Below are 44,959 nucleotides of genomic sequence, written 5' to 3'. Positions count from 1 at the left end.
AGATGTGTTCGAAAGAATCCAAGCTCACAAACAAAAAGATCTTTATCAACTACTCCCTTCAAACTGGGAACAGTACCGACCTAAATAAAATTATCCCATACAAGATGGGGTTGGTCGGATGGATACCTTGATTTGGAATAGTTTGATTATAAATCACCCTCAACTATGGCGTTTTAGCTAATACAGTATATTTCCTTTTACAGAACTTGATAATCCGATTTGTAATTCGCATTGGTTAAAAAATATGTAAATATGACTATCCACTTTCTTGCTACTAGCGAGTTAATTGTTTAATTGATTAGTTATTTATATTCTGTTAAAAGGACTTGTTCCTTTATGATGAATATTTGAAACTTATTAAAGCTATTTAATATACTATGTGTTACATTAGAAATACTCATATAAATTAAATTTATTACACGACTCTTTTATAATTTCTCACTCCAGCTAATAGCTTTTTCAAAAGCTTTACAAGTTTCAGATTCATAGAATTCTTCAGTTCCTTGTATATTCAACTTATACAAAAGGTCTTCAACATCGTTTCCAGCATCATATTGAACAAGAAACCTATCGATACGAGCCATTTCATCATTTTGAAGGGGACCTAAAAAATGAGATCCTGAGAAACTTTCAGCCACATAGAAACTATAAGTATTGATCCCAACTTGGCTTTTATATATGAGGCTTAACCCACCTGATTGCAAAGTTAATTTCCCATCGCTTTCCTCTAGCATCTCACGCGCAATGGTGTCACGATCGGATTCATGTTCGTCTTTTGAACCCCCAAAAAATTGAGGCATCCCACCGTATCTACGACCTTCTCTTTTTATGGGGAAGTAAAGGTAACCATCATCTTTACTGACAGTTACAAATAAAATTGCATAGGCTTTATTTGGCATAATTTATTTTTTATATGTGATGACAATTGGTGAATTTTAATTTATTGCCTGTAAATCATCTCTTCCGATTTGATCAAAGGTTATTAACGTATATTTTTCTGAAAATCAATTAGTCGGTAGTTTCATAAATTGTCGAATATATTTTTCAGTCCAGTCTTTTTCTTCTGGAGAGGTTTTAGTGAATAATCTTGTTGCTGCCACAGGTAATACCCAACTTCGTATTTCGCCAAGGCTAGTATTGGTAAGTTTTATATATTCTTGAAGGTAGAATTTTGCAAATAACTTTCTATACTTGTTATGCAATTGAAAATAAACTGTCGAACTTTTGAAAATTGGTGCTGGAACTGGGTGCTCTTGGACTAGTAAGGCATGTACAACGTCTGCGATAGGGTTCCCTTTTAATGCTTCTTGCCAATCCAGAATAATTGGGCCTTTATTTGAAAATATGATATTTTCCTGGTGAAAATCGTTGTGACAAAGCTTATCTGCATCGGGAAGCTTGTTCATTTGAGTTAATATTTTTTCAGTTAAATCCTGTCCCAAACGTCCCTTTATACTTAGGATGGATTTTACCATAAATTGCCTCTGGTTTGAAAAATCTCTCACTGGCATACTATGCAAATTTGCCTGAAGTTGAGCAAACTTTTGTGCATAGGTTTTGATTTTATGAGGAGAATTTTTGAGAATACTTGTGATAGTTGGTCCTTTTATATACTCCATAACAATCCCATCCCGTCCTTCAATATTAATGAGGTCCTTTACATTCGGTACAGGTAAATTGTGATTCATTGCCAAGATTGTATTATTGACTTCTCTATTTATATGGTGACTGCTCACATCTTTCCTAAACAGCTTAACTAAAGAGTTAGAGCCATAAAGAAACACTTCTGCGTGGACTGTGGATGATATTAATTCCCCTAGTTTCATTTCTTGTTAGCGTATAAAAGAAATTCGTTGAAAGGGCAAATAAATAAACATTGCTACCCTAACAGCATGATATATGGCTTTCTTGACATATCGTTTTCTACGACGCAGAAAATCATATTTTTGGTAAAGCATTTGTACAGCTGCAGATGCCAATACATGTGCGCATATTTCGTTCTTTCTATTCTTAAATTCTGGACGTATCACATCCAAAATCATAATATATCTCCTTTGGGAAGTATGGTTCCATGCAGTATGCGTTCTAGCATCACAAAAAGGAAGTGTTTTCCCTTCTCTCCATTCTCTGATTTCATTTTCAACCTGAAAACCACAATCTGGGATGGAGCTAGGGATTGATAGCCCCATGTGGCATCTAATCACCGCATCTGTATCACCTTGATGCGGATTTATATTTGAATGTGGTTCCAAGATACTTAAGGATGCAGAAGTACAGCCAGGTAAAGATTTCAGAATCTTCATGGTTTGAGGACACCTACTGCAATTTTTATGGTTTTTCATGTTCCAAAAGATCAAACCCATTGTCTTCCATTTTTTAGGTGGGAACGACATGCTTTTGTTGATTTTATAGGGTTTAAGGCGGTCAGGATCTGCTTCAATCAACCCAAACAGTTCGTCACGAATTATCTTCCAATTATCTTCCAAAATCTTTGTCCAAGACAAATGTTCTGGTTCGTAAAAAGGAGGATGATCTCCTTGATACCTACCACCGAAAATACTGTACCAAGGCTCTAATTCTTGGTTTTTAACTATTTCTACCTGCTTGGGAGCTATTGCTTGGTTATCAATCTTCATTTGATAATTCATTTAAAACCAATTCAATTTCATCAGTCCAATAATTACTAAGTTGACCTTCTATCATTCTTGACAATACTTCATGCTGTTCAAATACTAAATTATGACCTCCTGGTATATAGGTAATTCTAAAATCACTTGAAGAAAATAGGGCCCACTCACGAACCTTTTCAGATGACAATAAGGAATCTGATTCACCAGCAAAAACCATCATACTTGCACTTACAGCTTCCTTGCTTGGCTCATATGTTTCGAGAATTTGGATATCAGCTCTTAGAATATCTTCAGTCCTTTCTAAAGCGAGGCGTCGTTGGTCGGTCTGGGTAGCCCCTTCATATTTCCCTAACACTGCATCAATAAATTCCTGTTGAGGTAATTTATGTAACAAGTCTCCTTTCAAGGAGTCAGGAGCATTACTCCCTGACAAAAACAAGTGGTCTGGTGTAGGTTTATTTGCTTTTTTTAGCGAAACATAGCATTCATAGGCAGTTAGTGCTCCTAAGCTATGACCAAAGAATGCAAAAGGTCCAGTTGGTGGGTCAAATGCTTCGACCAATTCATAAATCAATTCTTTCATCGAGGTAAAAGGCTTTTCATCAGCCCGATCTTCCCGTCCTGGAGTCTGTATACCAATGAGGGTAATGTCAGGGTGAAGCGAATTTATCCAAGATTGAAATACTGCTGGCCCTGATCCTGCATAAGGAAAACAATACAACGTAATTGGAGTTTTCCCTTGTGATTGTTTAAGAATTTTAAACCATTCATATCTTGAAACACTGGAATTGTCTTCAATTACTGGAGGTATATTTTCTGAAGCAAATTCTTGGTTCAGCGTTTCTTCTGTCTTGTAAATCAATTCAAACAAATAGTCAGATACCGCTTTAATGTGAGGATAGTTATATACAAGGGTATTCGGTAGTTTGACCTGAAAATACTGTTCTAATTTAGTCGCAAGTAAAATAGCCATAAGAGAATCCATCCCCAGAAAATTAAATCTTTTGTCCTCGGGGATCTCATCTATTGATTCGATCAACATCACTGACCTTAGTTCATTCCTGACTATCTTTTCGATTCTTTCTCGAGCGTTCTCCTTGGAAGAGTTTAAGATCTGATTTAAGTGCTCTCGAGAAGCTTGATCAACAGGTACTATGTTACTTTTTACTACTTGTTCAAACAAGGAAGGTTGCAGCGTAAAATCAATAAAGGGTTTGTATTTTTCCCAATCTATCTTACAGATTAGAGATAGGGCTTGTCCTGAGGCAAGCTTGGATTCCATAGCAGTTAAGGCTTCTTGGGGCTGCATCAACTTAAAACCCATTTTAAATAAAACATCTCTCTCCTCTGGTTTTGCACTCATTCCTACCTGACCCCACGGCCCCCAATCAATGCATAGCGTTTTTTGCCCGACGCCAAATCGGTATTGACTCAAAGCATCCATGAAAAAATTCGCGGTAGTATAATGGCTGAGATTAACTGAACCCCATAGGGCTGAAACTGAAGAGTAAAGTATAAAGCAATCAAGATCATGGGGCTTGCTTAGCTGATGGAGTGCCCAACTACTTGCAACTTTGATGGCTAAGGTGTCAAAAAATTCTGAGTTGTCAAGTTCCATAATTTTGGAGAACCAATTGACACCAGCTGCATGCAGGATTCCACGTACTGGAATTTTACGGCTCTCAAGAGAATCGAATAGGGATTGTAATTTTGGAATGTCTCGAATATCCATTTTTACAACTTCTAAAGTGACACCCTGCTCTTCAAAAGAAAGTAGTTTTTGTACGACTTCATATTGTTGATGACTTGCTTTCATCGATGTCCATTCGATTTTGTCGGGAAGACTTCTGCGGCTTATTAAAATAAGATGCCTCCCCCCTTTTTCTACTACCCATAAGGCTGTTGCTAACCCTAGCCCTCCCAGCCCTCCTGTAATGATAAAAGCACCATCATTGCGGAAAGCTATGGGTTCATATTGTTTTACTTTAGCAGGCACCAACTGTTCGACAAATTGAATTCCTTGTCTGATGGAAATGCAGTTTTCACTGCCCGGTAGAAGAACTTTTCCAATAATCTGAGTTGCTTTATCTTCGGGAGAGCTACCCAGTTCAAGGTCCATCATACCACCTCGCCATTCTGGATGTTCCAAATACAAAGTTTTGGCAAAACCCCATAGTGGTGCAGCAGTTAAATTGAGAGACACTGATTCTTTTATTGAAACCTGTTGGGAACCTTCTGTGACAATCCATAATTGAGGTGTAATTACAACACGCCTTAATGCCTTTAAGAATGGGATTAATACACCAAGTGTATTGTAGGTTACCTTTCTGAGTTCATCTATATCAAGTTTTGAGCTTGGATCAACATAGCTATTTGAAAAGAAGACTACCTTCCATGCTTCTACATTAGCCCGGCTTTCACTGGTGATTATTTTATTTAAAATCTTATAGATAGCCATAGCATCCATATCATGGGTTAGAACTTCATCAGCCTTGGAATGCTGTGTTTTTATCCCAATCCAAAATACTTGGTGCCCCCTTTTCTGAATCTTGTTTAACAAAGTTTGTAAGGCTGGAGAATTTTCTCCAAGAATAATCCAAGATACATTGGTCCTTACATCTTCTGATTTTTCTGAAATCGTTATTTTTCCTTTTTTTACCCAGGTTAAATCATAATGTATATTTGAGTTGATTTTTTCATCACTTTCGGTTGTTACTTGTCCAAAACTAGAATTGTATATAGGGCCAGCAAATGCAGAAATATTTTCAGCTTCCAACCCTTTTACCCAATAGGACTTATGATTAAAGACTATCCCAGGAATCATCTCTGGATACTTTTTGCCATGGAGCAAAGTATGCCAATGAACGGTCCAACCATCTTGATAAAGTTTACCTATTGAATCAAAAAAGTGAACGGATTCCGTTCGACCACCTTTAGGTATATTCATTGATCTTAACAAAACCAAATCTTTTTTGCTTATACATTCCTTAATTGCAACTAAAGTGCTTGCTCCAGGACCAATTTCCAAGAAATGGTTTACCTCTTCGTTTTCCAAAAGCTTAGCGGCAGAAGAAAACTGAATTGTGTTACGTAAATGATCAACCCAGTGACCTGCATTAGGAGCTTGCTTCATTTCTTCCCCTGTTAAAGATGATATCCACCTCTTCTCAGGACGCCTAAAAGTAAATTGGCCAACATATTCTCGAAAAGGTTCAAGAATAGGATCCAGCAATTGACAATGGAATGCTACATTCATTCTTAAGTTATAAAACTCAACCCCTTGGCTTGAAAAGTGATTAACCACTCTTGCCACTTCCACAGATTCTCCTGCAATCACCGTTTTTCTGGGACTATTTATGACTGCAATTTGAGCTTTTTCTTTATTTATAATTTTTTCAACTTCTTCATGATTTGTGAAAATGGTAACCATTCTTCCTTTTTCGCTAAGTGTGTCTACCAATTCTGATCGTTTCAGAAGAATCTTCATCCCTGTTTCAGGTTCAAAACACCCTGCAATACAGGCAGCAGCATATTCACCCAAACTATGGCCTAAAAGGAAATTTGGAATGATCCCACACTCCTGCCAAAGTGTTCCCAAGGCATACTGGGTGGCAAAGAGAATAGCCTGTAAGTACTTGTCATGCCATACTTGATAATCGTTCATCTTAAAGGCAATCTCCTGAAGTGTCATTGGAAGATCTGAGCTATCTAATACACTAGCGCACCTGTCGAAAGCATCCCTAAAAGTTGGGATTTGATAGTAAAATTCCCGACCCATGAGCATAAACTGCTCACCTTGTCCAGTAAAAAGATAACATATCTTTTGATTGTCAGATGACAGGGTGTTTTCAGGAACAGCAGTTTGGATAAATTGATCAAGTTTGGACTTGAGATCCATTTTGTCCTGCACTAGAAAACTTTTCCTGTACTTTAAATGTGACCTGGCTATAGCTTGAGTGTATGCGAGATCATGGAAAGCAATATCAGGATTTGTTTTCAGGTACTCTAACCAATTTTGAGCCTGTTTTACAAGACCATTCGGTGTTTGAGCAGATATTGGAAATGGCTTGAAAGCAATCATTCCTATTGGTAACTCTTGACCAATCCCAGCAGTAGACTTTTGTTGTTTTTCCTCAGGCTCTTCTAAAATGAGGTGAGCCAATGATCCTCCAAAACCAAAAGAGCTAATGGCAGCACGTCTCTTTTCGTCTGTAGGTTCCCAATTTTGTTTTTTAATGGGGATATCTAACCTTGTATTTTCGAGATGGATGCGTGGGTTTATATTATTCAAATGAATCTGCGGAGGGATTTGCTTATGTTGCATCATCAGTAAAACCTTGATTACGCCTGCAATTCCTGCAGCAGTTTCCAAATGGCCAATATTGGCTTTTACCGACCCCACATAACACTTGTTTTTTGATTGATTGCCATAAAGAAAACCTAATTGTTCCATTTCAACTGGGTCGCCTGTTGGAGTTCCTGTACCATGAGCCTCCAAGTAATTTATTTGACTTCCATAAAGGCCTGCGTCACCTAGCGTTTGGGATATAAGTCTATGCTGGGCTGCACCGTTGGGATAGGTAATGCCCATGCTATGCCCATCTTGACCTATGGACGAACCTTTTACAATGGCTAAAATATGGTCTCCATCACGAATGGCTTCAGAATGTCTTTTTAGCATTACTAATCCACATCCCTCAGAACGAACATATCCATCTGCACTTGAATCAAATGTTTTGCACTTTCCTTCTGGAGACATCATCCCAAACTGAGAGAGCGTGATCGTTGTTCCAGGTGAAAGAATAGCATTTACCCCACCAACAATAGCCTGGCTGCAATCTCCTTTTTGAATTGCCTGCACACCTAAATGAAAAGCTGTTAAGGACGAGGAGCAGGCAGTATCAATTGCCATACTCGGTCCTTTCAAGTCATAAAAATAAGAAAGTCTATTTGCTGCTATACTGTTTGAGTTTCCTAAACCTGAATAGGCATTGAATCCATTCATATCAGGTGTAAGCTTTATTTTCATGTACAGGTAATCATTGTTCGCTATGCCGATAAATACCCCAGTATTTGAATTTTTCAAATCTTCTTTCCTCCATCCTGTATTTTCTAACAACCTCCAGGACGTTTCTAATAACATTCTTTGCTGAGGATCTATCTCAGGTGCTTCATAAGGAGATATACCAAAATGAGCTGTATCAAACTGGTCTATATTATCAGTAAGTCCTGACCATTTGGTATTCATTCTTCCGGGCACAGCTGTTTTTGGGTCATAAAAAATATCATTATCCCATCTGTTTTTAGGTATTTCAGTGATACAGTCTACCCCTTGTATCAATTGTTCCCAAAATTGCTCAGGTGTATTGGCTCCTGCAGGAAAACGACATGCCATCCCCACCACTACCACAGGATCATCTTTTGCTAAACCAGACTGCAACGAAGGTTTGTTTTCGGTTGTAGAATAAAGTGTTTGCAATTCTGATTTTAAATAACGTTCCAGGCATTTTTTCCTAGATATCTTATGGTTAGTAGTTTTTGGGAGCATCCCCTGTGGAAGCAGGTGAATAGCATCAGCTTTAATACCATAGCTTTCCGCTAAATTCCCCTGAATACTTTCAGTGATTTTGCTATATAAATTTATTGGTGTGTGTCTGTGTATTTCCTGAAATACCAAAAGGCTTTCCTTGTTTTTGCTGATATGCGAAACACATGCAGTGAGACAGTTGCTTTGCAACAGTTCCTGGTTGTATTTTACTGCATATTCCAAGTCTTCAGCATTGTAATTTACGCCCCTAACGATTACAATTTCTTTCTTTCTTCCAGTGATGTAAAGAAAGCCTTCTTTGATGAAACCTAGATCGCCTGTGGCTATGAGCTCTTCTTTAATTCCTGAAGTTTTATATGGGTCTATTTCCAGATATCCACTAGAGTTAGATGAAGCCTTGATCATGATTTCTCCTTCTTGCTCTTCGGAAAGTATCTTTCCAGTTTTAATATCTTGAATATAAACAGTGCCCGATTCGAAATCTATTTCGTAAGGAGTCAGTTTTCTTTGAAAGGAATTAATGGGTTTGTTTAAAAAATGAACTCCAAGATCCTTCAAGCCTTTTCGTCCTCCGGCAACCAATAACGTGGCTTCTGCCAATCCGTATACAGGTCTAATGGAATTTGCATCAAAGCCAGTAGGCTCAAATTTTTCTGAAAATCTCTGAAGTATCTCATATGGCACTGTTTCAGAACCTACGTATAGATGCCTAAATTGTCTAAAATCCCAGTCTTTGGAAGGAACCACTTTTTGAATGCACATTTCTAACGCAAATGGAGGAACTGCTGCAGCTGTCCCTTGGAAATCATGGATTGCCTGTAACCAAAGTTTTGGTGTGGAGAGAAATGAAGCAGGAGGTAAAAAAGCTCCAAAACCCGATTCGTAAAGCACAGTAAAAAGATGCCCTACCAAGCCCATATCATGGTGAAAAGGTAACCAGCCCACTACCCTAACACTTTCCTTTCGCTGGAATACCCTGTACATTTTCTCAAGGTTGTTCATTACTTGCCTATGGTTGAGCATTACTCCTTTTGGATTGGCTGTAGAACCAGAAGTGTATTGGATATATGCCAAATCTTCTGGTAAAATATCCGGTAGTGTTACTTTATCTAACAGGTTTTCATACATCAACTCTAATTCAAGGATTTTGACAGCTGGAGAGATTTCTTTGGTTAATGCATCGACAATAGCTCTAAGGTCTTCTGTTATCAGTATGGAATTACCTTTTCCTGACCGAAGTATGTTTAAAATTCGGTCAATGCTTGTTCTGTCTCGCTTGTGTCTTATGGGGGAAAGAGGGGCTGGTACACATCCTGCTAATAAGCACCCAAAGAAGCTAGTAACGAAATGCTCTTGTTCTTCAATGGGCAACAATATTACTTCACCTTTGCTTGTATGCTTTGCCAAATTCTCTGCTACAGTCAAACATTTTTTTCTTAATTCTTGAAAGGTGAATTGTTTCGATTTTTTGGCTTGCAGGTCTAAAAATAAAAGGACTTGTTGATTTTCCAGCTCTTCGGGAAAATGCATCACCATGTCTTGAACAAGTCTTCTTTTTAGGTTGATCTCTTTCATATTATATATTCAAGGATTTAAGTAACGTTGACGGCTTCTTTTTTAAAGGACATTATTTGCTGAATTACTCTTTTTTATCTCTAATACGCTGCGTACATATTTTCCATTATTGCCCAACCCTGTCAAGCAAACGGAAGCAACATTATCAGGAATTGAGCACGTTCCTTTGTTTATCTGACTGTCTTCAATAGAAATACCACCAGGATCAAGGGTCAATGACTTAAGGTTAGCGGTAATCCAAGTAAGGTTTCCATCTACAACATCAAAATACTGGATCATTGGATTTGTTGTATCGTTTTTACTAAGGTAATAGATATCAATGATGCTCCCTGGTTGGTAAATGGTCAAAATCAGCTCATTAGTCCCAAAAGAGGACACAAAAGCTTTCCAGTCTGAAGGGTCTAGAGAAAACATGACACCTGTTAGGTCAGGGTTTTTATATTTTATGTATAAGAGTTGAACAGGTTTTACTTTGAAAACAAAGTCTTGTCTTGCAGGTTGCTTGTACCCATTTACAATGATGGAGTAAGTCACCGTATCGGGCATAAATTGAGCGTTATGGTTTCCCATATTGTAAATCTGGGTAAGGTCAGTTCCTGGTTTGGTTTTGAACGGGGCCTTTACATTTTTTTTGCTTGACTGAAGCCATTTCATCTCGTTACCACTGTCATACATGGCTTTCCAGCTGATTGTAACTTCTTGTCCTGCTCCAACAGATTGGCTTTCCGTTGGACTGAAAACAGTAATCAAAGGAGGGACTTGCGTAAGTGTGATGGATTCTGGAGGAGATTGGTTACCTCCTGCCCACGCTGAGGCTACATAAGTCCGTTGGGGAATTGTATCGGAACCTATACCAACAGCATCGCTACCTGAATAGGGAGGCGTTTCAAATGTTTTTTCACCTTTTCCGTCCGGGTAGCCCGATATTACTACGCTGGTACTGGCTGCACTTTTGAATTGAAGGTTAGACTTTTGCCCTAACCCAACGATTAGCGGATCCAGCCAGACAATTACGCCCAACTCTTGTGACTTTTTGGTTACCGGAACAGCTGTTTTACCAGAGTTTACACCAATAAATTCATTGATATTGATATTTGCCTTACCTGTAGAGTTATTGACAGGAATGTCATTGAATGTAATTTGGACATTGTCTCCTGGATCCAGCGTAGTATCTTTCGTAGCTGTGAGGACGAAGTTGTCTCCAACGATGTTGACGGTAAATGGAGAGGAAACATTACTTGTCCCAAACTTCAAATTGGTAACGAGATCACCTTGGGTATCACCAATAGGAAAAGTGATTGTAATTGTATCTCCTCCACGGCCGGCTTTAAAAGGTATTGGTTTTCCAGAGGTAGGGTTCTGGATAACAAGTTTTAGGTTGTCATTTGCGTTAACGAATACGGTATCGGGCAGAAAGGAGTAATCAAGTAGTGTGCTCATTGTTCGATTTGCTCAAGGTAGTTACTGATTTTTTTTGTTGAAGTTTGAAAGACTCAGCCAGCCTTCCATCAGGCTCAAAGGTTGAGGTGATAAGGTAGCCTGGGAAGTTTGCTCCGTAACCGTCATATCGGGCTGCCATTCGGTGACATCTTTTCTGGCTACCCAAGCCCAGTCCCCCCTCACTTCAGCAGGTGTAGGCATCCTGATCTGATCGGGGTTCAGCAGTAGTGGGCCTGTTCTGAATGTGGCGGAAAGGTTTTCGATGGCTGCTGTCACTGGACCATTAGGGAGGGAGATGCTACTTCCTGGTAGACTTCCGGGTATGATCGGAAGATCTCCAGTAGGATCCATGATCAATGTAAGTTTAACCGGGCCCTTATTTGCAGCAAGTGCTACCAAATGATCTATAATAACATAGCCAGAAGAAGGGTTAGATAATTTACTTAAAGCGGATTTTACCTGTCTCAGAGAGAGGGTCGCTCCACCCATTTTGAGTAACTGCTGTAATTCCTGTGTCTGGCCTGAAGATCCATACACCTTATAAAATTTCGTATAGTCATCATTGACGAAATAGCCCATCACTCCATTTTTCTTCATAAGGCTGTCACCAATCCTAACGTTAAATTTTACCGACATAAATGGAGGCTCCAGTGGTCGATAAATGCCCTGATCGTCATAATATTCTCCGGTCTGGAACCACCCTTGGTTATAGGCGGGTTTGCCAGACAGGATCAGCTCTACTTCACCCCTTACAATGGCCAGCGGTTTGCCTAGCAATATGGAGAGGTTATCCCCTACCTTGAGTGGATTATTTAACCATAAAGTTGAATCTATCGCATTCATCAGTTCGGTATAAGCCTGAGCACCACTACTGCTGGTCCCTGTTGCTAAAAGGGTATCGATGAAATTCTGAAGGTGGGTATTTGGTAAATTGGGACCTGCACCTAGCGCTGTGTTGGTACCAGGGGCAGCATCCCAGCGAATAGTTAGCGTATTGTCATCCCCCGTCACTTCTCTTCGCACCTTGATCACTTCACCCTGACTGCGGCCTTCGGCATCAAATACCATAAGGGCATCATCCAGGTAATTGGCCATAACCCAACCGCAGATAGGACTGGTGCTGTCAGAGGAATTGGTAAATATTTTATCATTATCGCGCTGTAAAAAGCGAGGTATCATGACGGCATCCTGAGAGATTCTAGGAGGCAACTGACCAAATCTATTGGCATCTTTTCCACTGTAACTCGGGCTGCTGGTAGTCATATCAGAAGACCAAATAATGTTTTCAATGGGATCGTCAGGACCTAGTAAATTGCTTTTACCAGGTAGTATCTGTCCGTAGGAATCTACTAGCCAAATGTCTAGTACCTGAAAATGCCCTGACCGAATGGGGGAAAACGGCCCTGCATCCTGGATATCCGTAGAGCCAGTGACAGGATCGTAATATGAATTCCCTGTAAGCAAGTCTCTAATACCGGGATCCAGTGGCTGGTTTTTCATGGCATTCTTCACGGTAGTGAGCTGAAGTGTAAAACCTGCCATGGACTGAGTCACAAGATCCATGTAAGAAATATTATCGGCTACCCACTGGAGGTTCTCAATGGTGTTTTGGGGTAAATGTTGATAGTTAGGATCGTTTTTAAAAGTGGTAAACTTGGTCTGTATATTTTGCGTCGTTTTTTGATTTAAAACAGATCTCCCCTCAAATACGATTTCAGGAGAAGGTGATTTCAGCCCTGATCCCTTCCATAAATAATCCAGCTCCCCGAGCTCCCAATCCTTCAAGGCATCAGCTTCCTCGGAGGAGGAAGGAAACCATTTGATCTTCCAGTCCATAAATATGGGCGTCCAAGGGTTTTTGTCCGGCCTATAGGCCACTCCTACAGGATCTGGCAATAAGCCTTCAAAACCGCAGGCAGCAGTCAATGCTTCAGTTGGAGGTCTGACTTCAAAATCAGCCCAACAGGACGTTTGCTGGGATTGGATTTTGGCTGTGAGTTCTGTCAACTGGTTTCCCTGTGGAGTTTTTCCTGCTTTCTCAAAATAGATAGAAGCAATCAGTTGGGCATTGCTGGTATCCAGTAAAAGCACTTCCAGCCATAGCCCTTGCACTTCTTTTGGGAAGGCATTCCAGTTTGCCAAAGTGATTTTGCCCAAAAGATCTTTCCAGGAGATTGCAATGGGCTCCTGCTGTACAGGAGTATACGTTACGTTGATGGCCGTGATAGCCTGTCCTGTGAAGCGTGTGGGTAGCAACTGCGATTCTCCATTCAGCTCTGGGGGGAGAAGTTTGGTATCCAATTCACCTCCGCTTATCAGCACCACTGGGTCTGAAGGGGAAGCGACTGGGTCCAGATCTACGGCCTTTAAGCTATATTGGTCTCCCAGATCAGCCCGCAGATTATCGGCGGAAGTTTTAATTGTGCTTTGTAAAGTAGTTTGTTGATCCTGGTTTAGTGTAAGGGCGCTACTTATTGCTTTAGTACTATTGTCTACTTTTTCAGTGAGTAGGGTTAAATTGCTTGGGTCAATGGTAGAGCGATTATACAGCAGATATTCCTTCTTCATAGCTAAGGCATAGAGCTCAAGCTGCTGGGTAGTTATAGTCCATCCGAGTTCATTGAGCGCAGTTTGGTCGGCGTTCAATTGAGTGAGTGCCTGCGTCTGTACCGGATTTAAAGGAATAGACTGTTGCCCCTGACGGTTGTCATCGGATGGTACTGGATTCGCTGATGAGCCATCTGACCTGACTACGATCCATTGTTGTCCGTGGTACTTTTTATCAAACTTCGCATCATGGATCATGCTTTGAGCCCATTCCGGATCTGTCTGAAGGTCAAAAAGCAGGTCACGTTGAAACGCTTCTAGGGCCAGGGCTAGGTTAGGAATATCTTCCTTGGCAATGCCAGAACCAGGCACTTCCGATGCTTTGGTTGCCATATAAGTGGAAATTGCCGCCTCAGGAGTGTTGGCTATCGAGAGTGTAGGTAATTTTTGTTTGCCATCTGAGCCTATAGGAGCTCCTGTACCGTAAGATTTATTTTTTCCTTTCCACTGCACCGTGGCAACCATGGAGTGATAGAGCCCCTGAGTGGGTAAATCAGAAGTTATGGTTGTGATACCGTTTTGCAGCTGCCAGCTATGCCAGGCCTCTATCATGGCTTTGGCCTGGTCAGGGAGGTTCAGCAACGATGGGTCCCATGCGCCGGACAGACCATATTGCTTTTGCCATGCCTGCCAGTCAGCTACAGCTTGTTCCAAATCCTCAGAAGTCCATTGAAATTGACTTTCAAGAAAAGATTGCCAGTTTTTATCATCATCGGAGGGTAAACCATATAAAGGATCCTTTTTGGGATCTGCATACCACCCAATGATGGAATAAGTATACGTTTGTGTTTCATCGGGGAGGTCGTCATGTAAGGCAAATACATTTTGGATATTGTCATAACTTACTGCCCACGTGATGTCCCCCGGCCCCACGGCCTTTAATTCAGTCGTTCCGGAATCCTCACCTTTGAACTGGTCCAATGGCATATGAGTACCTATTTGGCGAATCCCCAGATTGGTATCTTCATAATAAGGATACTGGTTTACATTTTGAATGTTACCTCCGGCATCCACCAGGATATCACTCTGAACAATAGTAGGCATACTATCAGGAGCTATTCCGGGACCACCATAACCAAATCTCGTGATCAACCAACGGTTCGGAACGTTGGGGAAATCTACAGGAGCACCTTCGGTAGTTTGTTGTTGTCCTTGCCGAAGGCTATTGGGGAGTGTCCATATCAAATGGGCACCCACAGAAGGGCATTTGCCTTTAGAGAATGGAGCAGGTTGGGCAGTGCTTCCAAACAGCCATAAACCATAATAGTCATTCTTAAGATTGGCCCATGTTGTCTGTGCGTTCACATCTCCCTGACCTATGAGCAATACATCGGTAGGAATAGGAACTAACAGAGAGGGTCCGGGCCAGACAGAGGATTTATTGCTCATTTTTTACAGGATCAGTGTTGGTAGAAGGATTACAGGGAGGAAAGTTGCTTCCTGATTCATAGGGTTGTTTCTGTGCTGTTTTGGTCATTTGAATGGCAAACCCACCTGAGGTTAGCTTACCATCTTGCAGAGAACCAGTGGGCATTGTAGTGGTGATATTATCCACTAGACTCTTGATATCTACAACACCTTCAGGCTGACCATCTCCTGCACGGAAAGAACCATAGCCTCTTAGTTTGGTGCCACGCTCGTCTTCAATTTGTACCCCGGCAGGATAACCACTCTGGCCAAGGCCTCTGAGAAACAAGTGGAAATCACTTCCATCCTGTGGCGGGTCGTTCGGGAATAAGCCAAACTGGAGCCCTTCGCCTGGTTGGATAAACTCCACTTTATCCGGCACACCTGACACCATGCAGAGCAGGGTGTTAGACGAGAGGGTATCCATGCGGATAATGGGAAGAGGCTTTCCGCCCTGTGTAAGGTTAATCTCTATTCCAGGAAAGTCGGATACCACTTGGGAGCGAAAAACAAACCCCGTGATGGGCCCACCCACTTCACCGGAGACAGCTGGAGGTGTTTCTCGTAAAGTAGATCTTAGAGTCAGCTGCGCTTTATCTACCTCATCATAAATCTGTTTATAGAAAGAAAGATTGAAAACAGAGTCGGCTGAAGAAAGTACACCCACACTCAAAGCTCCGTCAACCATCCGGTCTAGCCAGTTTCTGTCCAAGTAGAAGAACCGGATGGACTCAATGGGTAAAAGCCGGATATCTGGCACCATATATTCTACAGGCACACCATAAAGCAACGATAGCTGTGCCAGCCAGTTTCTTAGGTTATCAGGGAGTACTGGAGGCGGATATTCACCGGCCTGCGCTTGTATAAACTGGTTCACTACATCCGAATGTAGGTCTCCACGATTTGTTAGTGATGCCATGGCTCTATTCCTTAAATTTTTGGTGTAATTTCAAAAGTGGGTCTTCATCATTTTCTTCGATCGCCTTCTTTTCAGCTTCCGTAAATACTTCAGAAAACTGGTCAGTGAGCATTTTTTGCTTTCTACTTTTTAGTTTATCCCAGGCTACCTTTTGAAATGCGTTAGTAAAGAAGGACCGTGTGGCAGCATGCAGGTTAACTGTACCGACGGGTACATCCTCAGTCTGAATGGAGGCGGCTGCTGCGAGCGTATTTTTTTGTTTGACTTGGTTGACTATGGATCTTAGATAGTCAGCCCTCCAGTTGAACATCCCCTGGGCAAATGACGCATCTGAAAGAGCCAGCAATCTCCCTATTTGCCAGGCGGCACTGTAAGCATGGTTAAAAATACCCGTGCCCGGGTCGTAGTGCATGGCGTGGTCTGAGTAGATATATGGACCGTAGTTTCCATTGTCAGGAAGCTGTGATGATTCACGTTTTGTAGGTGATGGAACCAGCGGACCCCGGTACCATGAAGTGGCATTTTCTCCAATCCTCATTTGGTTTTGAAGTGCCACATAACCGATATCTAAGGCTTCTTTGGCAGTTGCATTTTGTTCAGTGGCCTTGTCAATTGACAGTTGGATCAATGATGTACCTCCGTTACCAGGCTGACAAAGGGCTTCCATCATATTGAGAAATTCTCTGTCCAAATCAGCTGTTGTAAATTCCCAACTTCCCAGGTGTACCAACCTGATTTTGGTATAACTCCCCATGATGGTGGAACCGCTTAAGTGATCCTGATGACCCTCAAATGATACCAGCAGTGCCATGTTTCTTTGACCTGTTCCCGGTACCCTATTACCGATACACAAGGAAAAGCAACCATCTGCATCCATATTCAGGATTACTTTTCCATCCGTATTTACCGAGCGTGCATGAGAGAGGTACTTCAGCTCTTCAAGCTTGGGGGCAATGGTTTGAAAGTACTTCAGGTCTATATCAACCACGGTAACTTTATCAGTATCGTTTCCTTCAAAATCATTGCCCAAATCAGGAGGGAGGATTCCATCTCCTGGATTGACAAGTTGTTCGGTAGTGACCGTATGTGGGGTGGTTATTTTACGAGTACTGCTGGTTTCTAAGTATTCAGCTTCGTATAAGGTCAGCAATCCCATCCACGGAGTATCTTCGTCTTGTGTGGTATCCGTGGGGTTAATAGCTCTTGACCAAGGTAAGCTAAAGTCATTAAATACAATATTAGGGAGGAAGTTTGCATAATTTCCTTGCTGGTTTGCCGGAGGAAACAGAGAGTGAATGTTATTGGGCTTCAAAACAAATCTAGGACCTTCTATGATAAGCTTTTTGGTAGCGTCATATTCTGGGTCGTCACCTGAATCCACTACATTTTGGATTGTTTGTTTTGCAGTGAGGATATAATCATCCGCTTTAAGAGGTGGCTGTATGGAGTCAAAAAACTGAATGTCTCCTACACCGACTGTCCCTGGATTGGTAATGATACTATTGCTCATCATTCTTTTGTTTTTGAGTTAATTTAACACTGGTCGTTTTGTGAGATGAATTTCCAAAATCAATTCCAGCCTGAGTGAGGGAAAGTTCATGGATCAATTCATTTTTTACTGCGCTATTTTTGCCCAAAGCATACATACCCAGCACTTCTACCTCCTGATCTATCAAGGAGATCATCATCCCATAGTTGGCATTGGCATTCGATGGGGCATCGAATAACATTAGGGTATTTTCCTTGTAGACTTGGATAGCAATGGCTTTTAACTCACCGGTTTTGACCGGTATTTCATCTGCGGCAATAGCCACCTTGATCGATCTTGCATCTGCTTTTCCTTTTAGCAATACACCAAATACCTGAGCATGTCTTGGAAAAACCGACTGGATCCATCCCTTTCTCGTTGCATTTCCAGAAGTTTTCACAACGTTTTGATCCAGCAAATCACTCGCTTTTACATACCCAATCTGGCCTGTCCTGGCTTTTATTTGTCGGCTGTTTTGAACACGTACCAAACATCCGTCAGCAAGGAACCATCCGCCGTTTACTTTGGAAAGAAGGGTGTTTATTTGCCAGCCTAGTACCGCCTCAGGTTTGGTTTCAAATCCCTGAACAATGACCTGACCCGTTTTGGCAGGGAGCTCAAAAGTTTCAAATCCGCTGAAATGGTCAAAACCCAGTAGGCTTCCATATTCATCAAAACTGGCGATAAGGCTTGGGAGCTCTCCCTTTAGATCCAGATCAAGTGGCAGGTTAGGGTCAGTCTTCCATACCAGTGTAGTGCCGTCATACAGCGATTTACTTGGTGTACTGACAAAGTCCTTTAGTGAGGTCAGGTAGCTTTCGCTGGCAATTTTATGGGTAGTTTTCCATTGACCTTTCGCCCTTCTGGTCAGTTTGGGAAGGTTAAGTGCTTCAGGGTCATATTTACTTGTGGTCTTATAGGTTTGCAATTGTGCCATTAATTGAGGCTCTCTGGTATAAGTTGGTTCCTCAGCCACGTTCTGGTTTGGACTTTGGAGAAGAATAGTCTTACCCGACTCAACTTTACCGTTGTTCTGATAGATCCCTATTCTGGCGAGTACTGGGAAGTCCTGTAATATCAGGTTTGCCGAGGAAGCCATTACCGACAGGTTCGGGTTTAGCGGAGCGTTGATGGCAGATGCCTGTAGCGCATGGTAAATATCATTCCGGTTATTAATCACGGTACCATCCATGATGGACTGCCTGATAAAAGTAAAGGCCTTTTGCTGATCCTCCACGGGATAAAGTGCTGCTGGAGGATAGTTAGGCGTAAAATCATAAGACAATCGCTTGACGTCACCAACTACATAAGCAAGGTTTTCCATCGGGAACTCCGGCACAACCCCTGAATACACATATTGACTAGCATCCAGCTCAAGTCCGAACAGCACATTGGGAATAAGCATCGTATTGGGATCAGGTGCAATTTCCCGATTCAACTCCGATCTTGACCATAAGGCCGACGGGGCTCCGTTGTTGCTTGCTGAAAGGCTTATATTTCGTGCTTTAAGGTTTATTGCTTTTCCCGAATTGTCGGATAAAGTAACGGTCATCACAGATAGCAATTGATCTTCTTTTCCCATGGGCCTTACCCCTACTTGACTACTGCCTTGCAGGGATGTATCTGAATTAGTAACTGTAACCGTACTGCTTGGAACCGCTGATTCCACGGTGAGCCTCCAAGGTATAGGGTTTATTACCCATTCATTCTTACTTGTACCTTCTTCACCATCGTTACTGTCCTGCTCAAGGCCTGTTTGTGCCGTCCACTTTACTACCTGCTGGTTATCGCTCTGCTGACCGTTTTTATCAGCTAGCATCATGACTCCCGCGTTTGACTTTGCGGGACTTGGAGAGGAAGAGGTGGGAGCTGGCAGGAAGGATGCTTCAAAAGCAGACCAATCCAGGCTTGCTGTAGAAGGGTGGTTCTCCTGATTTCCGATAGGAATAGAGAAACTGATCACGTACCAGTCTACTTCAACTTTGCCAAACACAGGAGGGCCTTGCAATTCAAGCCTACAACCCAGCTTAGCCACCAGACGTACAGAAACACCCGCAATGGTAGTCTGGAATCCAGCATAGACCGTCACACCGATGCCGACATTGAAATAGAAAGGATCCCATTCGATGAGGAAGTTGGCATAGGCATCTAAGCCCGCAATGAGAGGGCCTGCATCAAAGGCAATTTTCAGGTAACCACCAGACATGATGGCCGTAGGGCAAATGGCAAAGTATGCACCACCAGTAATGGATACTTTCCCTACTGAGAAATCCAGCTTCCAATTGATCCCTAGACGAGGCACCTCTGGATAGTAAACAGGCTTATTGAATGCGGGGTGATACCCCCCTAAGGTGACCACAAAATCTCCTGCATGGATCATTCCACCATCTTTAAGTGGGATATCTTTAAACCATAAGTAGAAAGCAAAACCGCCCGTTAATTTAACATCCTTGGCCAGCACAAATGAATTTGGGGTCAACTGAGCTTCGGCAGAAACATACCCTGCTGAAGGACTGATGGTGACCTTGATGGCCAGTTCCATATAGGCCAGGGCGAGGTTGGGTCCAACTTTTGGAGGAAGGGTAGCCGTAGAAACGCCCAATAAGTTGAATTCAAAGTCTTTGCCAAAGCTAAGAAACAGCAGAGCTGTGGTTTCCAACAACTGGAAGGAGGAAAATTTAAGGCCTGCGGCAAACCAATATTGGCCTACCTGCGGACGAATGACATCATTGAGTTTAATCAAGGCATCCATAGGATTCTCTCCCTCCGTAAAGGAACCTTCCGCAACCCCTTTGACTAATGGGAAGTTGGCGACGTTTTCAATACCTGGAATATCGAGGGTTCTGTTATAGGCAAATCCCGCAGCAATACCTTCAATGAAAAATGCGGGAACACCCCCCAGTGGTGCATTGAGCACTCCGAAAATAAACATGGAGGTTGAGGTGTCTCCATTTTGCATTTTTATTTGAGCATAAGACCCTAAAGCTCCTAAGGAGAACTTTTTAGCGGAAAGTATAGCCACACCTGTGTATTCTACAATACCCTCTGACTCACTTTTCAGGAAGCCGGCGTTGATGGTGATACCACCTGTGTAATCTACAGCAAACCCATCCAGATCGATCGTGTATTTACTCCAATCGGTAGGCGCTGTGACTGGCATACCCACCCGTAAGCCTTGAAGTGCCGCTTTGAACCCCGCCAGCTCAAAGCTTCCAGAACTGATAAAGTCTAGCAGTGGTGGCTTTTTTTCTCCTTCCCACCCCAGTCCAATATTTTCAATATATAGTGGACCAAAACTTCTTTGCACTGGAATGACCACTTCATGACCGTTGCCAGTATTGCTTCGCAAGTTTACCCAGAGTTTATCTACATAGCCTACATCAACAGAGAACCGTGGATTAGTTGTTTTATTGTCATTCTCAGATTCACCAGACCCAAGCACATTTTTGGCGATCGGGTTATTTCCTCCGCCCTCAGAGATGGTTTTGGGAGATAGGGAAAGCCCCATTTCATCCATGGTCAAGCCTGCTCCGAATTGCATCTTGATGGGCTGGTCTCCCTGAAATTGCAGGTCAAACAAAGCACGTGGGTCTACAGCACCAAGTTTAAAGCGACTCAGGTCCACAATGGGCTGTCCATTTTTGCCGATGATATCGAAACCTACATTGTTTAACACCAGGTTAAAGTGGGTAAAGTCTACGGTGTAAGAATCGTTTCCGTTTTGGGCAATAGGGACATAAAAGCCTATTCCCCTATCTCCAAATGTTGGGCTTCCGTTTACACTGTTGCTGATCCAATCAGTATTTTTTGCCCCTAATTGGAAAACGAGATTGGGGATGGCAGCAATAGAAAGGTTTGGTGCTTGTATAAGCAAACCAAAGTAGCCTTCCACCTTATTTTTGGGGCCAATAATGATTTTTCCCTCATCACTGAAAGTGAGTAGCGTCCATGGTTCTTTGAGTAACGTAAACAGAAAGTTTCCTAAAAATTCCGTTGGGGTTAGTTTAGCCAGGTTATCGAATGAATTGAGGACGTAGACCCCTTCAGTATCTTCTATCAGTTGAGTGGCTTCTAGAAGCAATACTGGGCTAATTGTAGAGGATTTGATTAGAGGAGCCTCCAGCCACGCCTTTACCTGATTTTGATTAAGAACCAGAAGAGAAACATAGCGCGGTAGGACATCTTTAATCACGTTGAGTACCCATGAAGATACCTTGTCGCCGACATTACCGCCTCCAAAAAAGTTTGGCAGCAACGCTACATTCAGGTCAGAAGGTGTTCCCATTTTGTTTGGATCAGCCAGTGGATCGAAGCCAAAATCAAATTGTCCGTTACTGAATTTAATACTCAAGCCCGGACCGTTCAGGTTTTCGATGGGCACGACCAAATCCAACCCAAAGGAAATATCAAAATCGCCTTTATCCAGGTTGTAGGCCACCCCGGTTGGAGCTATCTCCATTTTAAGCAATTTCATATCAGGCAGTTCCGCCCCGGCCCATAATCCAATCGAGTTGGTAGCGTCCAGCCCAGCAAGCAATTTGAAGGGTAGTTTGGCACTTGGGACATACTGGATACGACCTTCAATCACTGATAGGGAGTCTGCCGGTAACGCCAGCTTGAGCAGGTCTGCTATCGCAGTGGCTGTATCGTTGGCGTTTGCTGTAGAAAAACGTTGTTTTACCCATTCAAAGGCCACTTTTTCCAGTCGCTCAAGCAAAGCATTCCCGCTCATACCTTCACTTAATGCCTGTGAAAAGGCGCTTATAATGTTGTTGACCAGATCTTTTACATCCATTTTGGTCGCAAAGCCATCCATAGCGGCCAAAAACTTGCCTGCATCGGTCGTGCTGGCAGGATACTTGGCCTGCAAGTAGTTCATTAGTTTCGGCATCACATCATTGATCACTATTGCTGCTCCGGTAGCCAGGGCTTGCCCCGCCAGTGTACCCCAACCCTGAAATGGCAATAACTGTACCCCCAAGCCGGTAGGTTTGGCAGGAGTGCCTTGTGAAATGCTGAACTGAAATTCTTTGTCGTAGGACACACGGGTGAAAAAGCCATCCTGAAGCGCAGGGATCATAGCCTCAAGCTCTAGCCCTCCGGAAAAGGCGGGCTGATAGCTCTCGTTGAGGCTTACACCAAAATTTAGGTTCTTAATGGCAGCTTGGTCGCTGACAATAGAGATGGAGTCAACACCAAAATTGAAAGTAGCCAAATTATTTTCCCCGTTTATGCCTATTTTGAATCCGTAAGGCAGGCCGGTCAGATTTAGTCCCTTGCCTGGGGTAGGTGTTATCTGTATAGCGTTATAGTTAACCTCAGGCAGGTTACCCAGCAGGGTGATCAGTTTAGGCACACTGAAATTACCATTCGTGCCGAGCACTTCATCTGATAGTATCCAGCCCAATGGATCCGATAAAATGCCCATGAGCGACGGCATACGCCAGATACCCTCTTCATCTTTGCCTATGCCCAGGCCTTCGAAAATCTTCTGCACAAATTCGTATTTACCGAGCAGCTCTTCTTCGAATATCGCATTGAGAAGGATATTCAGTGTATAGGCTGGGGCCAATTCTGACACCTGGTCGACGAAAGTTGAGGATTTAAAAGGATAAATTTCCAAGGGGCTGGCGGAAGGTTTGCGGCCATCACCCCAAATAAGCTGCACGGCAAATGTGGGAGTTTGTAAGGCCCCGTTGTCCATACGTAGACCCAGGGATGAAGCCAGTGTCAGCCCGACTTTGGGTATATAAATATCTCCGGTAAAGGTTAGTGTTTCATCACTGATATTAAGCTGCAGGTTGCCGTACAGCTGTACAAATTCACCTAGAGCGATGGCGTCTTCAGGCAAGATGTTCAAAGCAATCACCCCATTTGCTGTGGTGCTGAACGTGAAGGGACCGTAGTTCGCTGGTGGTAGGTTGGAAGCTATTTGAGCGGCCAGGTTTCTTACCGCATTATCATCGGTAAAAAAGCTCTCAAATCTGGAGGTAAGTCCCTGAACAGGGTTAGTAAATACTTCGAGCACTGCTTCTGGCAGTAGCGGATATCCTTGGTTCGCAGGTCCGCAGATGTTTAGTGCAGAGAGAAACTGTAATGCAGGTTCAGGAAGGGAAGGAATGGTAATACCAGTAACTTCCTGTAAGAAAACAAACAGCTCCTTTCGGTGGGCTGGATCCATCAGCAGAGACTGAAACTGGCTACTTAAATAAGTGTCCGGGCTGGCCAATAAGGCATTCCATCCACTGGTATTGATGCCGTAAGCTGCCTGATCATTGGCTCGGGGCAGGGTAAGCCCTATTAATTGTAACAGGCTATAGGTGGTCTGAAATCCGCTATTGCCGGTTACCGCTTCCAGGTTTGTAGCGGCCTGGAGCGCACCATTGAGCAAAGCCAGAAATGCAGATTGCAGGTTTGAGGCAAAGCTGTCGCTCAGGAACTGTTCCAGTGTGACCAGTTCAGCTTGAAAGTCAGTGCCGATCTGGGCATTGACCAAAGTAACGACTGGCTGCACGCGGAGCTCACCATTCACTAATGACAGGGTCAGGCCTAGCATAATTTTATCAATGCTACCTATGCTCCCAAGGTCAACCAATTTGGTATTGGGATTGAAAAGTGTGCCGATAAAATTTAGTGAAGGGACATCATCAATAAATTCTAATTTCTGGCTTAGGGTGGAGTATTCGACAAGATTCAGCCTTTGTTCCAGTTTAAAAGCAATTTCAGTCTTGCCTGAACAGGGGTAATTGAAGACGTCCTGACGACCAAATCCGAGACCCAGGTTTTGTTTCTCCGTATTATACCAAACCGGTAGGTTAAAGCCGAAAGGGATCGGCGTGAGCCAGGGGTCGGTGAATGAGCCACTTCCGGTAATGGCAGGGGCGTCTGCTGTTCCGGACATGGTATAGGCCAGCAGGCCCAGGACACTTTTGCCCTTGCTGTCTGTATTAAAAAGTTGGTCTATCTGTTTGTTGAAGTCAGTCCATGGATCAGTGAAACTGGAAAAAGGATAAAGTTCAAATCCTGACCAGGACAACCCAGTTTTTGGGAATGCAGGCGCAGTGGACAAGTCTTTGACCAGCCCCAAGGCACCGGCTACGAAGAGGCCAGCTTTGGACTGGGTCCGTACGAGCATGGTACCCAGTGCTGAAACCAGGAAAGGGCCAAAGGTCGACGCGCTTTGCTTCACCAGATCCTCTAGCGTTGACTGGTCATCAAAATCGAGGTCTGTACCCAAAGCGGTAGAGTTTCCGTCTACCACCAGAGTTGGCCCCTTTATCAACATAGACCATGACCATCCACCGTTTTGGTTCCAGGTGGCTGATAGCTGAGAAGTGTCTACTTTAACCTGCATGCCACCAATGGCTGGTGTTTCAAAACCTTTGGGGAGCGTGAGCCGTGCGGTCACACCAGAGAGCCAGTTAGCTGCAGTATGACTCAGGTTCCCGTCTTTTGGCAACCTTATTGTGGCGGCATCCAGGGTCAGAGAGGCTACGATGTCGGTTCCTTTTACCGTAAGTCTGGGAGCAAGTTCAACACCCAGGTTCAGGTTGATGTAATCAGTCGTGCTCTCCTGAAAACAAACCAGATAGGCCGGCAAGGTTTGGTCTTTAACGGAGATTCCTGCTTTCCAGGGGTCTTGCTGTGTCCCTGATCCAGTAATGCTAATTGGCAAGGAGTCTGTACCAGCCTGCAGAAGTTGGGCAAATGATTCTACCACATAATAGAAAGCCTCTTTTCCAGAGACCTGCTGCTGGTAGGAAAGCACGTTGGCGTAATAGCTGGCCCAGGCACCAATCGGGTTGGTGATGGACGTCACCATGCCTGTTGGGGAGAAAGGAGGCACAAGATTTTCAGGCCAATTGGCCCCAGCTGAAGAAGGTGCCTGTAAACCAATTAAAGCGCCGATACTATAAGAGAGTTTTTTATTGTCCGTACCAAAATCCAAGAGGCTTTGCAAGCCTTCGCTAATTGCCGCAGCACCTGCATTTGCCAATTGTCCGGGCGAAAGTAAGTTCAGGGTGTCGTAATGCGTGTTACCAATAGTCACTGCATTCAGGCCAAACCACGGCATCATACTGGAGTCTGAGCCCAAAGATATACCTCCTTCCAAAGAGCCAATGGAATACTCCTTGTTTTCGAGGTTAAATTCAGCCAGAGGTTGATTTTTCGTTTTGTTTTTGAGGCTGAACTTTGCGGTAAAATTGATGGAAGGAGAAAGCCCGATGGCGTTTCCTGTAATCTGAAACCTTGCCAGTTCGCTCTCGGCCTGCATCGTAAATACTATGCCAGAAGTACCAAATTCAATAGGTGACCCTGAAAAGGACATGCCTGGGTAAAGTATGCGAGAGCCTTCTCCAAGCACTTCAGTTCCCATGGCAAGGCTTAAGGTACCTATGCTACTCACATCCAGTAGCGGGATCAGAAAAGGTGAGGTGCGTGATCCGTTACCTAAGACGCCGACCTCATTTCTAAGGAATCCCGAAAGACATGAAAGCCAGGTTTTAAGCGTGTCATTATCCGCAGAGATGGTATTGAACCATTTCAGGAAAATCATTTCAGCGTTATTGTCTTTTGCGGCGTTGAACAACTCATACCATTCTAATATAGGGAGTGTGGCGCTTGGGGCACCTTCTACCTTTGGTACCTGCGAGCTTAAACCAAAAAGGGGAGGAAAGTACTGAATGTTCCCTTTGAGTTCAGGGAATACTTTGCTCAAACCACCCACAAAAAGACTGGAGGCCGTATTCATGATCTTTTCAGCCGTGATAGCTTCCAGATCGGACAGGGACCTGTTAGAGGGTTTATCTTCACCGGCCAACTGCAGGCCAATGATTTCCACCCCTAACTCGAATGGCGGTTTTCCTGCAATTTCTTTTGCCAGGTCAATATTGGCATTGACTTTAACGCCGTTGAACTGGATGCCATTGATGTCTATAAGTGGAGAAGAGGGATCTGGGCCATCGACTGCAGCTCCAAAAGCGATCGGAAAACCTTCGGTAACAAAGGTCATTTTTACTGGGTCATTGCTGTCCTCTGCATCAATAGCAACAAAAGGAATCATTCCCCAGACCGCTGACTGTAAGGTGGTAGGGCTCCCGAATTCCCAAGCATGATAAACTCCTACACCTATGACGGTACTGCTTCCTGATTGATAGGTTACAACGTATACCCCTGTATTGATATCTTGACCATCCTTTTGGTATTTGATAGGAAACCAGTTACCTAAAAGGCTGGGGTTTTGTACGGGTATGCCGAAAGCATTTCCTCCTATCATTCCAAGAAGTTCTTCAAATAAGGTATTAAATTCTGCGGGGTTTTTAACAATTCCGGCCTTTGTGTTCACATAGGGGTTATTGAACCATTCAGGAATTAAGGAGTAAGAATCGTCTTCATTTTTCTTAAGAAGGCCAGTAAGCACACCCAGACTACCAAGTATAGGATCAAGACCTGAAAAGCTTGAGTCTGGTGACTGAAGAAAAGTCACATTTTCTTCAAAGGAGGAGGTTGATAGCATTACCACGTGGTGTGAGTTTATTTGGTGAAAGTATCATACTGGGATGTCGGTTAAATAACCCTGCTGGGGTCAAGTAAACTTAGGTATGCATCAAGCGAATGACTGGTGTCTCTAGCTACGTTTAATGTGCCATTTAGAACAACAATGTTACCCACTGGATTGAACAATGGAAGATTACTCAGTGCAGTAGCAATTTTGTCCTGTGGGCGAAGAACCTGATAACTAACGGCTCCGAGCTTTCCATTAAAGTTGGCCGAAAAGGCCGTTCCTGCCCAATAATTTGCCCCGAAGGTATAGATGCCCTTTATGGGGCTAGGGTTAGTCTTTTTAAAAGTCAAATCTGCTGCTGCCATGTTAGCCAGTACGCCGCCGAAGCCATGTCCTGTCAAGTATAATTTTTTGTCGCTGTATGTAGTAACTTGAGCTATTACTTGATCCGCGAGAGTGGTTCCACTGTTGTTGGGATCCTGGTAGTAAACATTATTGGCTCCGGTTACTACCATTTGCCCGTAAGGAGTGCTGGCTGTACTTGTGGCTGCTTCCCAGGAAAGAAATTCCTCGAATGTTATGGAGCCTCTGAAAGCAATCACCACACAATTTGGATTGGTAAAAACTCCAGCTATTAGACTTCCACCATAATTAATGGTATCGACCAATATATATGATGTGGTGTCGGGAAAGCCTGTGGTGTCGGGCTGCATAGCTTGTTGATAGATCATGGCAGTCATTTTCCCCAGAGAAAATGCCAAAGCTTGGCTAAACCCAGCAGGAGGACTGGGAATGGAAGTAGGCGAAGGTGTAAAAGTCTGAGGCTTTCCCCCCAAAGCTGTCAGATAGAAAATGGAATCTCTGACTTCCCATGGTGTAAAGTATGGCTGGGGAACAGGTGCTGTCACAGGAGCTGAAGTCCCCAGGGGTGCAAAGTCCAATGCTGAGCCGGATGGCTCACTTGGAAACAGGTCAACGGGTAATGTAGTAGACCCCACTGTCACCAAATACGTATTGCTTACCCGCTGATTATAGAGACTTTGAAAGGCCTTTGTACCTATATTTCCGGTGCTAAACGCATAAGATGGAGGTTGGGAATTGAAAGGTATGTTCTGGTCGGCAGGTCCTTTTTGCCCGGGTCGAAAGTCCAAAGCAACAATTTGCGCTAATGGTCCTCCAAGACCCATCCCCGTTAAGTACAATGGTTTTCCGGTTACTCCTGGGTTAGTTAAATAGGACAGGCTGTCCCATACATGCGATCTCAGATAATTGTAAGCCAGGGCATACAAGCTAAGGATAGTAGAATTTCCCTGTGGATCGCCCATCACACTTGTTGGTAGCATCTGTTTGTTCTGTGGACTAAATCCAAAATGATACTCACCAAGCAAGTTGGACCAAGGCAAACCTAGGGCCATGCAGGCGATTACATCGCTCCCCACATTACCATAAGCCAGAAGTATCTGAATATTGCCAACTGTAGGAGCTGACACCAATTGAGTAGTCAGGGTCTTCCATGTATCAGGTAAATTTGGTGAATTGGTAGTCAGTTCTGGGTTGGCAGCTTCTCCTGCCAGCTGTACCAGGGTTTGTTGGAGTAGGTTGATATCCATGATAGGGTCACGGGTTTTTCTTTGCTAAAATTTTTATTCCGGGATTCCCATTAGTTCCAGGGTTTCCAGGGCCTACACTATTTCCATTAGCCCCACCTGGGCCTGGGCCTCCTCCCGCTACTGCTGAGTTGGCTCCTCCTTTTCCTCCTGATCCTCCTTTCCCACCATTTCCGGGATCACCCCCGACTCCTGACCTACTGTCGAGATTAAAAAGAGCTAGATTGGGGATGGTGTTATAATAGATATAGATATCACCTCCATTGCCTCCTTGGCCTCCATCGCCAGGGCTTCCCCCATCTTTACCGTCACCACCCCTACCGCCTAACGCAGGGGAGGTGCAATGTTTCCCAAACCAAGGCTCATCAGGGTTATTTCCTGCATCACCACCATTACCACCGGAACCACCATTGCCTCCGGTACCGCCACTACCACCATTTCCTGCGGTACTCAAAATGTAAAGTGTACGCTGTAGTTCAAATTCACCCGATGTCAAAGTAAAGGTGGGTGCCGAAGGAGCATTCTCTCCAGATGTGGCTGGAGTTCCTTCTTTTCCATCTTTTCCAGCTTTTCCGGAGGTGGCACATTTGCTTTTGCTAAACAATCCTCCTTCTTTTCCGTCATCTCCTGGGTCACCATCCTTTCCGTTTTCTCCCGGATCTCCATTTTTTCCATTCTCACCATTCTTGGGTGTAGAGTTATCCTCCCCGGGTTCTAAAATCAGAATGGTGGGAAGAGTTTGCCCCTCGTCTGTTGTGACGGATTGAGGTGGTTGTACTGCTTTCATGGCTGTTTTGGTTATGATTTTGGGAGTACGTTTACAATAGGGGCGGCACCTGGATCGCCTGGATTTCCAGGGTTTCCAGATTTTCCGTTCGTAGATCCTGTTCCCTGTTTGCCGGCGGCTCCCCCTGCCCCACCAGAAGTTTGATTGGTGACAACATCCCAAGTTGCGCCATTATTCTGGCGATAGTAGAGATATACCTGACCACCATTACCGCCTTTACCACCATCACGACCATTACCACCATTCCCTCCGACTCCTGGAGGTCCATTTTGAGCTGCTTTACAGACGCCATTATCGCTGCTAGCATTGGGATCAACTCCTGCCACTCCTCCGGGGCCACCATTTCCGCCATCACCGCCATCACCGCCCGCCTGACCATCCTGAGCACCTACCACAATGGTGATATGCCCCTCCAGTACGTCTACCGTATTGGTGAAAATAGGCCCGTGCTGACCAGATTGTCCCGCCGTTCCATCAGTACCATCTCCACCGGGGAGCCCTTGTTTACCATCAGTGGGTGGCTGGTCACACTTCCATTTGCAATCACCTTGATCATAGTAACTTGAACCATCTGTTCCTGCTGTTCCTCTCTCAGTAGGTGTTGTCCCATTCTTGCCATTGTTTGCCTTTGCCGGACTTATAGGGTCTTTGACCGTACAGGTTATCGTGCTATCTGTTGCCATAATTTTTAATAATAAGTTTAGCTTTGTTGAATAAATACCTGACAGTTCATGGATGCATCACCCAGTACCCGTATTTCACCGCCTGGTTCAACTGTTAAAACCCCATAATTGGCAACCGTACCTTCATGTAATTCTAAAATCTCACCGCTTTTTACAGTGTAGTCAGGCTCAGAATAGGCAGCCAAAGTTGTGGGGAATAAAGTGTTATTAATTAGTGTTTTATCACTTTCACTGATTTTTTTTGAGTTACCATGTATATAAGCATGAGCAATCCTTTTAAGGTGTTGAACCTGATTCATACTAAGATCCCTTTTTTTTACATTAGGTTCTATATTTAGTGGATCAGGATAAGTGATGTGCTCATCATTTTCATGATTTGAAGCACCTATTGCAGCTTTGAGCGCATCAATATTTCCAATAGAAACCAGTTTGTGAGGAGTTGTAGCTAGTGAAGGATCTTTGGAAAAAACTCTTTTTTTACTACTTGCTTCATTTTTAAACCCGGTCATTGGTAAGGTAGAAGTATGCTCTCCTGATTGGAATCCCAATCTTGCTGCGAAAGCTTCGAAATTCTGCTGTTGCTCTGTTGTTAGTGGCATAATATCTTGAATATTAAATAGTTGTTAATTAAATAATTAATTTTATATTATTAAATTTATTTTAATTAATTTTTATTAATATTAGTAAAACAAAATATTACAAGCAAGTATTTAGGTGAAAAATAAAATCAATTTTATATGATGCACTTTCAATAGATGTTTTATTTGGTAAACTTGAAACTATTGAAATTATATTTCTACTAATCCTCTTATAAAAATCACACCCTTAACTATATTATGCGTAAGAAAAAGACATTTATACTTAAACTGCCTTTTCAACTTAAGCTTCATTATATTCAACCATTCCTTTTAGCATATAGGTGCTATCTCTTTTACCCATTATAGACCTTATTTTATGCATAAGGTTAAATGCAGTTTCATACCGACTTAAGCCTAACTGTCTTTGGAATTCGAGACAAAAAAACCCCTTCTTAGTCGCAGACAAAAATAGAAAAGCCGTAAACCAAGTGTTCAATGTAAGGTTACTGGATTCCACTATTGTTCCTGCTTTTAAAGAAGTCCTTCTTCTGCACTTACTGCATTCGAAGAATTTCTTTCCACTAAACCAATATTATATGGTATAACTGCTACATGTTTTGCAGTAAACTCCTTCCCTTTCCCTGTATGCTTTCAGAAATTTCTAACAACTCTCTTCGTCAGGGAAATGGATTATAAAATCAATTAGGTTCTGTGTCCTCAATTTTCTTCAAGTAACATCATTATATCCCTTTTAGAAACTAGTTGACACTAGCTGTCATAGAATATTTGGCTACGTGTAAAATCACGGCAAGTCATAATCAATTAATTAACAATAATAATTAAGCAATTTTAAATTTTATAAATCACTTAATTCAACACTATCAATCAATGTATTGTGCTAGAAACTATGTTTTTCCTACAATCAAATTGCATGATACTTTCATTGCCAGGACTGACAAATACCTATAATTAATTTGTTTTTTTAAAAATTTAATTTTAATTTTAAATAATTAATAAAATAAAAATTAATTTTCACTTTCTTTTAAATTTAAGTTAATCGATTTGTTGAATGAATAAATCTTATGTTGTAATTCATAATCTTTTGAAGCAGCTACAAGTTAGCCTAACAAAGAAATATCTAAAAGATGCCATTTATTCTCATCCACAGTCAGAGAGTTTAATTGTTTTTGTTGACATTTTGGCAAAATATAAAGTAGAGAGCATACCAGTGAAAATTGGCATGGATAAGATTTCTAAAGTGCCTTTGCCTGCAATTGTCCAGCTCAAATCTGGAAATAACTCGATGTTTGCCTGTTTGAATAAAATTGAAAATGGTAAAGTTCAGTATACTGATGAATCAGGTAAATCTACCTTTAAAAGTATCCAAGATTTTGAACAATCTTGGACTGGAGTTACCCTCTTAGTTGAAAAGACTGAAAAATCCATAGAACCAGACTACAAGAAGAATAGATTTAATATTAGGGTCAAAAGTGGAATTGTTGCAATCATCGCAGCATTGTTATCTACATTAATAACTATGCAGTTCTTAAACCTTTATAATGACCATTATAATGGTGTTGGACTATTTTTAATACTGGTATTAAAAGGGATTGGATTAGTCGTGACATCTATGCTACTCTGGTACGAGGTAGATAAATCTAACCCAACATTGAAGGAATTTTGTTCAGGAGGAAAAAAAGTAAACTGTGACGCAGTATTGAATTCTGGATCTATAGTTGGTGGTCTTACCATAAGCCATTTAGCTTTTGGGTATTTTTTTGGAGGATTTATTTTATTATTGTTTAGTGGTCTTTCTACATCCTCCTATCACTTTCTAGGATATATCAGTTTCTTAAGCATCCCAATAATCTTGTCTTCTCTATATTTACAATATGTAAAGCTGAAAAATTGGTGTATTTTCTGCCTTTGGATTGTGGGGATATTGGCTTTGGAATTTATACTTTTTAGATTGACAAATATCACTGGCTTGTTACAAATACAAGATATAATGATTTTTTCCTTGTTGTTTTTAACAAGTGTTCTTGTATGGTTATTAATGAAACCTTTTTTACTCAACCAAAACACACTTTACGCTTATAAAAGAAAGCTATCAAATTTTAAATCTGACAAAGAAGTTTTTAGCCATTTGCTATCAGTTTCGAAAAAGGTTTCATCATCTCCTGAGGGATTGGGAATTTCTTTAATAAATCCATCTGCCAAATATCAGGTGCTAAAGGTTTGTAACCCTTACTGTGGACCCTGTGCAAAAGCACATCCCATACTTGAGCACTTGCATGATCAAGGCCTAATAGATTTACAGATATTATTTGTTCCAGATGAAAACCCTGAAAATATCAAAACCAAAACGATCAACCATATACTCTCAATCAGTCAAGAATATGACAGTTTGACTACAATAAAAGCATTGGATAGCTGGTACAGCGCAAATCAAAAGGATTTGGTAAAGTTTACAGAACAATATGAAACTCGCACTTCTATAAAAGAAAACGAAACTAAACTTTCTGATATGAGAGCTTGGTGTGTGCAAGAAGAAATATCGCGTACACCAACAATCTTTATCAATGGACACTTACTACCTGAGAGCTATACTATCGAAGATTTACCTCTTGTATTAAACTAATGAAATTTTAAAAAAGGCAGATGTCCTGAATGCCTCTAAATGATCAGGAAATCAAAACAATCATCAAAACAATCAAAACTATGATGAATTTAGAAAAACTGGGGCTATCTTCAGAAGACTTGCTCCAAAGAAGTCAATTAGCAACTATTATGGGAGGTAATGATCAGGAGGAGGATGAAATAGACGGTGCTCCATGTACTATTACAAGGTGCTCATCTACACAAAGATGTTGCCCAGGGGAATCATGCAGTGATGCTTCAGAACATGGTTGGTGTCAATAAAGTTAAGCCTATTCTATAAGTAAGAAACCAAAACTTTTGGTTTCTTACTATAATTTCTTACTCTCCAATATGAAAAACCTTCTTTATAGCCAATTGAAAATTAAGGGAATAGTTATTTATTTAGTGTTCTTGATAATTTTTTCCTGTACAAATGAGAAAAATATTAATGAAGATTATTCAATACCATATTTGTTGGATACAATAAAAATAGAGTCAAAAGGTCGAAATTTGGATCTTACGAGATTGATGAACATTTCTGATTTAAATAGTGATAGAAAATCAATTTTCTCCTATAATGAGTTCGATCATTCCATCGATCAGATTGATTTAGAGAATCAAGTGATTTTAAATAATTACCCATTTGAAAAAGATGGACCAAATGGAACTGGAGAGCATTTCTATGAATTCAATGCTTTAAAAGGTGAACGTTTTTTTGTCCAGTCATTTGAGAAGTCTGCAATTTATGATATTAGTGGAAGGTTAATTCAAAAAGTAGACTGGAGAAATTCAAAAGACTCTAATGGTGAAAAATATGCGGAGTTTCCAAGGAGACAAATTCTTGTTGAATTAGAAAATTTACTGGCTTTTGGTCTTTCTTACGATGATGAGAATAGAGAAGTTAATCTTGATGTTTTGTCTATGAAAGATAATATTGTAAACAGGTTATTTCTCAATTCAAAAAAATCATATTCCGATTTGATATTGGCAATTGATAACACGACTTTATTTATTGACCCAGAGGTATATTTAAGTTGGCAAGACAGTACCATAATAGTGAGTTATGAATTTTCAAACGAAATTATCTTGTTTGATCCAAAATCAAATGATTTAAGGTTTGTGGATTATAATCCAACTTTGACTCCTAAAAGTGTAAAACCAATAAATGTAAATAGTATTAATTCAAAAGAGCAACTACAAAAAGAATTTCAACATTACTTAGAACAAGTCAAATATTACCCTCCTGTTTGGGATGATATGGGAAAACAGTATTATCGTCTTTCTACCAAAAGAATTTTTTTTGAGGGTAAAGATGAAAAATCTCTCGTACCAGAAACACAAAAAATCAAAGTATTTCTTTCAATATTCGACTCTTCTTTCAATCTCACTAAAGAACTAGAAATCAAAGAGTTCCTGTACTCCAATGAAAAGTACTTCGCTAAAGATGGGAAGTTATGGGTATTTCATAATTTCTCGGATGAACTAGGATTTATAATTATCAATATTTGAACTGTCAATATTAGAAAATAAAATGGTGATCAATCTAATCAGAATAAAAGGCAGATGTCCTGAATGCCTCTAAATGATCAGGAAATCAAAACAATCATCAAAACAAACAAAACTATGATGAATCTAGAAAAACTGGGGCTATCTTCAGAAGATGTGCTCCAAAGAAGTCAATTAGCGAGAATCCAAGGAGGAGGTACTTGGGTTTGTTACTGCGGGTTTGAAGGAGGTGGACATGACCAAGATCAATTTTTGGTTATGGCAGATGACACAATAGGTGCAGTTGATGTTGCAACAGTACAGTGTCAGGTATCTGGAAACGGAGGAATTGGGGCCACTTGTGAGTGAAAATAAATAAGGTACAAGTATCTATTATTATTCTTGTATCTTATTAATTTTAAAAAGTTGGAAATGAAATCTTTTAGATATGTAATAGTCATTTTTATTTTGATTGGATGCAATCAAGATCGAATTGGTGATCTTCCATTAATCGAAATTAACATTAATAAGATCGATGAATTATCGTTGTCGGATGTCACTAACGAAGTCAATTTTATCCGATTGGAAACTTCTATGGATTCATATATAATCTATTTAAGTGATTTACTTCACTTTAATGATAAGTTATACATCAAATCTTCAAATCAAAAGGTTTTGGTGTTTGACATGGATGGTAATTTCATTCAAAAGCTTGGTCAAGAAGGTGATGGCCCTGGGGAATATAAGTTTATCAGATCAATCATGGTCAATGAACAAACACGTGAAATTTATGTACCTACGACTAGAAAAGTTTTGGTTTATGCTCCAAATCATGACTTGATAAGAGAAGTATTGTTAGAAAATACCTGGGACTATATAGGCTATTTTGAAGGTAAAATGTACTCCGTAGAACATAAGTATAGCATACCAGTCGAAAATGGCTTTGCAAACCATACTAGCCTTTATGAAATCAATTCGGAACTCTCGGTTATAGATACACTTTTCATAAGAAAAAAAACACTTCCAAAGAAAACTGCCTCAGTATACGCACACAATCATTATTTGTCAATCATAGATAATGATGTCTACTTCTATGCTTCATTTCTTTCCAATGAAGAAATTCATAGAGACACTTTATACCAAATTAAGGAAAATAAATTATCACCAAATTTAAAATTGGATTTTGGAAAACCAGTACTTAATGAAAAGGGTGTAAAATTAACTTTGATTTTTAATATAATTCAATCAAAGTCATTTATCATATGTGAATATTTACATAAAGGCAACAAAATGTTCTTCCTATACAACAAGAATGATTCAAAAGGTTATAACCTGAAAGAAGGACTATTAGATGAAAATGGTAATCCAGTCGTATTTCGGCCTTTTGACTTATCCAATGATACATTTTACTACATAAAAAACCCAGAATATATCAACAAGTCTATTGAAGAATCTAACCCAATTATTGGAGTTGTGACGCTAAAGTAAATTGATATTTTAAAATTTTGAGCCAAAATTTCCCATTCTACCGACAACCTGACTCCAAAGACTGTGGTCCTACCTGCTTGCGGATAGTCGCTAAGCATTATGGCAAGCTGATTTCCCTGCAAGAAATCAGAGGATTGTCTGAGACTACAAGAACAGGCAGTAGTTTACTCAAACTCAGTGATGCTGCCGAGGCCATAGGATTTAAGACTATCGGGGCTAAGCTAGATTTCAAAAAACTGGAAAAGATCCCCCTACCCTGCATCGTTCACTATGACAAGCAGCATTTTGTAGTTATCTATAAGATTAAGGCTGGAATAATCTATGTATCAGATCCTGCTTTTGGATTAATTACTTTAACAAAGGAAGCATTTATTTCCCGTTGGATAGGGAAAAATGCTAATGAGCAGACCAAAGAAGGGATTGTTTTACTTTTGGAAACAACTCCAAAATTCTATGAAAGAGAATGGGACAAAACAGATAGAAAATCTGTAAGTTTTTTGTTTCAATATTTATTTAAGTACAAGAATTTGCTTGTACAACTAGGAGTAGGGTTAAGTGTAGGTAGCCTGCTTCAATTGATTTTCCCTTTCCTAACACAAAGTATTGTCGATGTAGGTATACAGAACCAGGATGTTAATTTTATTTACTTGGTATTATTAGCCCAGCTGATGCTATTTATTGGAAGGACAACTGTAGAAGTTTTTAGAAGTTGGATTTTGCTTCACCTCAGTACACGGATTAATATTTCCTTGATCTCCGACTTCTTTATCAAGTTGATGTCTTTACCAATTTCATTTTTCGATACTAGGATGACGGGAGATATCATGCAGCGGATTGGTGACCATAGGCGTATAGAAAGTCTTTTAACTGGCACGGCATTGAGTACACTCTTTTCCTTTTTTAATTTCTTTGTTTTTGGAGCAGTATTGATTTATTATAGCCCATTGATCTTTATGATCTTTATTGCCGGAAGTACTTTGTACTTTTTGTGGATATTCTATTTTCTTAGAAGAAGGAAGAAGCTTGATTATATGCGGTTTGAGCATGCTAGTAAGGAGCAAAGCACAGTCATTGAATTGATCAATGGGATGCAAGAGATCAAAATGAACAATGCCGAAAAACAAAAGCGTTGGAGGTGGGAATTCATCCAAGCAAATCTATTTAAGGTTTCTATTAAAGCTCTTTCTTTAGAGCAGATGCAAGGGGTGGGATCTTCCCTGATCAATGAGTTTAAGAATATCATGATCACTTTTACTTCTGCAGTATTGGTGATCGAAGGTAACCTGACTTTGGGAATGATGCTCTCCCTGCAATATATCATCGGTCAGCTCAATAGTCCTATCATGGGCATGGTTGGTTTTGTACGAAGTTATCAAGATGCCAAAATAAGTTTAGAGCGCTTGAATGAAATCCATAGCAAGGAAAATGAAGAAAACCCAAAGCATCAAATCATAAAGACTATAGAAGCTGGACAGGAACTAAAGCTCAATAAGATTTCATTTAGATACCCTGGTGCTGAAACACCTGTACTAGATAATATTACTTTATCGATTCCTGCAAAAAAAGTAACAGCAATCGTAGGTTCAAGTGGAAGCGGTAAGACAACATTGATGAAACTTTTACTAAAATTTTACAGTCCTGCTTCAGGCGAGTTAAATTATGGGAGTCATTCCATAGATACGCTTTCTTCTTCCGCATGGAGGTCTCATTGCGGTGTTGTAATGCAGGAAGGGTATATCTTCAATGACACGATAGCTGGAAATATTGCCGTTGGCGAAGATGAAGTTGATATAGATAGGTTACTTTCGGCCACAAAAATGGCAAATATTTATGATTTCATCCAAACTCTCCCACTACGCTTTAATACCGTGATCGGAAATGAAGGAGTTGGAATAAGTACAGGGCAAAAGCAACGTATGTTTATTGCAAGAGCTATTTATAAAAATCCAGAAATTCTGTTTTTTGATGAGGCCACCTCTGCTCTTGATGCCAAAAATGAAAAAGAGGTGATGGAAAACCTCAGTCATTTCACAGAAGGGAAAACAGTAATTATTATTGCCCATAGACTTAGCACAGTCAAAAATGCAGACCAAATCATAGTTATGGATCAGGGAGAGATAGTTGAGACAGGTACACATCTGGAATTGATAGACCAAGCTGGCATATACTATAACTTGGTCAAAAACCAATTGGAGTTGGAAAAAGTAAGCAGATCTTAGGCATGCCAAATTACAACCAAATAGATAATATCGAATTACGTTCAGAAGAGGTTCAAGAGATTATTTCTTCACCTCCTTCATGGATCATAAGGTGGGGAATCACTTTAATGTTTTTTTTAGTTGGAATGTTGATCATGCTATCATTTTTCATTAAATACCCAGACTATATCACAGCTAAAGTTATGGTCACAACGCTACAACCCACTGAAAAAGTTATTGCTAGAGGCACAGGTCAAATTGATAAGATGTTTGTAAACAATGGAGAAAGTGTTGAGGTTGGTCAACGATTGGCATCAATTAAAACTACGGGGGATTTTAATAGTGTCTTAACTCTCTTGAATCACTTAGAATCTATTCCTTTCGGTGTTAGTAATGGATACGACTTTCCGATAGAAACTACGTCGGGATTAGAGCTGGGAGAAATTGAGGTAGCTTATACAAGCTTTGAACGGAGCTACCTAGAGTATAAGCTGATAGAGAAGCTAAAACCATTTCTTAATCAGCTAGAAGGTCAAGAATATGCTATTTTAGAAGCTAGGGATAGATTGGAACAGCAGAAAAGTCAAAAAAAATTGCTTGAAAAGAAATTTGATTTGGTAAAAAAAGATTTCGATCGAAATAAAGGGTTATTCCAAGATGGGGCTATCTCCGCAAGGGATTTTGAAATCAAAGAGATTGAATACATACAGATTCAAGAACAGCTTAACCAAATGAGCATAACCATCTCCCAATTGCAAGGAATAATTGCAAATGCTGAGAACAGCATAAATAGCACAGTTATTCTAAAGGAACAAGAAGAATCAAGGTCATTGAACAACCTAGTTCAATCCTACTATGGTCTAAAACGTTCTGTAAGGGAATGGGAACAACAATATGTTTTAAGGGCTTGGACCAATGGTTTAGTAAGTTTTCAGAACGTATGGGCTGAAAATCAAATTGTGACTTCTGGAGATCATATATTTACAATATTCCCAGAAAATAAAACAGATTTGATAGGTAAACTAACAGTACCTTCCTTGAACTCTGGTAAAGTTGAACTCGGTCAGAAAGTATTGATCAAACTAGATAACTTTCCATATCAGCAATTTGGTACATTGAATGGGACAATAAATAATATTTCGATTTCACCTGACAGTGAGGGAAATTACCTAATATATATTGACATTCCAGATGGGACCAGAACATCATATCAGCAAGAAATACCTTTGAATCAAGAGTTGCTAGGTACTGCTGAGATTATTACTGAAGATTTGAGTATAGCAGAGCGGCTATTCTTCAAGTTTAGGTCTGTACAAAGATTTGAGTAGTGGGCTTTATCTTTTCTTTAAAGCTTCACTAATAATTATACATTCCACAGAAGTAAATCTTTAAACTCAAACAGCACTGGGGAAATCAAAATACAGGTATGGCTAGTGTTAATCGTCAATTATTGATCTCGGTAAGTCACAAACAATTCAAGGAATCAGTGTAGATTATGATACTTGTAAACATGATATACATATACTCAAAAATCTTACTAACAAAGCTTTTACGATTCCTATTATTTAAAGGAGCCAAAGGGGAATTTTATTTAAAGAAAAAATAAATGTAGGACTTAGTTTTTCAAGCACTACATTTATTTTACATTGTAATTCACCAAAATGCTTTATCTTGTTCTGTTAATCAAAAAAGTCAATCGATAAACTTATTTGAAACATTTTTTTTATTCAAGCATCAAACTTAACATTCAGCCACTACCAAATCAAAACCTCTCTCCTGTCTGACCGGATGTTCTTCTTGAACAATGGAATCACAGCTAAGAACTCATGTGTAGTATTTGGCAATAAGTAAGATTTATTCATTGGTAACTCATAGACATAACCTATCCTGATCATTGGAAACAAGACTCCAAGCTGGAAATTATTAGCGTAATCTATCCTATGTCCTCCACCTAGCCATATTCTATCCATCATCAATACTTTGAAATTGAACTCAATGTTATCTGGTAAATCTTGCTGAGTTCTATACATGAAGTTTGTTGCCAAAGCCAAGTTTTGACTCAATGCATTCCTGTAGCCCGCTTGGAAGATTCCCACTCTTGGTTTTCTTTCCATGAATACGTCTCCTGAGTTGATCGCTCCTTTGTTTACATGAGAGACGGCATAGGAAACATAATAATTTGGATGGGTAAGAGCCATACCGATATTGAAATCTAACACTTGCATGTTGGCAAAGCTGTTCAAGTATTGCCCTATAACTGGATCGCTAGCTTGCTCAGTAGTCAGGCTGTTACCGTCTAGCCTCACTTGATTGTAGCTCACACCCATACCCAAACGGATAGCTGTCTTCTCTCCTACTTGAATCCTAGAAGCATAGGAACCTATCATCTCTGTCTCTACAAATGCCCCATATTGATCATGGAGCACATTGAACCCTAAAGCATTCTTATTTGGATCTGCACCTTTGGAAAAGTCTGCAATATCAAACTCCAAACTCCCGAAATATGTCATCGGAGCTCCTTCAAACCCCACCCATTGATTTCTGATCAATCCTCGAAAGTTAGACCCTTCATAACCCGTCAATGCAGGATTGAAATAACTCTGCATGTGGCTAAACTGGGAAACATATTTTCTTGACTGAGCAAATGATGACATGCTCATTGTAATTGCAATAAAGAGTAGGTATATTTTTTTCATGATCAATCTTGTTAAACGTTAAATGTTAGGCGTTAAAATGTTGTTGATTGTGAAAAAGAAGGAAGGGATATTTCATCCTTCTTCCTTCGTCTTTCATCATTTTCTATTACTTTCTAAATAGATTCAACATGCCCTTTCTCACTTCTCCCGTCTCTTTCACTTCTACTGTCCAGTAGTAAGTACCTGTAGGTAACGCTATGGTTTCAAAGAAACCATCCCATTTGATATCAGGGTTTTGCGTGTAGAACAAGCGCTTTCCACTTCTCTCGAACACTTGGATCACCACGCCACTGTAATACCTCAATTCTGGTACTCCCCAAGTATCATTGGTACCATCACCATTTGGACTGAAAGAATTGTAAATTTCAATCGCGGAAACTGATTCTCTTGTCCTTTCGATCGTGAACACCTTCTCTATCACATTGCCATCTCTATCTGTGACTCTGATGAGCACTTCGAAGGTTTTCTTCCCTTCTACCCTTGCGGTGGTGTTCCAGTACAAGGCATTGTTGATGATTGCAAAGAAGCTGCTTTCATAGGCGCCCTGTACCAGCTCGATGCTATGAACATTGTCAATAGGGTCAAGTACACTAAGTCCCCCTACCCTAACCTGATAGTTTTTACTATCGGCTCTGAAGGATAAGTTATCCAATAGCAAGTCTTGAGGTGCTGGTTTTGGCAGTACTGTTACCGTCACATTAGCCATCAATTCCATTGGATTTGTGTAGCCTTGTGATAGGTTAATCACTGCTTCGAGTGCGTAATCTCCTCTTGCGTAGATGTTCAATGGTGATAGGTTCCAAGTAATCGGGAATGATAATACTTGACCATCAGCCGTCATCACCCCGATGCTTGAAGGTAAAGCTGGTTCCTGACCCCATGCGGTTTCTACATTTCCAGGCTGGAATACCATGTCTATTTCAGAAGCTGTGATTGTTAAATCTGCTGAAACAAAGTTGATGGTATAGTTATTACCCGCTGACAAGCTTCCTAGGCCTATGGCATAGCTACCAGGCTCCTCACCAACTGCTCTCTGAAGAGAACCAGTTACGGTTGCCAGTTGATCACCATTTACTAATCCTGACACTTGATAAGTCAAGGCTGGATCTTCAACCCCAAATGGTTTGATTTGGCTATCTGCTGTGATTGTCAGGGTTGCCTTGGTCACTTCCAATGCTCCTGCTACCAAAGTGATCTCATAGTTCGCATCTGAACCTCCTGCCAAGGTGATTGGATAGGTTCCAACTGCTGAACTTGCTGTTGCTGTGGTACTGATACTTGGTTCTGTTGTCACTTTGGTGTCATCGTTAACCAAACCAGAGTAGGTAAAGGTCAAGGCTGGATTCGCCGAACCATATACTTTGTCTTTATCTACTGCTGTGATCGTCACTGCTGCTTTAGTCACATCTAGTTCACCCGCTACTAGCTTAATGTCATAGTTCGCATCTGAACCGCTTGTTAAGGTGATTGGATAAGTGCCTACTACTGAGCTTATTGTTGCCGTGGTGCTGATACTTGGTTCAGTAGCTACTTTCGTGTCTCCATTTACCAATCCAGAGTAGGTAAAGGTCAAGGCTGGATTCTCAGAACCATATACTTTGTCTTTGTCTACTGCTGTGATCGTCACTGCTGCTTTAGTCACATCTAGTTCACCCGCTACTAGCTTAATGTCATAGTTCGCATCTGAACCTCCTGTCAAGGTGATTGGATAAGTACCTACTGCTGAGCTTGTTGTTGCCGTGGTGCTGATACTTGGTTCAGTAGCTACTTTCGTGTCTCCATTCACCAATCCAGAGTAGGTAAAGGTCAAGGCTGGATTCTCAGAACCATATACTTTGTCTTTGTCTACTGCTGTGATCGTCACTGCTGCTTTAGTCACATCTAGTTCACCAGCTACTAGCGTAATGTCATAGTTCACATCTGAACCTCCTGTTAAGTTGATCGGATAAGCACCCACTCCCGAACTCACTGTCGCCGGCGTGCTGATACTTGGCTCTGTGGCTACTTGCGTATCACCATTCACCAAACCATCGTAAGTGAAGGTCAAAGTCGGATTAGCTGAGCCGTAAACTTTATCTTTGTCTACTGCTATGATGCTTAGGGCTGCCGGGGTGACCGCAAAGTCAGCACCCGTAAAAGTAATCGTGTAGTTGCTACCTGCACTAAAAGTTCCCTGATTGATCGCATAGCTTCCTACATTCTCTCCTGCTGCCCTTGCCAAGCTGCCGGTCAGGATGCTCTCAGTTTCGTTATTTACAAATCCTGTAGCTATAAAGGTCAGTGCCGGATCATTGGCTCCGTAGATCTTTGATTGGTTCGTATCCGCTGTAATGGTTAAACTTGCTTTGGTTACTTCCAATTCACCAGCTACTAGCGTAATGTCATAGTTCACATCTGAACCTCCTGTTAAGTTGATCGAATAAGCACCCACTCCCGAACTCACTGTCGTCGGCGTGCTGATACTTGGCTCAGTGGCTACTTTCGTGTCTCCATTTACCAATCCAGAGTAGGTAAAGGTCAAGGCTGGATTCGCCGAACCATATACTTTGTCCTTATCTACTGCTGTTATCGTCACTGCTGCTTTGGTTACTTCTAATTCACCAGCTACTAGCGTAATGTCATAGTTCACATCTGAACCTCCTGTTAAGTTGATCGGATAAGCACCCACTCCCGAACTCACTGTCGCCGGCGTGCTGATACTTGGCTCTGTGGCTACTTGCGTATCACCATTCACCAAGCCATCATAGCTGAAGGTCAAGGTTGGATTTGCTGTACCGTAAACTTTGGTCTTATTATCTGCGGTGATGGTTAAATCTTTCTTGAGAATTGTGAAATTCTTAATCAATGTACCCGTATAAGCACCTATACCAGTAATGGTAACTGTAGCAACACCTGAATTGATATTGTTTGTATAAGTTACAGTGAAATCATCCCCTTCATCAAGATCTACTCCACCATCAGACAATAAAACCGGTGGAGTTGCAGCAAGTCCATTGTATATAACATCAGAAAACTCCGTAAAATCTAAACCAGAAAGCAGTCTAATAGGTGTAGCAGTCACCGAAGACGAGGCAGGACTGGCTCCTTGTGCATTTACCGCTCTCAGCGTTATATCATATGCCGTACCATTGCTTAATCCAGCAATCGTAACCGGCGAATAGGTAACTGCCGGATTAAACGAAATCCATGTCTGTCCACCATCAAGGCTGTACTCGTAATTGGTAATAGCACTACCTCCATCCGCTCCTGCTGTGAAGTTGATGGTAACTTGTCTATCTCCTATTTCAGTTACAAGATTTGTAGGAGAAGAAAGAGGAAAATCAGTTAATGTTACGAAAGTACCATCAGAAGTAAAGGTTGTACCATTAGAATTAGTCGCAAAAGCTCTAAAATAATATAAAGTCTCTGCTTGCAAACCAGTCACATTTGAAGACATTACTCCCGTCGTACCAGAAACACTCGTTAAGTTTACATTGGGATTTGGAGTAGTTCCAAAATAAAAACCTCTTGACAGCAATTCCGATTTTAAATAATTGAAGTAGTTTGATCAATTTGCTTTAGAAAATAGACATAGGATTCCCATGACCCTGTTTCCAGGGAATTCTTTTTTTTAATTAAACCAGTTTTTGTGTTTTTGC

Annotated in this window: 24 protein-coding genes and 1 pseudogene; 9 read left to right on the top strand and 16 right to left on the bottom strand. The window is 41.2% G+C overall.

Annotated features, from left to right (window positions below; all coding sequences use genetic code 11):
* Nucleotides 1-428 precede the first annotated feature (428 nt).
* The 6 genes from MM239_RS14835 to MM239_RS14810 all read right to left on the bottom strand — a co-directional run bounded on the left by MM239_RS14835 (nt 429) and on the right by MM239_RS14810 (nt 14,253).
* Complete coding sequence (locus MM239_RS14835; RefSeq protein WP_241349035.1) at nt 429-899, bottom strand: NUDIX hydrolase; 471 nt, start codon at nt 897-899, stop codon at nt 429-431.
* Between the two features lie 105 nt (nt 900-1,004).
* Nucleotides 1,005-1,826 carry an aminoglycoside phosphotransferase family protein gene (locus tag MM239_RS14830; RefSeq protein WP_241349034.1) on the bottom strand — a complete coding sequence of 274 codons (822 nt, stop codon included), beginning with the start codon at nt 1,824-1,826 and terminating at the stop codon, nt 1,005-1,007.
* Between the two features lie 6 nt (nt 1,827-1,832).
* A complete protein-coding gene (locus tag MM239_RS14825) occupies nt 1,833-2,636 on the bottom strand; it encodes an aspartyl/asparaginyl beta-hydroxylase domain-containing protein (RefSeq protein ID WP_241349033.1) in 804 nt (267 codons plus the stop codon).
* The gene (locus MM239_RS14820; protein ID WP_241349032.1) at nt 2,626-9,753 is read right to left on the bottom strand and encodes a type I polyketide synthase; all 7,128 of its coding nucleotides are present in this window, start codon (nt 9,751-9,753) and stop codon (nt 2,626-2,628) included. Before MM239_RS14820 ends, MM239_RS14825 begins: the two co-directional genes overlap by 11 nt.
* A gap of 42 nt (nt 9,754-9,795) precedes the next feature.
* A complete protein-coding gene (locus MM239_RS14815; protein WP_241349031.1) occupies nt 9,796-11,193 on the bottom strand; it encodes a hypothetical protein in 1,398 nt (465 codons plus the stop codon).
* Nucleotides 11,194-11,214: 21 nt separating this feature from the next.
* On the bottom strand, nt 11,215-14,253 hold the full coding sequence (locus tag MM239_RS14810) for a hypothetical protein (RefSeq protein ID WP_241349030.1): 3,039 nt from the start codon (nt 14,251-14,253) through the stop codon (nt 11,215-11,217).
* Between the two features lie 81 nt (nt 14,254-14,334).
* On the opposite strand from MM239_RS14810, the gene MM239_RS14805 reads away from it, so the two are divergent.
* Nucleotides 14,335-14,523, top strand: a complete 189-nt coding sequence (locus MM239_RS14805; RefSeq protein WP_241349029.1) for a hypothetical protein — start codon at nt 14,335-14,337, stop codon at nt 14,521-14,523.
* Nucleotides 14,524-14,884: 361 nt separating this feature from the next.
* The gene (locus tag MM239_RS14800; RefSeq protein ID WP_241349028.1) at nt 14,885-15,064 is read left to right on the top strand and encodes a hypothetical protein; all 180 of its coding nucleotides are present in this window, start codon (nt 14,885-14,887) and stop codon (nt 15,062-15,064) included.
* A 114-nt stretch (nt 15,065-15,178) separates the two neighbouring features.
* Here the strand turns inward: MM239_RS14800 and MM239_RS14795 are convergent, their stop codons facing one another.
* The 8 genes and pseudogenes from MM239_RS14795 to MM239_RS14760 form a co-directional block, all read right to left on the bottom strand.
* Complete coding sequence (locus MM239_RS14795; protein WP_241349027.1) at nt 15,179-16,126, bottom strand: hypothetical protein; 948 nt, start codon at nt 16,124-16,126, stop codon at nt 15,179-15,181.
* Between the two features lie 4 nt (nt 16,127-16,130).
* Entirely contained in the window at nt 16,131-17,639 is a 1,509-nt protein-coding gene (locus MM239_RS14790) for a hypothetical protein (protein WP_241349026.1), read from the bottom strand.
* A complete protein-coding gene (locus MM239_RS14785) occupies nt 17,626-27,171 on the bottom strand; it encodes a DUF6603 domain-containing protein (RefSeq protein WP_241349025.1) in 9,546 nt (3,181 codons plus the stop codon). The genes MM239_RS14790 and MM239_RS14785 overlap by 14 nt, the downstream gene beginning before the upstream one ends.
* 50 nt (nt 27,172-27,221) lie before the next feature.
* Entirely contained in the window at nt 27,222-28,769 is a 1,548-nt protein-coding gene (locus MM239_RS14780) for a lipase family protein (protein WP_241349024.1), read from the bottom strand.
* A 7-nt stretch (nt 28,770-28,776) separates the two neighbouring features.
* A complete protein-coding gene (locus MM239_RS14775; protein WP_241349023.1) occupies nt 28,777-29,553 on the bottom strand; it encodes a hypothetical protein in 777 nt (258 codons plus the stop codon).
* Nucleotides 29,554-29,564: 11 nt separating this feature from the next.
* Entirely contained in the window at nt 29,565-30,236 is a 672-nt protein-coding gene (locus tag MM239_RS14770; RefSeq protein ID WP_241349036.1) for a hypothetical protein, read from the bottom strand.
* 17 nt (nt 30,237-30,253) lie between these two features.
* The gene (locus MM239_RS14765; protein WP_241349022.1) at nt 30,254-30,835 is read right to left on the bottom strand and encodes a hypothetical protein; all 582 of its coding nucleotides are present in this window, start codon (nt 30,833-30,835) and stop codon (nt 30,254-30,256) included.
* Nucleotides 30,836-31,118: 283 nt separating this feature from the next.
* A pseudogene (locus MM239_RS14760) lies at nt 31,119-31,469 on the bottom strand (IS1595 family transposase); the annotation flags it as partial.
* 414 nt (nt 31,470-31,883) lie between these two features.
* Here MM239_RS14760 and MM239_RS14755 point away from each other — a divergent pair.
* The 7 genes from MM239_RS14755 (at nt 31,884) to MM239_RS14725 (ending at nt 39,953) form a co-directional block, all read left to right on the top strand.
* Nucleotides 31,884-33,455 carry a vitamin K epoxide reductase family protein gene (locus MM239_RS14755; protein WP_241349021.1) on the top strand — a complete coding sequence of 524 codons (1,572 nt, stop codon included), beginning with the start codon at nt 31,884-31,886 and terminating at the stop codon, nt 33,453-33,455.
* A gap of 80 nt (nt 33,456-33,535) precedes the next feature.
* Nucleotides 33,536-33,736 carry a hypothetical protein gene (locus MM239_RS14750; RefSeq protein WP_241349020.1) on the top strand — a complete coding sequence of 67 codons (201 nt, stop codon included), beginning with the start codon at nt 33,536-33,538 and terminating at the stop codon, nt 33,734-33,736.
* 192 nt (nt 33,737-33,928) lie between these two features.
* Nucleotides 33,929-34,963 (top strand): DUF4221 family protein, encoded by a 1,035-nt coding sequence (locus MM239_RS14745; RefSeq protein ID WP_241349019.1) that lies wholly within the window; start codon nt 33,929-33,931, stop codon nt 34,961-34,963.
* Nucleotides 34,964-35,077: 114 nt separating this feature from the next.
* Nucleotides 35,078-35,308 (top strand): hypothetical protein, encoded by a 231-nt coding sequence (locus MM239_RS14740; RefSeq protein WP_241349018.1) that lies wholly within the window; start codon nt 35,078-35,080, stop codon nt 35,306-35,308.
* A 63-nt stretch (nt 35,309-35,371) separates the two neighbouring features.
* Nucleotides 35,372-36,427 (top strand): 6-bladed beta-propeller, encoded by a 1,056-nt coding sequence (locus MM239_RS14735; protein ID WP_241349017.1) that lies wholly within the window; start codon nt 35,372-35,374, stop codon nt 36,425-36,427.
* Nucleotides 36,428-36,444: 17 nt separating this feature from the next.
* A complete protein-coding gene (locus MM239_RS14730; RefSeq protein ID WP_241349016.1) occupies nt 36,445-38,646 on the top strand; it encodes a peptidase domain-containing ABC transporter in 2,202 nt (733 codons plus the stop codon).
* A gap of 2 nt (nt 38,647-38,648) precedes the next feature.
* Nucleotides 38,649-39,953, top strand: a complete 1,305-nt coding sequence (locus MM239_RS14725) for an HlyD family secretion protein (RefSeq protein WP_241349015.1) — start codon at nt 38,649-38,651, stop codon at nt 39,951-39,953.
* Between the two features lie 426 nt (nt 39,954-40,379).
* Here MM239_RS14725 and MM239_RS14720 read toward each other — a convergent pair whose 3' ends face one another.
* Nucleotides 40,380-41,321, bottom strand: a complete 942-nt coding sequence (locus MM239_RS14720; RefSeq protein ID WP_241349014.1) for a PorP/SprF family type IX secretion system membrane protein — start codon at nt 41,319-41,321, stop codon at nt 40,380-40,382.
* A 106-nt stretch (nt 41,322-41,427) separates the two neighbouring features.
* Nucleotides 41,428-44,838, bottom strand: a complete 3,411-nt coding sequence (locus MM239_RS14715; protein WP_241349013.1) for an MBG domain-containing protein — start codon at nt 44,836-44,838, stop codon at nt 41,428-41,430.
* Nucleotides 44,839-44,959 lie beyond the last annotated feature (121 nt).

It is taken from the genome of Belliella filtrata, assembly GCF_022549775.1.
Classification (GTDB): Bacteria; Bacteroidota; Bacteroidia; order Cytophagales; family Cyclobacteriaceae; genus Belliella; species Belliella filtrata.
The sequence above is the reverse complement of the archived record's forward strand: the minus strand, read 5'-3'. Positions and strand labels throughout refer to the sequence as shown.

Coding starts and splice junctions, on each gene's coding strand:
- MM239_RS14835 (WP_241349035.1), bottom strand. CDS start 899: ATGCCAAATAAAGCCTATGCAATTTTATTTGTAACTGTCAGTAAAGAT.
- MM239_RS14830 (WP_241349034.1), bottom strand. CDS start 1,826: ATGAAACTAGGGGAATTAATATCATCCACAGTCCACGCAGAAGTGTTT.
- MM239_RS14825 (WP_241349033.1), bottom strand. CDS start 2,636: ATGAAGATTGATAACCAAGCAATAGCTCCCAAGCAGGTAGAAATAGTT.
- MM239_RS14820 (WP_241349032.1), bottom strand. CDS start 9,753: ATGAAAGAGATCAACCTAAAAAGAAGACTTGTTCAAGACATGGTGATG.
- MM239_RS14815 (WP_241349031.1), bottom strand. CDS start 11,193: ATGAGCACACTACTTGATTACTCCTTTCTGCCCGATACCGTATTCGTT.
- MM239_RS14805 (WP_241349029.1), top strand. CDS start 14,335: ATGCCAGGCCTCTATCATGGCTTTGGCCTGGTCAGGGAGGTTCAGCAA.
- MM239_RS14795 (WP_241349027.1), bottom strand. CDS start 16,126: ATGGCATCACTAACAAATCGTGGAGACCTACATTCGGATGTAGTGAAC.
- MM239_RS14790 (WP_241349026.1), bottom strand. CDS start 17,639: ATGATGAGCAATAGTATCATTACCAATCCAGGGACAGTCGGTGTAGGA.
- MM239_RS14785 (WP_241349025.1), bottom strand. CDS start 27,171: ATGCTATCAACCTCCTCCTTTGAAGAAAATGTGACTTTTCTTCAGTCA.
- MM239_RS14780 (WP_241349024.1), bottom strand. CDS start 28,769: ATGGATATCAACCTACTCCAACAAACCCTGGTACAGCTGGCAGGAGAA.
- MM239_RS14775 (WP_241349023.1), bottom strand. CDS start 29,553: ATGAAAGCAGTACAACCACCTCAATCCGTCACAACAGACGAGGGGCAA.
- MM239_RS14770 (WP_241349036.1), bottom strand. CDS start 30,236: ATGGCAACAGATAGCACGATAACCTGTACGGTCAAAGACCCTATAAGT.
- MM239_RS14765 (WP_241349022.1), bottom strand. CDS start 30,835: ATGCCACTAACAACAGAGCAACAGCAGAATTTCGAAGCTTTCGCAGCA.
- MM239_RS14755 (WP_241349021.1), top strand. CDS start 31,884: ATGAATAAATCTTATGTTGTAATTCATAATCTTTTGAAGCAGCTACAA.
- MM239_RS14750 (WP_241349020.1), top strand. CDS start 33,536: ATGATGAATTTAGAAAAACTGGGGCTATCTTCAGAAGACTTGCTCCAA.
- MM239_RS14740 (WP_241349018.1), top strand. CDS start 35,078: ATGATGAATCTAGAAAAACTGGGGCTATCTTCAGAAGATGTGCTCCAA.
- MM239_RS14735 (WP_241349017.1), top strand. CDS start 35,372: ATGAAATCTTTTAGATATGTAATAGTCATTTTTATTTTGATTGGATGC.
- MM239_RS14725 (WP_241349015.1), top strand. CDS start 38,649: ATGCCAAATTACAACCAAATAGATAATATCGAATTACGTTCAGAAGAG.
- MM239_RS14720 (WP_241349014.1), bottom strand. CDS start 41,321: ATGAAAAAAATATACCTACTCTTTATTGCAATTACAATGAGCATGTCA.